The organism is Pseudomonas triticicola (assembly GCF_019145375.1).
GTDB classification, from domain to species: domain Bacteria; phylum Pseudomonadota; class Gammaproteobacteria; order Pseudomonadales; family Pseudomonadaceae; genus Aquipseudomonas; species Aquipseudomonas triticicola.
In genome coordinates, this window is the sequence record NZ_JAHSTX010000001.1 from 652,672 (window position 1) to 708,853 (window position 56,182).

The 56,182-nt window shown below is 57.6% G+C and carries 56 protein-coding genes and 2 pseudogenes (2 of these 58 running past the window's edge); 33 read left to right on the plus strand and 25 right to left on the minus strand.

All coding sequences use genetic code 11. The features are described 5' to 3' along the window. Window positions 1-490, minus strand: the 5' portion of a protein-coding gene (locus KVG85_RS02940) for a heavy metal response regulator transcription factor (RefSeq protein WP_071173049.1). 191 nt of this gene lie to the left of the window's left edge; the window shows 490 of its 681 coding nt (coding positions 1-490); its start codon is at window positions 488-490; its stop codon lies off the left edge, out of view. A gap of 166 nt (window positions 491-656) precedes the next feature. Here KVG85_RS02940 and copI point away from each other — a divergent pair, with 166 nt between their 5' ends. After that, window positions 657-1,190, plus strand: coding sequence for a copper-resistant cuproprotein CopI (gene copI / locus KVG85_RS02945; protein WP_217862933.1), 534 nt, complete (start codon window positions 657-659; stop codon window positions 1,188-1,190). Window positions 1,191-1,251: 61 nt separating this feature from the next. Next, the gene (gene queF / locus KVG85_RS02950) at window positions 1,252-2,082 is read left to right on the plus strand and encodes an NADPH-dependent 7-cyano-7-deazaguanine reductase QueF (RefSeq protein ID WP_217862934.1); all 831 of its coding nucleotides are present in this window, start codon (window positions 1,252-1,254) and stop codon (window positions 2,080-2,082) included. 187 nt (window positions 2,083-2,269) lie between these two features. On the opposite strand, the gene KVG85_RS02955 is transcribed toward queF, so the two are convergent. Both KVG85_RS02955 and pcrP read right to left on the minus strand, forming a co-directional pair. Next, a complete protein-coding gene (locus tag KVG85_RS02955) occupies window positions 2,270-2,533 on the minus strand; it encodes a DUF4404 family protein (protein ID WP_016775472.1) in 264 nt (87 codons plus the stop codon). Window positions 2,534-2,641: 108 nt separating this feature from the next. Beyond that, on the minus strand, window positions 2,642-3,262 hold the full coding sequence (pcrP, locus tag KVG85_RS02960) for an HAD superfamily inactivated hydrolase PcrP (RefSeq protein ID WP_217862935.1): 621 nt from the start codon (window positions 3,260-3,262) through the stop codon (window positions 2,642-2,644). A 199-nt stretch (window positions 3,263-3,461) separates the two neighbouring features. Here pcrP and KVG85_RS02965 point away from each other — a divergent pair, with 199 nt between their 5' ends. The 3 genes from KVG85_RS02965 to rssC all read left to right on the plus strand — a co-directional run bounded on the left by KVG85_RS02965 (window position 3,462) and on the right by rssC (window position 6,158). Next, window positions 3,462-4,151, plus strand: a complete 690-nt coding sequence (locus tag KVG85_RS02965) for an MlaA family lipoprotein (protein ID WP_016775470.1) — start codon at window positions 3,462-3,464, stop codon at window positions 4,149-4,151. A gap of 343 nt (window positions 4,152-4,494) precedes the next feature. After that, window positions 4,495-5,676 (plus strand): two-component system response regulator RssB, encoded by a 1,182-nt coding sequence (rssB, locus tag KVG85_RS02970; RefSeq protein ID WP_217862936.1) that lies wholly within the window; start codon window positions 4,495-4,497, stop codon window positions 5,674-5,676. After that, window positions 5,676-6,158 (plus strand): anti-sigma factor antagonist RssC, encoded by a 483-nt coding sequence (rssC, locus tag KVG85_RS02975; protein WP_003226553.1) that lies wholly within the window; start codon window positions 5,676-5,678, stop codon window positions 6,156-6,158. The genes rssB and rssC overlap by 1 nt, the downstream gene beginning before the upstream one ends. 197 nt (window positions 6,159-6,355) lie before the next feature. Here the strand turns inward: rssC and tal are convergent, their stop codons facing one another. Together tal and KVG85_RS02985 are read right to left on the minus strand one after the other, a co-directional pair. Next, complete coding sequence (tal, locus tag KVG85_RS02980; protein WP_217862937.1) at window positions 6,356-7,282, minus strand: transaldolase; 927 nt, start codon at window positions 7,280-7,282, stop codon at window positions 6,356-6,358. Between the two features lie 202 nt (window positions 7,283-7,484). After that, entirely contained in the window at window positions 7,485-8,441 is a 957-nt protein-coding gene (locus tag KVG85_RS02985) for a cellulase family glycosylhydrolase (RefSeq protein ID WP_217862938.1), read from the minus strand. A 289-nt stretch (window positions 8,442-8,730) separates the two neighbouring features. On the opposite strand from KVG85_RS02985, the gene KVG85_RS02990 reads away from it, so the two are divergent. From KVG85_RS02990 to KVG85_RS03025, 8 genes are all read left to right on the plus strand, one after another. Next, window positions 8,731-9,171, plus strand: coding sequence for a low molecular weight protein-tyrosine-phosphatase (locus tag KVG85_RS02990; RefSeq protein ID WP_016775466.1), 441 nt, complete (start codon window positions 8,731-8,733; stop codon window positions 9,169-9,171). Window positions 9,172-9,210: 39 nt separating this feature from the next. After that, complete coding sequence (locus tag KVG85_RS02995) at window positions 9,211-11,433, plus strand: polysaccharide biosynthesis tyrosine autokinase (protein WP_217862939.1); 2,223 nt, start codon at window positions 9,211-9,213, stop codon at window positions 11,431-11,433. A gap of 40 nt (window positions 11,434-11,473) precedes the next feature. Next, window positions 11,474-12,556 carry a glycosyltransferase gene (locus KVG85_RS03000; protein ID WP_217862940.1) on the plus strand — a complete coding sequence of 361 codons (1,083 nt, stop codon included), beginning with the start codon at window positions 11,474-11,476 and terminating at the stop codon, window positions 12,554-12,556. Window positions 12,557-12,571: 15 nt separating this feature from the next. Continuing rightward, window positions 12,572-13,684, plus strand: coding sequence for a polysaccharide pyruvyl transferase family protein (locus KVG85_RS03005; protein WP_186566124.1), 1,113 nt, complete (start codon window positions 12,572-12,574; stop codon window positions 13,682-13,684). Next, window positions 13,681-14,913, plus strand: coding sequence for an oligosaccharide flippase family protein (locus KVG85_RS03010; protein WP_217862941.1), 1,233 nt, complete (start codon window positions 13,681-13,683; stop codon window positions 14,911-14,913). Before KVG85_RS03005 ends, KVG85_RS03010 begins: the two co-directional genes overlap by 4 nt. After that, entirely contained in the window at window positions 14,904-16,007 is a 1,104-nt protein-coding gene (locus KVG85_RS03015) for a hypothetical protein (RefSeq protein WP_016775461.1), read from the plus strand. The genes KVG85_RS03010 and KVG85_RS03015 overlap by 10 nt, the downstream gene beginning before the upstream one ends. A 12-nt stretch (window positions 16,008-16,019) precedes the next feature. Further along, the gene (locus tag KVG85_RS03020; RefSeq protein WP_217862942.1) at window positions 16,020-17,066 is read left to right on the plus strand and encodes an acyltransferase family protein; all 1,047 of its coding nucleotides are present in this window, start codon (window positions 16,020-16,022) and stop codon (window positions 17,064-17,066) included. 110 nt (window positions 17,067-17,176) lie between these two features. Then, window positions 17,177-18,307 (plus strand): SGNH/GDSL hydrolase family protein, encoded by a 1,131-nt coding sequence (locus KVG85_RS03025; protein WP_217862943.1) that lies wholly within the window; start codon window positions 17,177-17,179, stop codon window positions 18,305-18,307. Window positions 18,308-18,485: 178 nt separating this feature from the next. Here KVG85_RS03025 and KVG85_RS03030 read toward each other — a convergent pair whose 3' ends face one another. Next, the gene (locus tag KVG85_RS03030; RefSeq protein WP_217862944.1) at window positions 18,486-18,899 is read right to left on the minus strand and encodes a mannose-1-phosphate guanylyltransferase; all 414 of its coding nucleotides are present in this window, start codon (window positions 18,897-18,899) and stop codon (window positions 18,486-18,488) included. Window positions 18,900-18,930: 31 nt separating this feature from the next. Next, window positions 18,931-19,764, minus strand: coding sequence for a UTP--glucose-1-phosphate uridylyltransferase GalU (gene galU / locus KVG85_RS03035; RefSeq protein ID WP_056791458.1), 834 nt, complete (start codon window positions 19,762-19,764; stop codon window positions 18,931-18,933). Between the two features lie 387 nt (window positions 19,765-20,151). On the opposite strand from galU, the gene galE reads away from it, so the two are divergent. The 6 genes from galE to KVG85_RS03065 all read left to right on the plus strand — a co-directional run bounded on the left by galE (window position 20,152) and on the right by KVG85_RS03065 (window position 26,354). Next, complete coding sequence (gene galE / locus KVG85_RS03040) at window positions 20,152-21,168, plus strand: UDP-glucose 4-epimerase GalE (protein WP_016775458.1); 1,017 nt, start codon at window positions 20,152-20,154, stop codon at window positions 21,166-21,168. 231 nt (window positions 21,169-21,399) lie between these two features. Beyond that, complete coding sequence (locus KVG85_RS03045) at window positions 21,400-21,636, plus strand: hypothetical protein (protein ID WP_016775457.1); 237 nt, start codon at window positions 21,400-21,402, stop codon at window positions 21,634-21,636. Between the two features lie 91 nt (window positions 21,637-21,727). Further along, complete coding sequence (locus KVG85_RS03050) at window positions 21,728-22,843, plus strand: polysaccharide biosynthesis/export family protein (RefSeq protein WP_172667912.1); 1,116 nt, start codon at window positions 21,728-21,730, stop codon at window positions 22,841-22,843. 12 nt (window positions 22,844-22,855) lie between these two features. After that, window positions 22,856-23,521 carry a YjbF family lipoprotein gene (locus tag KVG85_RS03055; protein ID WP_217862945.1) on the plus strand — a complete coding sequence of 222 codons (666 nt, stop codon included), beginning with the start codon at window positions 22,856-22,858 and terminating at the stop codon, window positions 23,519-23,521. Continuing rightward, window positions 23,518-24,279 (plus strand): capsule biosynthesis GfcC family protein, encoded by a 762-nt coding sequence (locus KVG85_RS03060; RefSeq protein ID WP_125927268.1) that lies wholly within the window; start codon window positions 23,518-23,520, stop codon window positions 24,277-24,279. The genes KVG85_RS03055 and KVG85_RS03060 overlap by 4 nt, the downstream gene beginning before the upstream one ends. Further along, a complete protein-coding gene (locus KVG85_RS03065; RefSeq protein ID WP_217862946.1) occupies window positions 24,276-26,354 on the plus strand; it encodes a YjbH domain-containing protein in 2,079 nt (692 codons plus the stop codon). Before KVG85_RS03060 ends, KVG85_RS03065 begins: the two co-directional genes overlap by 4 nt. A 591-nt stretch (window positions 26,355-26,945) precedes the next feature. Here the strand turns inward: KVG85_RS03065 and KVG85_RS03070 are convergent. The 3 genes from KVG85_RS03070 to KVG85_RS03080 all read right to left on the minus strand — a co-directional run bounded on the left by KVG85_RS03070 (window position 26,946) and on the right by KVG85_RS03080 (window position 30,409). Continuing rightward, complete coding sequence (locus KVG85_RS03070; RefSeq protein ID WP_122612703.1) at window positions 26,946-28,340, minus strand: undecaprenyl-phosphate glucose phosphotransferase; 1,395 nt, start codon at window positions 28,338-28,340, stop codon at window positions 26,946-26,948. Between the two features lie 391 nt (window positions 28,341-28,731). Continuing rightward, entirely contained in the window at window positions 28,732-29,391 is a 660-nt protein-coding gene (locus KVG85_RS03075; protein ID WP_122508334.1) for a winged helix-turn-helix domain-containing protein, read from the minus strand. A gap of 277 nt (window positions 29,392-29,668) precedes the next feature. Then, window positions 29,669-30,409 carry a winged helix-turn-helix domain-containing protein gene (locus KVG85_RS03080; RefSeq protein ID WP_122508335.1) on the minus strand — a complete coding sequence of 247 codons (741 nt, stop codon included), beginning with the start codon at window positions 30,407-30,409 and terminating at the stop codon, window positions 29,669-29,671. Between the two features lie 490 nt (window positions 30,410-30,899). Between KVG85_RS03080 and KVG85_RS03085 the strand changes: the two genes are divergently transcribed. After that, window positions 30,900-31,733, plus strand: coding sequence for an undecaprenyl-diphosphate phosphatase (locus KVG85_RS03085; RefSeq protein WP_016775449.1), 834 nt, complete (start codon window positions 30,900-30,902; stop codon window positions 31,731-31,733). Here the strand turns inward: KVG85_RS03085 and KVG85_RS03090 are convergent, their stop codons facing one another. Next, window positions 31,734-32,153, minus strand: coding sequence for a DUF2388 domain-containing protein (locus KVG85_RS03090; RefSeq protein WP_225926624.1), 420 nt, complete (start codon window positions 32,151-32,153; stop codon window positions 31,734-31,736). 27 nt (window positions 32,154-32,180) lie between these two features. After that, the gene (gene dusA / locus KVG85_RS03095) at window positions 32,181-33,167 is read right to left on the minus strand and encodes a tRNA dihydrouridine(20/20a) synthase DusA (protein WP_217862947.1); all 987 of its coding nucleotides are present in this window, start codon (window positions 33,165-33,167) and stop codon (window positions 32,181-32,183) included. Window positions 33,168-33,514: 347 nt separating this feature from the next. On the opposite strand from dusA, the gene KVG85_RS03100 reads away from it, so the two are divergent. Beyond that, window positions 33,515-34,684, plus strand: coding sequence for a hypothetical protein (locus tag KVG85_RS03100; RefSeq protein WP_217862948.1), 1,170 nt, complete (start codon window positions 33,515-33,517; stop codon window positions 34,682-34,684). Between the two features lie 120 nt (window positions 34,685-34,804). Here the strand turns inward: KVG85_RS03100 and KVG85_RS03105 are convergent, their stop codons facing one another. Genes KVG85_RS03105 through KVG85_RS03120 form a run of 4 tightly spaced genes read right to left on the minus strand, consistent with a single transcriptional unit; the run spans window position 34,805 to window position 37,964 of the window. Then, window positions 34,805-36,736: an AAA family ATPase gene (locus KVG85_RS03105; protein WP_217862949.1), complete on the minus strand. Its 1,932-nt coding sequence runs from the start codon at window positions 36,734-36,736 to the stop codon at window positions 34,805-34,807. After that, entirely contained in the window at window positions 36,723-37,223 is a 501-nt protein-coding gene (locus tag KVG85_RS03110) for an ABC-three component system middle component 5 (RefSeq protein ID WP_217862950.1), read from the minus strand. Before KVG85_RS03110 ends, KVG85_RS03105 begins: the two co-directional genes overlap by 14 nt. Next, window positions 37,198-37,779, minus strand: a complete 582-nt coding sequence (locus KVG85_RS03115) for an ABC-three component system protein (RefSeq protein ID WP_367615306.1) — start codon at window positions 37,777-37,779, stop codon at window positions 37,198-37,200. The genes KVG85_RS03110 and KVG85_RS03115 overlap by 26 nt, the downstream gene beginning before the upstream one ends. A 5-nt stretch (window positions 37,780-37,784) precedes the next feature. Further along, window positions 37,785-37,964 (minus strand): hypothetical protein, encoded by a 180-nt coding sequence (locus tag KVG85_RS03120; protein WP_130929008.1) that lies wholly within the window; start codon window positions 37,962-37,964, stop codon window positions 37,785-37,787. Between the two features lie 542 nt (window positions 37,965-38,506). Between KVG85_RS03120 and KVG85_RS03125 the strand changes: the two genes are divergently transcribed. The 4 genes and pseudogenes from KVG85_RS03125 (at window position 38,507) to rimA (ending at window position 42,207) form a co-directional block, all read left to right on the plus strand. Continuing rightward, on the plus strand, window positions 38,507-38,869 hold the full coding sequence (locus KVG85_RS03125; RefSeq protein ID WP_217862951.1) for a DUF6124 family protein: 363 nt from the start codon (window positions 38,507-38,509) through the stop codon (window positions 38,867-38,869). Window positions 38,870-39,320: 451 nt separating this feature from the next. After that, a pseudogene (locus KVG85_RS26230) lies at window positions 39,321-40,349 on the plus strand (methyl-accepting chemotaxis protein); the annotation flags it as partial. Window positions 40,350-40,550: 201 nt separating this feature from the next. Further along, a complete protein-coding gene (locus KVG85_RS26235; protein ID WP_437182192.1) occupies window positions 40,551-41,255 on the plus strand; it encodes a methyl-accepting chemotaxis protein in 705 nt (234 codons plus the stop codon). 142 nt (window positions 41,256-41,397) lie between these two features. Further along, the gene (gene rimA, locus KVG85_RS03135; protein ID WP_217862953.1) at window positions 41,398-42,207 is read left to right on the plus strand and encodes a S6 modification regulatory phosphodiesterase RimA; all 810 of its coding nucleotides are present in this window, start codon (window positions 41,398-41,400) and stop codon (window positions 42,205-42,207) included. A 58-nt stretch (window positions 42,208-42,265) separates the two neighbouring features. Here the strand turns inward: rimA and KVG85_RS03140 are convergent. The 7 genes and pseudogenes from KVG85_RS03140 to KVG85_RS03170 form a co-directional block, all read right to left on the minus strand. Further along, window positions 42,266-42,424: pseudogene (locus tag KVG85_RS03140) on the minus strand (DUF6691 family protein); the annotation flags it as partial. A gap of 99 nt (window positions 42,425-42,523) precedes the next feature. Then, entirely contained in the window at window positions 42,524-43,309 is a 786-nt protein-coding gene (locus KVG85_RS03145) for a transporter substrate-binding domain-containing protein (protein WP_024013599.1), read from the minus strand. A 58-nt stretch (window positions 43,310-43,367) separates the two neighbouring features. Next, window positions 43,368-44,237: a copper homeostasis membrane protein CopD gene (copD, locus tag KVG85_RS03150; protein ID WP_016775437.1), complete on the minus strand. Its 870-nt coding sequence runs from the start codon at window positions 44,235-44,237 to the stop codon at window positions 43,368-43,370. Window positions 44,238-44,240: 3 nt separating this feature from the next. Further along, a complete protein-coding gene (gene copC / locus KVG85_RS03155) occupies window positions 44,241-44,615 on the minus strand; it encodes a copper homeostasis periplasmic binding protein CopC (RefSeq protein ID WP_016775436.1) in 375 nt (124 codons plus the stop codon). Window positions 44,616-44,647: 32 nt separating this feature from the next. After that, entirely contained in the window at window positions 44,648-45,517 is an 870-nt protein-coding gene (locus tag KVG85_RS03160; RefSeq protein ID WP_016775435.1) for a copper resistance protein B, read from the minus strand. Window positions 45,518-45,528: 11 nt separating this feature from the next. Then, the gene (locus KVG85_RS03165; protein ID WP_217862954.1) at window positions 45,529-47,226 is read right to left on the minus strand and encodes a copper resistance system multicopper oxidase; all 1,698 of its coding nucleotides are present in this window, start codon (window positions 47,224-47,226) and stop codon (window positions 45,529-45,531) included. Window positions 47,227-47,328: 102 nt separating this feature from the next. After that, on the minus strand, window positions 47,329-47,799 hold the full coding sequence (locus tag KVG85_RS03170; RefSeq protein ID WP_041477268.1) for a hypothetical protein: 471 nt from the start codon (window positions 47,797-47,799) through the stop codon (window positions 47,329-47,331). A gap of 164 nt (window positions 47,800-47,963) precedes the next feature. Here KVG85_RS03170 and KVG85_RS03175 point away from each other — a divergent pair, with 164 nt between their 5' ends. Next, complete coding sequence (locus KVG85_RS03175; RefSeq protein ID WP_122508339.1) at window positions 47,964-48,632, plus strand: ribonuclease T2 family protein; 669 nt, start codon at window positions 47,964-47,966, stop codon at window positions 48,630-48,632. 177 nt (window positions 48,633-48,809) lie between these two features. On the opposite strand, the gene KVG85_RS03180 is transcribed toward KVG85_RS03175, so the two are convergent. Further along, a complete protein-coding gene (locus tag KVG85_RS03180) occupies window positions 48,810-49,667 on the minus strand; it encodes a LysR substrate-binding domain-containing protein (protein ID WP_217862955.1) in 858 nt (285 codons plus the stop codon). A gap of 109 nt (window positions 49,668-49,776) precedes the next feature. Here KVG85_RS03180 and KVG85_RS03185 point away from each other — a divergent pair, with 109 nt between their 5' ends. From KVG85_RS03185 to KVG85_RS03195, 3 genes are all read left to right on the plus strand, one after another. Then, window positions 49,777-50,484: a haloacid dehalogenase type II gene (locus KVG85_RS03185; protein WP_122508341.1), complete on the plus strand. Its 708-nt coding sequence runs from the start codon at window positions 49,777-49,779 to the stop codon at window positions 50,482-50,484. 11 nt (window positions 50,485-50,495) lie between these two features. Beyond that, window positions 50,496-51,269 (plus strand): aldolase, encoded by a 774-nt coding sequence (locus tag KVG85_RS03190; protein WP_217862956.1) that lies wholly within the window; start codon window positions 50,496-50,498, stop codon window positions 51,267-51,269. Between the two features lie 174 nt (window positions 51,270-51,443). Then, on the plus strand, window positions 51,444-53,012 hold the full coding sequence (locus tag KVG85_RS03195; RefSeq protein WP_130900561.1) for a sensor domain-containing diguanylate cyclase: 1,569 nt from the start codon (window positions 51,444-51,446) through the stop codon (window positions 53,010-53,012). 159 nt (window positions 53,013-53,171) lie between these two features. Here the strand turns inward: KVG85_RS03195 and KVG85_RS03200 are convergent, their stop codons facing one another. After that, window positions 53,172-53,543, minus strand: coding sequence for a hypothetical protein (locus tag KVG85_RS03200; RefSeq protein ID WP_217864927.1), 372 nt, complete (start codon window positions 53,541-53,543; stop codon window positions 53,172-53,174). 189 nt (window positions 53,544-53,732) lie between these two features. Between KVG85_RS03200 and KVG85_RS03205 the strand changes: the two genes are divergently transcribed. The 4 genes from KVG85_RS03205 to KVG85_RS03220 all read left to right on the plus strand — a co-directional run. After that, window positions 53,733-54,173, plus strand: coding sequence for a carboxymuconolactone decarboxylase family protein (locus tag KVG85_RS03205; protein ID WP_024013585.1), 441 nt, complete (start codon window positions 53,733-53,735; stop codon window positions 54,171-54,173). A gap of 250 nt (window positions 54,174-54,423) precedes the next feature. After that, window positions 54,424-54,915, plus strand: coding sequence for a sigma-70 family RNA polymerase sigma factor (locus tag KVG85_RS03210; protein WP_024013584.1), 492 nt, complete (start codon window positions 54,424-54,426; stop codon window positions 54,913-54,915). A gap of 40 nt (window positions 54,916-54,955) precedes the next feature. Next, a complete protein-coding gene (locus KVG85_RS03215; RefSeq protein ID WP_217862957.1) occupies window positions 54,956-55,933 on the plus strand; it encodes a FecR family protein in 978 nt (325 codons plus the stop codon). Window positions 55,934-56,031: 98 nt separating this feature from the next. Continuing rightward, a protein-coding gene (locus tag KVG85_RS03220; RefSeq protein WP_122508344.1) for a TonB-dependent siderophore receptor crosses the window boundary here: on the plus strand, window positions 56,032-56,182 show its 5' portion. The gene runs 2,276 nt beyond the window's last position; the window shows 151 of its 2,427 coding nt (coding positions 1-151); the start codon lies at window positions 56,032-56,034; the stop codon falls past the right edge of the window.

The following is a 56,182-nucleotide window of genomic DNA, read 5'->3' on the forward strand; positions in this document are numbered from 1 at the left end:
GCAGGAGCATTTCCAGCAGGGCGAATTCCTTGGCGGTCAGGTCGATGCGCTGGCCGCTGCGTTCGACCCGGCGGCGGATCAGATCCAGGCGCAGATCGGCCAGTTGCAGACTGGTTTCCTGGGCGATTGCGCTGCCGCGCCGCAACAGGCTGCGCACCCTGGCGAGCAGCTCGGAGAAGGCGAATGGCTTGACCAGATAATCGTCGGCGCCCAGTTCGAGGCCGTGAACCCTGTCCTCCACGGCGTCTTTGGCGGTGAGAAAAAGTACCGGCGTGTCGAGGCCGGCGCTGCGCACCGCTTGCAGAATCTGCCAGCCACTGCGCCCGGGCAGCATTACATCGAGGATCAACAGCGCGTAGTCGCCGCTCAAGGCCAATTGCTGGCCGCTGATTCCGTCGGCCACCAGCTCGGTATTGAATCCGGCCTCGGTCAGGCCCTGACGCAGGTACTGGCCGGTTTTCGCTTGGTCTTCGACGATCAACAGTTTCATGGGCGACTCGGGCTGGTTCGGGATGAAAAAGGGCGAAGGCGTTATACCGTGAGATCCGGCGATTAGCGCCAAGCTGACAAAGTTGTAATCTGCCCGTCAGGTCGATGCCAGCCCTGGGTGGTTAGAGTTTCCCACAGGCTGAACCTTCTCTTGTTGGAGTACGACCATGTTTTTGCGCACCTCGCTGAAAATAGCCGCCTGTCTGCTGGGATTGAGTACGCCAGCCTGGGCGACACCGGTGCACACCTTCGCCTTCGGCCAGCCGGCAGCGGCGAGCCAGGCCACGCGGACTATCGAAATCGTCATGGGCGACATGAACTTCGACCCGAAAGCCATACAGGTCAAGGCCGGTGAGACGGTTCGCTTTGTACTGGTGAATAAAGGCCAGTTACTGCACGAATTCAATCTCGGTGATACGGCGATGCATGCCAGTCACCAGCAGGAAATGTTGCAGATGCAGCAAAGCGGCATGCTCACGCCTACCGGCATGAAAGAAATGTCCCACGACATGGCAGGCATGGATCACGCGGCGATGGGCCATGGCATGCAGCATGACGACCCCAACAGCGTACTGGTCGAGCCCGGTAAAACTGCTGAGTTGACCTGGACCTTCAGCAAGGCAACGGCGCTCGAGTTTGCCTGCAATATCCCCGGGCATTATCAGGCCGGCATGGTCGGCAAACTGACAGTCAGTCAGTAAGCACTCAAAGGCGCGGGCAAAGGCTGGTAGAATCCGCTGATTCTTCAGTCAGGTTTCCGCCATGCATCCCGCAGCCGAACATTCGCCGCTGGGCAAATCCAGCGAATACATCGCCACTTACACGCCGTCCCTGCTGTTCCCGATTCCGCGCACCGCGAAATGGGCCGAGCTGGGCCTGACCGCCGAAACCCTGCCGTATAAAGGCGTGGATTTCTGGAACTGCTTCGAGCTGTCGTGGCTGCTGCCCTCGGGCAAACCGGTGGTGGCGATCGCTGAATTCAGCATCCCGGCGGATTCGCCGAACATCATCGAATCGAAGTCGTTCAAGCTCTACCTCAACTCGCTGAACCAGACGCCGTTCGCCGACGTCGCCACGCTGGAAGCGACGCTGGTCAAGGATCTCTCCGCCGCTGCCGGCAAACCGGTGGGCGTGCGGGTGCGCAGTCTGAAAGACGTGGAAGCTGAAGGCGTGGTGGCGTTGCCGGGCGTGTGCATCGACGATCTCGATATCAGCGTGAGCAATTATGAACACCCGCGTCCGGAGCTGCTGCGTTGCGATGATTCGCGGATCGTTGAAGAGAGCGTGCACAGCCATCTGCTCAAATCCAACTGCCCGGTGACCAGCCAGCCGGACTGGGGCAGCGTGGTGGTGGAATATCGCGGCGCGGCACTGGATCACGCCAGCCTGCTGGAATACATCGTCAGCTTCCGCCAGCATTCGGATTTCCATGAGCAATGCGTTGAGCGGATTTTTCTTGATCTGCAGCGGTTGTTGAAGCCGCAGAAACTCACGGTGTTTGCACGCTATGTGCGCCGGGGTGGGCTGGATATCAACCCGTATCGCAGCACTGAAGAGGTGCAGCTGCCGAATCACCGGCTCGTACGTCAATAAAGAACCGGAATGTGCGATATCCCTTGTGGGAGCGAGCCTGCTCGCGAATGCGGTGTGTCATTCAACGATGATGTCGACTAACACGACGCCTTCGCGAGCAGGCTCGCTCCCACAAGCGCTTGCATGCACATTTTGCAAATGAAAAAGCCCTGCCATCGCTGGCAGGGCTTTTTTGTGCGGCGGGGCGTCAGATGCCCATGCTGCCCAGGGTATTCATGATATTGCGCAGGGTGCCGGCGATCGCCGGGTGTTCGACTTCGAAGCGCTCGACCGCCAGATTCACGCCGTCGGCGATGCTCGCGTCCTGGGTGGCAGTTTCCAGCTGGATTTCCGATTCGATCTGCGCCATCAGCGCATGCAGATCTTCACGCTCGGCTTCCGACAGCGGTGGATTGTGTTCCAGCTGCTCGCGCAGAGTATCGAGCTGTTTTTGCAGTTCTTGGGCGGGCATGGTGGTTTCCTTTTATCAATAGGCACTGGCATTGACCGCAGCCGCGCGCCAAAGGTCTATGGCTGACCTTTAGATTAATCCACTCTTGGTAAACCTGCATGACGCCGATCAGGGCTTTTCGCCTTTGGCGCGGCGCAAGCTGATGTCGGCAAGGCAGGCGTCCAGTTCGCCGAGATGATCGATCACCGAATGCACACCCAGGCCGAATAACTGCACGGTTGCCTTGCCGCGCAACTTTTCGCGTTCCTTTTGTGACAAAGCCTGCCACTCGCTCGGGCTCAGGCCGCATAGCGAGCCACAGGACGCCAGGCCAATCGTCCATAACCCGGCATTCAGACCGGCTTGTAACAGGCGCGGCTCACCGCTGACCAGCACGCAACCGTCGAGGCGGTCGATGTTCAAACTCATCAACGCTTGCCAGCAGGCGTTGGGGGCGGGCCACGGATTCATTGTTGCTGAATGTTGCGTCGGTTTGATCCAGTCTGGCAGCGAGGCGGCCAGTGGCTGAGCGAGGGCAGGGGGCAATTCGTCGAGCCACCCGCAGGGAATTCCCTGGCGCTGCAAACTTTTCAGGCTATCGAGTGCGCCGGGTGTAGTTTTGGCATGTTCCGGCTGGGCGTTGAGCTCTTGGGCGGCGCGGGCTCCGAAATCCACCAGGCAACCGCTCAGGCCGAACAGCACGGCAGTCAGGCCGGGCGCGGCGACGGGCAAGGTTTCGGCGTGAGTCATGGCAACGTCCCTGAAATAACGCTCAAGACTAGGGCGCGCGGGTGACAGTTGCATGACAGGCGGGTGAAAGCCTGCGTAGGAAACTTCCTGCATATCCTTGCAGCGGCGCACTGCCCAAATCGCCGTTTATGCTTATACTAGCGGCCTTAATGCTTGGGCCGAGAGGTCCGCGCCAGTATCAAATCCAAGGAGTTTTTCTATGCGCTGGAGCCCTTCGCTCACTCAGCTAAGTGTATGTGCCAGCCTGTTGCTGGCGCCGTTCGCCACCCAGGCGGCCACCGAAGAAGACCCTTGGGAAAGCGTCAACCGGCCGATTTTCCAGTTCAACGACTTCGTTGACACCTACGCGCTTAAGCCATTGGCGCAGGGTTATGAGTTCATCACCCCGCAGTTCGTTGAAGACGGCATTCACAATATGTTCCGCAACGTCGGTGACGTGACCAACCTGGCGAACAACATCCTCCAGGCCAAGCCGGCTGCAGCGGGCGTTGATACCGCCCGACTGATTTTCAACACCACTTTCGGTCTGCTCGGCTTCTTCGACGTCGGCACCAAGATGGGCTTGAACCGCAGCGACGAAGACTTCGGTCAGACCCTCGGTTACTGGGGCGTGGGCAGCGGCCCGTACGTGATGCTGCCGCTGATGGGCCCGAGCACCCTGCGTGACGCACCGTCGAAATACGTCGACAGCTTCACCGGCGCGTACCGCTACATCGACCACGTGCCGACGCGTAACTCGATCTTCGGCCTGAACATCGTCGACACCCGCGCCAGCCTGCTGTCGAGCGAGAAGCTGATCAGCGGCGACAAATACACCTTCATCCGCAACGCTTACCTGCAGAACCGCGAGTTCAAGGTGAAGGACGGTCAGGTCGAAGACGATTTCTGATTTCGACCGGCGACAGAAAGGCGACCCTCGGGTCGCCTTTTTTGTCCGCGCCAGAGCGTCACCGGCGACTGCCGCTACCTTCCATCGGGTTACCGTTGGAGCGGTTCTTATAACTCCCGGTGATTTGACAAACAAAGTCGTCAAGCGACAATCGGCGCATGCTTGAAACGCTCTGCGGATGGGAGTACCGTCTGCGCCTTAGAAGGGCACCTCTGTTTAAACCGCGCGCCAGGCGAATGCTTGAAAGCGCTGCAACAGAGAGGCTAGAAAGCGAATCCAGTAGTCTGCGCAGGGCCGTTGCCCCGCTCACTACGCCAACCTAATTCTGGCGCCGTTTGCCCACATGCCAAAAACCAGTGCCACGCTGCTGATAATCGATGATGACGAGGTAGTGCGCGCGAGCCTCGCGGCCTATCTGGAAGACAGTGGTTTCAGCGTCCTGCAGGCCGGCAACGGTCAACAGGGTCTTCAGGTATTCGAGCAAGACGAGCCCGATCTGGTCATCTGCGATCTGCGCATGCCGCAGATGGGCGGTCTCGAACTGATCCGTCAGGTCACCGAGCGCTCACCGGAGACGCCGGTGATCGTGGTTTCGGGTGCCGGGGTGATGAACGACGCGGTCGAGGCCCTGCGCCTGGGCGCGGCGGATTACCTGATCAAGCCTCTCGAAGATCTGGCTGTTCTCGAGCACTCCGTGCGCCGGGCCCTGGATCGTGCGCGACTGCTGGTGGAAAACCAGCGCTACAGCGAGAAGCTGGAAAAGGCCAACCGCGAGCTCGAAGCCAGCCTGAACCTGCTCCAGGAGGACCAGAACGCCGGTCGCCAGGTGCAGATGAACATGCTGCCGGAAAGCCCGTGGAGCATTGACGAATTCAACTTTGCCCACCAGATCATCCCGTCGTTGTACCTGTCGGGTGATTTTGTCGACTATTTCCGTGTCGACGAGCGCCGGGTCGCGTTTTATCTGGCGGATGTTTCCGGGCATGGTGCTTCATCGGCCTTCGTCACGGTGCTGTTGAAGTTCATGACCACGCGTTTGCTGTTCGAATCGAAACGCAGCGGTACCTTGCCGGAGTTCAAGCCTTCGGAAGTGCTCGGTCATATCAACCGGGGACTGATCAGTTGTAAGCTGGGTAAACACGTCACAATGGTCGGTGGAGTCATCGACGAGGAGACCGGTTTGTTGACCTATAGCATTGGCGGCCATCTGCCTTTGCCTGTGTTGTACACGCCTGACAGTGTTCGTTATCTCGAAGGCCGTGGTCTGCCGGTGGGGCTTTTCAACGAAGCCACTTACGAAGATCACGTGCTTGAGCTGCCGCCGACGTTCAGCCTGACGCTGATGTCTGATGGCATTCTGGACCTTTTGCCGGAAGCAACGCTCAAAGAAAAAGAGGCTGCCTTGCCCGAACGGGTGAAGTCAGCGGGCGGCAGCCTGGATGGTCTGCGGCAAGTGTTTGGTTTGGCCACGCTAGGGGAGATGCCGGATGATATCGCCCTGTTGGTGTTGAGCAGGAATCTTTAATGAGTACCGGTAGAATCCAGTTCGCCGAGCAGGACGGCACCTTCGTCCTGAAGTTCGTCGGTGAAGTTCGCCTGACCCTGTGTTCGGCGTTGGATGCGACTATTGAGAAAATCTTCACCGCGCTGAATTTCAACGCGATCGTGATCGATTTGACCGAAACCCGCAGCATCGACAGCACCACCTTGGGCCTGCTGGCCAAACTGTCGATCCTGTCGCGGCAGAAGGTCGGCCTGTTGCCGACGGTTGTCACCACCCACGAAGACATCACTCGGCTTTTGCAGTCGATGGGCTTCGAGCAGGTGTTCAACATCGTCAACCACCCGGTGCCGTGCCCGGAGTGCCTGGACGACCTGCCGGATCAGGACCAATCCGAAGAAGTGGTGCGAATCAAGGTGCTGGAAGCGCACAAGATTCTCATGGGCCTGAACGATTCCAATCGTGAAGCGTTTCATGATCTGGTCAATGCCCTGGAAAGACACTGATCTCATGAATTGATGGTGTCTGGGCCGACCTCTTCGCGAGCAAGCTCGCTCCCACACTGGATCAGTTCGATCACAAATCCCCTTGTGGGAGCGAGCTTGCTCGCGAAGGTTTCAGTTCGGTCAACGCGCCTCTTAATGCAGAATGAAAAAGGGCGAACCTGTGAAGGTTCGCCCTTTTTGCATTCTACAAACTCAGATCACAGCTTGGCCCGCAGCAACGCTTCCAGCTTCTCTTGGTCGCGGGCGAACTGACGGATGCCTTCAGCCAGTTTCTCGGTGGCCATTGCGTCTTCGTTGGACAACCAGCGGAATTGCGCTTCGTTGAGGCTCAGACGCGCTTCACCGGCATTGCCCGGCGCCAGTTTGCGTTCCAGCTTGCCGGTGTCGGCGGCGAGCTTCTCCAGCAGTTCCGGGCTGATGGTCAGGCGATCGCAGCCGGCCAGTTGCTCGATCTGGTTGATGTTACGGAAGCTGGCGCCCATGACCACGGTCTTGTAGTCGTTGGCCTTGTAGTAGTTGTAGATGCGCGTCACCGACTGCACGCCCGGATCATCAGCGCCGGCGTAGTCGTTGCCGTTGGCTTTCTTGTACCAGTCGTAGATACGGCCCACGAACGGCGAAATCAGGAACACGCCGGCATCGGCGCAGGCGGCTGCCTGGGCGAAGGAGAACAGCAGGGTCAGGTTGGTCTGGATGCCTTCCTTTTCGAGGATCTCGGCGGCGCGGATGCCTTCCCAGGTCGAGGCGATCTTGATCAGCACGCGGTCGCGGCCGACGCCGGCCTTGTCGTACAGCTCGATCAGACGATGCGCACGCTTGAGGATCGCATCCTGGTCGAAGGACAGGCGCGCATCCACTTCGGTGGAGATGCGGCCCGGTACCACGTTGAGAATTTCCTTGCCCACTGCGACGCCGAAACGGTCGCTGGCCAGGCCGACATCGCCCTTGCAGTCGCGAACGCAATCGTTCAGCAGTTCGGCGTAACCGTGAATGGCCGAAGCCTTGAGCAGCAGGGAAGGGTTGGTGGTGGCATCGGTCGGTTTGACTCGGGCGATCGCTTCGAAGTCGCCGGTGTCGGCAACCACGGTGGTGAACTGTTTGAGTTGTTCCAGCTTGGAAGTCATGGGCGTGCTCTATCCTATGGGTCTGAAGACATTACCCGAGCGCTGACGGGCACTCAAGGGTGCATTCGTGGATCGATGGCCCCTGCGGCAACAACCTGAAAACGATTGTTTGAAAGGTGGGGCGCGGTGTCGCTGAATACGATGCCAAAACAGCCCACAGGTTCAAAGCAACCGACCTGTGAACAGACCGGTTGCCCAAGGCTTACTCAGCGTTCAACAGACCTTCTACCGACAAGCGTGCCGGTTTTGGCTGGCCGTCAGAGGTGAGAAAGCCGAAGTTCTTCTCGCGATCGTTGCTGCCCGAATCACTGTTCCGCCATTCATAAATAGAGGTCAGGGGAATGTTCAGGCGTTTGACGTCGGTAACAAACGCGTTGATCTTGGTCGCTTGCCCCTCAGGACCACCGTTGGAGGCGAGGGCCGAAACCCCCCATTCACTGATGACCCCCGGCAGATTGAAGTTCTGCTGGATGAATGTCTGCGCGTTGCCGATCTGCGTGGCGGTCATGCCGTAAGGGTGATAGGACACTGCGTTGAGGCATTTGGGGTACTCGCTGACGATGCTTTTCAGCGCCACCGTCGAAGCCGAGCCTGCGCTTGGCGGCCGGGCGAAGCCGAAACCGACCCGTGGTGTCGTCTGCGGCTGACCTTCGAAGGCCTTGCACATGCCGGCCATGAACGGCACGAAGGTGGTATCGAAATTGCGCGTCGGCCAATAGGTTTCCAGGTCCGGCTCGTTCCAGATTTCGATCGCCACCAATTGCGAGCTCCAGGTTTTTTCCAGCCCGGTCACGGTGTTGGCGAACTTAGCGCCGGCGGCGTTCAGCTCCTCCGGCGACGTGGCCGGCAGTGCCTTGATCGCGCGCACCGTCAGCAGCACCGGCAGGCCGGCGGAAGCGGCTGCGGCGAAGGCGTCGCTGACCTGTTTCTGATAAGTCTTGGCGGTGAGGCTGTCGCTCCACACACCGAAGCGCACAAAGCTGAAGCCTGCCGCTTTGATCTGCGCGGCATCGGCGGCGGTGAAGCTCTGGATTTTCACCTGCACGCCAATGGTTTTCGCTGGAAGGTTGGGGAACAGCTCACTGGCGTGACCCTGGCTGGTGGCACCGAGCGCCATCAGGGCGAGGGCGGCGAGTTTATTGCGCTGTGCTGTTTTCATGTCTGCTCTCCTGAAGAGAATGACAACTACGAATATTTATCCCGTTACTCAATTTCCGATAACGGTGATGGCACTAAGTGCGCGAATGTTATTTTTTGTCAGGAAAACAGCAACTGAAAATCACAGTTATTTTTAGTCCGCTAATTGTGGTTGGGGCGGCTTAAAACGCTGTGGTACTTAATGTTCCTGTACTAACAGGGCGAAGCTATTTCTGAGTGCAGGAAAGTCGTGAGGGTTCATTAACTTTCACGGCATGTTGGCTGTTTGATATTACACAGGAAAGCAAGACTTGTTCAAAAAGATCCTCGTTGTCTGCGTGGGCAATATATGCCGAAGTCCGACGGCTGAACTGCTGCTGCGCAACGCGCTGGGCCCGTCCGCCATCACCGTGTCCTCTGCCGGCCTGTCCGCCCGCGTGGGCGAGGGCGTGGAAGCCTCGGCGCGGCAGGTTCTCGAAGAGCACGGGCATTGCGCCGAGGCCTTCAAGGCGCGGCAACTGACTTCGGACATCGTCAATGACTCGGACCTGATCCTGGTCATGGAAAAGGCCCACGTCAATCAAGTGCTGAAGATTGCCTCGCACGCCAGAGGCAAAGTGTTTCTGCTCGGCAAGTGGCAGAGCGAGCGCGAAATACATGATCCGTATCGTCAAGGCAAAGCCGCGTTTATTCATGCCCACGCATTGATTGAAGATGCTGTTAGTTCATGGGCAAAGCGTCTCGGGCATTGATGAATCTTCTTCAGAACAGTAAATGGTAAGAACAGACTTATGCAGTTACCGTCCGTAATCGGCACCCGCGACAATGATCAAGACAGTATTGATCTGCTCGGCATCTTCGGCAGCCTGATCGACCAGAAGTGGCTGATCGGCGCGCTGACCGGTGCCTTCATGGTCACCGGCGTCGCTTATGCGGTTCTGGCAACGCCGGTGTACCTGGCGAACGCGCTGGTGCAGGTCGAACCGAAAAAGAACGACATGCTCGGATTCTCCGACCTCAACAGCATGCTCGGTGGGCAATCGCCGTCGGTGACCGAAATCGGCATCATCAAATCCCGCGCAGTGATCGGCAAAACCGTTGACGACCTGCGCCTGGATATCGACGTCACCCCCAACACTTTTCCAATGATCGGTGGCTTCCTTTCGCGGCGTTATCGCGGAGACAGCGAGACCAGCGTCGCGCCGCCGCGTTTCGGTTTGAACAGTTATGCCTGGGGTGGCGAGCGCCTGGAATTCACTCGGCTGCAATTGCCGAAAGACCTGCTCGGCAAGAAACTCACCCTGATCGCCGGCGAGCAGCAGCGTTTTCAACTGTTCGATGAAAACGACAATCTGCTCGCCGAAGGCGTGGCCGGCGAAGCGTTTGCCAACGACGGCGTAGAAGGGCAGATCGCGCACTTGTCGGCCAACCCCGGCACGCGCTTTCAGGTGGTGCGCAATCCACGCATCGTGACCATTCAGGGCTATCAGGACGCGCTGGATATCTCCGAACAGGGCAAAGAGTCGGGGATCATTCGTCTGGCGCTGGCCAGCTCCGACGCGGCCGAGGCGGTGAAGATCCTCAACAAGATCGCCTCGCTCTACGTCGAGCAAAACGTACGGCGCACTTCGGCGGAAGCCGCGCAGAGCCTCGCGTTTCTGCAAAGCCAGTTGCCCCAGGTCAAGCGTGATCTGGCCAAGGCCAGCGACGCCTTGAATGCCTACCAGACCCACGGCAAGACCGTGAACATCTCGCTGGAAACCCAGTCGGTGCTGGGCCAGTCGGTGGCGCTGGAAACGCGCATCTCCGAGCTGAAAATGCAGCAGGCCGAACTCGATCGTAAGTTCACCAAACAGCACCCGGCCTATCGCGCCTTGATGACGCAGATCGGCGAATTGACCCAGCAGCAGAAATCCCTCGAAGGCAAAGTTCAGGACTTGCCGGCCACCCAGCAGGAATTGCTCAACCTGACCCGCGACGTCGAGGTGGCTTCGCAGATCTACACGCAGTTGCTGAACAAATCGCAAGAACTCGACATCGTCCGCGCCGGGGCCGTCGGTAACGTGCGCCTGATCGACACTGCCGATGTCGACCTGACCAATCCGATCAAACCCAAAAAACCACTGATCGTGCTGATCGCGACATTGCTCGGCGCGTTTGTCGGCGTGGCGCTGGTGCTGCTGCGCAAATCCCTCAGCCGAGGCCTTGAAGGCCCGGAGGGCATCGAGCAGTTGGGCCTGCCGGTTTATGCGTCGATTCCCTACAGCGCCTTGCAGGAAGAAGAGGACAACAAAAAGGGCCGCGCCCGCGACGGCGTCGACAAACCTGCGTACCTGCTGGCGCTGCGCAACCCGACCGATCTGTCGATCGAATCGATCCGCAGCCTGCGCACCTGCCTGCACTTTGCCGGGCTCGATTCGACCAACAACCGCATCATGATTTCCGGGCCGAGCCCGCAGGTCGGCAAGACCTTTGTTTCGTCCAACCTTGCGGCGGTCATGGCCCTCAGCGGCCAGCGCGTGGTGCTGATCGATGCCGACATGCGCAAAGGGCACCTGCACAAAACCCTCAATACGCCGATCAGCAACGGTCTGTCCGACCTGCTGGTCAAGCGCTGCACCCTTGAGCAGGCGATCAACAAAGTCGAAGTCGACAACCTGCACTTCATCAGCCGGGGACAGGTGCCGCCCAATCCTTCCGAGCTGCTGATGCACGCCAACTTCCGCGAACTGCTGGCAGAACTCAGCGAGCGCTACGACCTGGTGATCATCGACACGCCGCCACTGCTGGCAGTGACCGATGCCGCCATCGTCGGTCGCGAGGCCGGCATCAGCCTGATCGTCACCCGCTTCGGCGTGAACCCGGCCAAAGAGATCGAACTGACCATTCGCCGCTTCGCCCAGAACGGCATCGAGTTGAAAGGCGCGGTGTTCAACGGCGTCGAGAAGCGTGCGGCCAGCTATTACGGCGGCACCGGCTATTACAACTACGAATACGCGTCCGACAAATCCTGATGGTTGCCGATTGTTCTTTCCTGTTTGAAGTGGGTGAGTTGTGAAAAAAATACTGCACGTGGCAGAGACGATCAAAGGTGGCGTGGCGACGGTGATCCGCACGATCTCGGCATCGCCTGAAGGCGACGCGGCGAATTATCAACTGGTCTATCTGGTGCCCGAGGATCAGGCCAAGGAGCTGCACGGCATCGCCCCGCAGCAGGTGCGCACCTTTCCACGCAGCGGTCGCAACGTGCCATCGCTGCTGCGTTTCGCCTGGCGCCTGAGCCAGGTGCTGCTCAAGGAAAAGCCCGACGTCGTGCATTTGCACAGCACCTTTTCCGGAGTGATCGGCCGTGTTGTGTGCGTGCTGTTGCGATCATGGCGCAAGCCGAAAATCGTCTACTGCCCGCACGCGTTTTCGTTCCTGATGGAAAGCTCGCCGACCAAGCAGAAGGTCTATGCGTGGATCGAGCGCGTGCTGCAAAAAGTCACTGACGTGATCATCTGCGTCAGCCAGTACGAGCTGGATAAAGCCGCGCGTTTCGGCATCGAGCGCAAGCGCATGAAGCTGATCTACAACGGCATTCATCACAAGGATGACGCGCCGAAAAGCGCTGGCGCCGAGCCGATTCATCTGCTGTTCGTCGGGCGCCTGGATTACCAGAAAGGCTTCGACGTGCTGCTCAAGGCCTACGCCAAGGTCAATCGCAACGACCTCAAACTGACGGTGGTTGGCAGTGCGGTCAACGAAGACTCTGTCGAGTGCCCGCCGATGGATTCGGTCGAGTACCTGCCGTGGGTGACCCCGAGTGAAGTGCAGGCGCTGTATCAGAAAGCCGATGCGCTGATCGTGCCGAGTCGCTGGGAAGGCTTTGCCATGGTGCCGCTGGAAGGCATGGCCATGGGGCTGCCGGTGATTGCCAGCAACTGCACTTCACTGCCGGAACTGGTCACCAACGAAGTCTCCGGCTACGTGTTTCCGTCCGGCGATCACCAGGCGCTGGCCGATGTTTTGACGATCATCCAGAAGCCGCGCCTGCTCGACCTCGGCAACGAAGGCCGGAGCATTGTCCGCGAACGCTTCAGCGCCGCGTTGATGATCCGCCAGACCTACGACCTGTATCACGCTCCCACTTATTAAGTAGAACTCAAGCTTATGAACGTAACGATTTTGCATGGCTACAGTGCGTCCAACTCCGGTGACGGTCTGCTCGTCGATCTGGCCATTGCTCTGGTGCAGCGTAACTTCGGTGACGACACCGCGATCAGTGTCGTGGCGTCCGACCCTGAGTCGTTCAACTATCTGCCGCACCCGCGTTTCGATGCGCCGGTGATGGCGGCCAAAGGTCTGGGCCGGGTCAAGCAAGCGGTGTTTCTCAATCAGTCCTACGCCGGGCTCGCCGATCTGCTGAAGAAGACCGATCTGATCGTCGGTGTCGGCGGCGGTTACATGCGTTCGAAAAGCGCCTTCGAGCACATCAAGCTGAAGCTCGGCCACGCCAAGCAATTGGAAACCGCGATCCTCAGCAAGGTGCCTTCGGTGTACCTGCCGCAGAGCATCGGCCCGTTCCACGGCGAGAGCAGCAAGATTGTCGAGCACTACGCCAGCGCCGATGCGGTGTTCGTGCGCGACAACCGTTCCTCGGCCATCTTCGATGCTTGCGAAAACGTCTACCGCGCGCCGGATCTGGCCGTGCAGTCGCTGGCGAGCAAGATTCTTCAGCAACCGAAATTCACCCGCTGCGCCGCTTCGCCGGCGACGGTGTGCGTGGTGCTGCGCAAGCCGCCGGAGTGGAGCAAAGAGAAGAAGGTCGCTTACGTGGCCAATCTGAAACTGCTGCTGCAGCGTCTGAAGAACAAAAGCAAAGTGGTCTGTGCCGTGCAAAGCGCGGTGCGGGGCAACGATGACGGCGCGTTCTACCGCGAGCTGGGCATCAACGAAGATCTGCTGTCGCTGAAGGCAACCATTGCCAAGTACCAACCGGACCTGGTGATCTCGGTGCGTCTGCACGGCGCCATCGAATCGCTGCTCTCCGGCGTGCCGGCGTATCACATCAGCTACGAGCGCAAAGGCTTTGGCGCCTATCAGGACATGGGCGTCGACGACTGGGTGATCAACGGCGGCGACATCGACGTCGACACCATCATCAACACCGTCTACGCGCCCAATGCCTTGGCGGATTTCGGCAAGCGCCTGACCGACACTTGCCGCGAAATCGAGGCGAAAACCGTGGCCATGGACGAAATCATCAAGGGTGTCGTTCGATGATATTTCGGCTGTTGCTTCGCGGCGGAGCCTTGGGCGCGAAGTTCTTGCTGGTGTTGGCCATCACCCATTACCTCGGTTACGAGGCGCTGGGCTTTTATGGTGTGGTGGTCGCGGCGTCGTTGATCGCGTCGAAGTTCTACAGCGTCGGCTTCAGTTCCGAAATCAACCGGCTGATCAGCGTCGGCGGCAGTTCGCGGCGGGTGGTCGACAAGGTTCTGCTGCTGTATCTGGCGGTGGGGCTGTTGTTGTCGATACTGACCGTGCTGATCTATTCGCTGTTCCAGTCGGTGGAAGCAACCGCCACGTTGATCCTGTGCGTGACGCTGGTGCTGCTCACCGAGCACCTGTCGTTCGAAATCAATTCCTTCGTGTTTTCTGCGCAGAAAGCCACCGCCGGTGCTCTGCTGTTCTTCATCAAGACCGGCCTGTGGGCGGTGTTGGCGGTGGGCGGCATGGTGCTCGGCTGGGTCGCGGGCATCGCCAGTGTGTTGTGGCTGTGGGTCGCCGCCAACGTGATGGTAATCATCGCCGGTTATTTGATCGTGGTGAACGTGCACAAGGGCCGCGAAGCCGCGCCGCTGGACACCGCCACGGTGTGGAAGGCCGGGTTGCCGTTCTATCTCGGCACCGGTCTGATCGCGCTGAGTCAGTACGCCGAGCGCTTTCTGATCATCGACCTGGAGCCCTACGCCAGCCTCGGTAAATATGTGTACGCGTGGTCGGCGGCGAACACTTTGCAGGCATTGTCCTATGCGGTGGTGGCGGTGGTCGGCATTCCGGTGTTGGCCAAACGGTTTCAGGCCGATCAGCAGGCGTTCACGGTCAGGCAACTGTTCGTCAACAAATGGGTGATGCGCTCGCTGGTGGTCTCTGCGGTTGTGGCCGTGGCGATCTATGTGTTTTTCAATGTGCTGCTCGATTACGTCGCCGCCAGCGTGCCGCGTCCCGATAACGCGCTACTCGCGGTGCTGATTTTTTCCTTCGCCTTGCGGGCGATTGGCGACATTGTCTGGGGCGGTTTGATTGCCTCGAAAAACAGCCGGGTGTCGCTGGCCAGCGCGGCGCTCTGCCTGCTGATTTCAGTGCCGGTCAGCTATGTGCTGATCAAGCATTACTCGATCTATGGCGCGGCGTGGGGCAATGTTTTCGCCATCGTCGTGCAGCTCAGTGTGATTGCAGTGTTGACCCGTGTCACCGGCGCAAAAAAGGCTGCGCTGTCATGGGCCTGAAATTGCCGCGCATCGAGTTTCGTGGGCGCAAATTCGATTCATCGATTTCCTTTCTGATCCTGTTCACCGGGCTGTTTCTGTCAGTGGCGATGCCGTTGCTGGTGCCGCGTGATCCGGGGCCGGATGCGATGACCTTGTGGTCGTCGTATGCGCGCGCCGACAACTGCAATTTCTGGAATCCGTTCTCACCGGATCGCTCGTCCTACGAGTGTTCGGCGTTCCTGCTGCGGCCCACCGGGATCAATCTGACCAATGCCTGGGCCTACGGCATGTTCTGCAATTTCTTCCTCACCGCAATTCCGGTAGTGGTGTTCCGGCGCATGCCGTTGACCATTTTTGGCACCCTGTGCCTGTGGGGCATCGTGCGCTCGTTTTTCCTTGAGAACCTGACCAAGGAAATCATCGTGTCGGTGGCGGTGTTGAGCATTCTGCTCAGCGCATTGACGCGCAAATATCGCGGCGGTTTTTTCCTCTCGGCGGTGATTTACGGTGTGCTGATCCGGCCGTACTGGATCCTGTTTTCGCTGTCGTGGGTCGGCGTCTGCGTGATGAAAAAGTACGTCTCGCGCTTCACCTTCTTTCTGATGCTGTTCCTGTTTTATCTGGCGGTGGCCATGGCGATTCAGCTGGCGCTGGGCTTTCCGGTGTCGTCGATCCGGGCGAGCAACAACGAGCTGCGCACGGCGGGCGAGGAAGGCTCGAAGTCGCTCATCGTCTCGTGGCTCAGCGGCAGTGACTTCGTCTCCCAGGCACTGGATTCGATGATCATTTTCTTCCGCCTGTCGTTCCCGGTTGAGCTGATTCTGCTGTCCGGGCCGGGGCAGGTGATCTTCGTTGCGCTGATGATCATGACCGCGCTGCTGCTGTTCAAGGTCATCACTTCGACCGACTACAAGGGCGCGCCGATCCAGACCAAACCCAAGGAACTGATCGCGATTCCGCTGGCGTTTCTGTTGGTGCAAGGCTTGTTCGAGCCGGACTTCGGCTCCTTTGCCCGCCACTTCTCGATGGTGGTGCCGGTGTTGTTCGTCGGCCTGGGCTTGATGCTGCGCGCGAACAAACCGGTGCAGGTCGAATCAAGAATTCTCACTTAAGGCAGGTGCTCTATGTCGAGCAACAAAAAATCCCTGGAGATCGAAACCCTGCGCGGCCTGGCGTGCCTGCTGCTGGTGCTCTATCACGTCATCGGCCCGCTGGGCGGCGGTTTGAAGATCGACATCGGCTCGCCGTTCCGGGTCATCGCCGATTCGATGGTGTACGTGCGCATGCCGCTGTTCACGTTCATCTCCGGCTACATCTATTCGATCTACAAGATTCGCGGCAATGACTTTTCCGCCTTCTTCGTCGGCAAGGTGCGGCGGCTGATCGTGCCGCTGTTCTGCGTCGGCGTACCGTTTTCGGTGTTGCAAGCGGTGGGGCCGGGAGTGAACAAGGACGTCGGCGTGATCGACGCGTTGTTGTCGTTCTGGGTGCCGATCAATCACTTCTGGTTTTTGCAGGCGGTGTTCAGCATTTTCATCTTCGTCGGCCTGCTGGAATGGCGCGGCCTGCTGCGTTCGGCGACGCGGTTGTATGGTTTGTTTGCGTTTGCGGCGGTGTTGTTCCTGCTACCGCCCTTGCCGCTGGATGCGTTCGGTATCAACGGTGCGATTTACCTGCTGCCGTTTTTTGTTGCAGGGATGATCGGTCAGGAAAATGTCGATGTTTTGAAGCAGCGTTTCAAAGTGATCGGGCCGCTGTTGTTTGTGCTGATCTCGCTGACGCTGTTTTATGTCGCGGCGATTGATCGTGAGCTGATTGTCGATCGCCGCAGCCTGATTGGTTTGGCGGTGGGGTGCGTGTCTTGCATCGCGTTGCTGTCGAGTGACATGCGCTCGAAAGCGCTGACCTGGCTCGGTGGATATTCCTATGCGATTTTCCTGTTTCATGTTTTGTTCGCGGCGACCTCGCGCTTTGTCCTCGGGCGCCTCGGCGTGAAGGATGAGAGCTTGCTGGTGCTTGGTGGTCTGAGTTGCGGATTGCTCGGGCCGGTGCTGTTGGCGATGGTGTTCAGCCGGTTCAATTTCACCTCGGTGTTGTTCCTTGGAGAGCGGGCGGCGAAGAAAAAAACACCGGTGATTGTCGCTCCGGTGGTGCAGACGCAGAACAGCTGAAAGCTTCGCGAGCAGGCTCGCTCCCACAGAGGTTGTGTGAATTGCACAAGGTCTTTTGTGGGAGCGAGCCTGCTCGCGAAGGGGCCATCCCGGACAAAGGAAAATATTCAATGATGCCAGTAGACGCCCCTCAACCCGTCGCCACCACGGCCATCACGGTAGACGATGCCCGCCAGCGCTTTGCGCAGTGGCGCGAGGGCAAGGCCGGCAAGGTGCTGGCGGTTTCGGTGATCGGCGACAGCTACACCGCCGGGCAGGATTTCTACCTGAACAAGCTGGTGCAGCGAGTGGCCGCCGAGGTGGGTTTTGCCGGCCCCGGTTACGTCGGTTTCAACCACGGCGCGGCGCTGGGCGGCACGCATTTCAAATACACCCGCAGCAGCGACAAATACTTCGGCGGCGGCTGGAAGGTTTCCGAGCTGGGCCAGGCCAGTCCGGACAGTCGCACGATCAGCGGCAAGCCGGGCGCCTGGTTGCAAGTCGATGCCAGCCCTTCGCCGCGCATCGATACCACGGTCACTCAGGCGAAACTGGTGTATCTGGGCAACGGCGAATCCGATGAGTTGCGCTATCGCTGGTCGCCCGCCCAAGACTGGCAACCGTTGAAACTCGCAGGCTCAGGTGTTCAGGAAGTCGCGCTAGCGGGCGCTCCATCAGCCGCAGACTGGTCATTCAGACTGGAAGTGGTGAAGGGCGCGCCCACGTTGTTCGGCCTTTGGATGACGAATGATGAGAAGGGCATTCGGGTGTCGAAATTGGCGGCCTCCGGCGCGGCATCGGCGGATTTCTATCACGCCGATCGACAGTGGCAGGCGCAGTGGAAAGCGGTGGTGTCGAAGATCCCGGCCGACGTTTACCTGATCATGCTCGGCGGCAACGATCAGGGCTTCGGCGTTAAACCTGCGCAGTATCTGCAAAACGTCCAGGGCCTGGTGAGCATGCTGCGCGAGATTCAGCCGGCGGCGAGCATCAACCTGATCATGCGTCAGGACACCACGCGCTCCAGCGCTTATCCGATGTCGGCCTACGCGCAGGTGCTCGAACCGTGGGCGCGTGAGCAGCAGCTCGGTTTTGCCAACCTGCAATGCGCGTTCGGCCCCGACGTCAAACGCTACGCCAGCGCGATGATCGGCCCGGACAAGATTCATCCGTTGCCGGCCACGGGCGGGAAGGTGATTGCCGATTATTTTTATCGCTGGATAACGGGTACGAGTACCGGTTGCGACGACTCGCCACCATGATCGTTCCCACGCGCAGCAAAGGAATGCCGCCCGGGACGCTCCGCGTCCCTCCGCAGCGTGACGCAGAGCGTCACTGGATGCATTCCCACGCGGAGCGTGGGAACGATCAATGCTGACTGTGCCGCCGCTTTCGCGAGCAGGCTCGCTCCCACAATGGATTGGCGTGACGCCAGGGTGATCAGGCGTCGCGCTTGAAGGCGTCGATGAGCCCCAACAGTTCGTCAAGCTTGCGCGGCATCAACCGCGCATCACAACGGGTTTCCACGTTTATGATGATCGCCGGATCATTGCAGCAGATGCGCACTCGAAAGCGCCAGTCGCTGAAGATCACCTTCAGGCCATCGCGGTCATCCATTTCCAGCGCCTGTTCGCCATACAACGCTTTCAGGTGCGCGAGCAGCGGATAGGGATCGCGCATCGGCCGGCGAATATCGCCGGACGCAGGAAACACGCCGATCCTCTCCACCAGCAGAATCGTGCCCAGCCAGGTTTCGTTGGCGCTGGGCAGCGGTTGATGGCGCGACAACCAGCTCATCACCCCGAGGTTGCCCACCTCACGTTCAATCTCTGTCGAATGTTGTGCAATGTTCATGGTTGCCTGCCTCTGGTGATGGGGGGCCGTCTCAGCGGCCCTTGAGGTACACGTTGTCGTAGCAGAAGTTGGTCGCCTGCAAGTAGCCCTCGGCATCGCCGCAATCAAAGCGCAGGCCTTTGAATTTGTAGGCCAGCACGCAGCCGTTCTGCGCCTGTTTCATCAGTGCGTCGGTGATCTGGATTTCGCCGCCCTTGCCCGGTTGGGTGTCGGCGATCAGGTCGAAGATGTCCGGGGTGAGGATGTAGCGCCCGATGATCGCCAGGTTCGACGGCGCGTCCTGCGGCGCCGGTTTTTCCACCATGTTGTTGACCCGGTAGATGCCCTCGGAAATCAGCTCACCGGCAATCACCCCGTACTTGTGAGTCTGGTCGGCGGGGACTTCCTGAATGGCGACGATCGAGCAGCGAAATTTCCTGTACAGCTGAATCATCTGCGACAGCACACCGTCGCCTTCGAGGTTCAGGCACAGGTCGTCGGCCAGCACCACGGCAAACGGTTCGTCGCCGATCAATGGGCGACCGCTGAGAATGGCGTGGCCCAGGCCTTTCATTTCCACCTGACGGGTGTAGGAGAAGGTGCAGGTGTCGATCAGCTCGCGGGTGCCGGCGAGGAATTTCTCTTTCTCGGTGCCACGGATCTGGTGCTCGAGTTCGTAGCTGATGTCGAAGTGGTCTTCCAGCGCGCGCTTGCCCCGGCCGGTGACGATGGCCATGTGTTGCAGGCCGGCGTCCCGTGCTTCTTCAACGGCGTATTCGATCAACGGCTTGTTGACGATCGGCAGCATCTCTTTCGGCATGGCTTTGGTCGCCGGCAAGAAACGCGTGCCGTAACCGGCAGCGGGGAACAAACATTTACGAATCATAAAAGTATCCTGGACAGTCATGGAACACAGGCGACGGTTGCGCACCACAAAGTGGCGGCAAGTTTCAATGATTATTGAAGGCTTACTTTAATACCTGAGTCAGGTTGTTGCTGGCAATTAGTTGCGCTGTTAAAAAGCGCTAATGTTATGAGATGTCGACTACTTGGTTATTAGTTATTTTTAGTCGGTATCTGTCGATAGTGATAAGTGTCCAGGGAGTGCTAATAAGTACCCGTCAAACAGTTTGACCGGCAAAAATAATTATTGCCAGTGGTTGAACTAAATTTGTTTGAGGTTGTTGTCGCCCTGTTTGTGTGAATTGCTCCGCATATCCACCAGGCATGGCTTGACACGCTACCGGGTATTTATTCAATGACGGACCGCGCTATGAAGATTCTGGTAACGGGTGGTGCCGGCTATATCGGCTCACATACCACACTTGCATTGCTTGAAGCAGGTTATGAAGTTGTCGTTCTGGATAATCTTTGTAACAGCAGCGACGCAGCACTTCACGCCGTTGAAGCCATTTGCGGCAAAAGTGCATGGATGATTCGCGGCGATGTCTGCGATCGGCCGCTGCTCGACCGGATTTTCCGCGAGCATCAGATCGACGCCGTGCTGCATTTCGCCGGGCTCAAAGCCGTGGGCGAGAGTGTGCGCAAGCCGCTCGAATACTACGAAACCAACGTCGGCGGCAGCATCACCCTGTGTCAGGCGATGGCAGCGGCGGGGGTGTTCCGGCTGGTGTTCAGTTCCTCGGCGACGGTGTACGGCGAGCCTGAAGAGATGCCGATTCGCGAGGATTTTCCTACGGGCAATCCGACCAATCCCTACGGTCAGTCCAAGCTGATCGTCGAGAACGTGCTGCGCGACCTGAGCCTCGCCGAGCCGCGCTGGAGCATTGCGCTGCTGCGCTATTTCAACCCGATCGGCGCCCACGCCAGCGGGCACATGGGCGAAGACCCCAACGGCATTCCGAACAATCTGGTGCCGTATATCAGCCAGGTTGCGGTCGGCAGCCTGCGTGAGCTGTCGATTTTCGGTAACGATTACCCGACCGCCGATGGCACCGGCGTGCGCGATTACATTCATGTCGTCGATTTGGCGGATGGGCATTTGAAAGCGTTGCAGTCGATCAGCGAGCGCACCGGCATCCACACCTGGAACCTCGGCACCGGCGATGGCTACAGCGTGCTGCAAGTGCTGCATGCCTTCGAACAGGCCTGCGGGCGGCCGGTGCCGTACCGGATGATGCCGCGCCGCGCCGGTGATATCGCCGAGAGCTTTGCCGATGCTTCGAAAGCGGCGAAAGAACTCGGCTGGAAAGCCACGCGCAACTTGCAGGACATGGTTGCCGACACTTGGCGCTGGCAATCGAATCATCCCAATGGTTATTCGCGATGATGGCCATTTAATCCGATGTTAGTTTCAGTCAGGTTGTTAGATAACGTCGGGAAAATACACTGGCAATGCCTTTTGCAAGTCCGTAGATATAAACCTGCCGTTCGACTTTTTGCAGTTGCGTATGGCTGTGAAAGAACAACGGATCTTGTTCGCGCTCTTTGCGGACTTGAAAGCTACCAGCTCTGACACAGATCTGTTTTTTAACAGTTCGAATGTTAGAAAGGAGTTGTTATGAAAAAAGTGATGGCAGTTGCCCTGTTGACGATGTTGAGCAACTGGGCTGCCGCCGCTGAAGCGCCGTTGACAGCGGTAACCAATGTAGGTGGCAGTGTGGCGGCTTCGCAAGCGCCCGCGGCCAGTACTGCAATGGTTGCCAGTGCTGTAGCGGCGTCCAACAGCGGTGGCAGTGCCAACGGCGGTACCACCGGTACGACGGGTACCACCGGTACAACCGGCACGCATAACTAACAGGAACATTTGTTAGTGCAGTACAGAGTCGCCCGACGCAAGTCGGGTGACTTTGTTTTTTGGATTCGCCCTTGAATAGCGTAGTGCCATTATGACTCGTAGTGTTTATCTTTTAATGTTGGCAAGTCTCGCTTTGCAAGGTTGCATGTTTTCCCCCGGCCAGTACCTGAGCACCAGCGATATCACCCGCCAGGGTGCCAGCGAAAGCAGTCGGGTCGAGCTGATTCCGATCACCCCGAAGCTGATCGCCATGAACCGCGCCACCCAGAAGCGTGAGTCGCTGCCGGCGGAGCTGCTGGTAACGCCGGCGGAATATCGCATCGGCAACAATGACGTGCTGTACATCACCGTCTGGGATCACCCGGAGCTGACCGCCCCCTCCGGCGCGCAACAACAGATCGATGCCAACGGCCGTCTGGTGCGCTCCGATGGCACGCTGTATTACCCGTTCATCAAGGAAGTCCAGGCCGCCGGCCGGACTATTCAGCAACTGCGCGCGGACATCGAACAGCGCTTGTCGGCATTCATCGCCGAGCCGCAGGTCGACGTCGCGGTGCTGCGCTTCGCCAGCCAGAAAGTCGTGGTCACCGGCGCCGTCACGAAGGCCGGCCCGCAAGCGATTTCGACCAATCCGCTGAGCGTGGTCGAGGCCCTCGGTTCCGCCGGCATCGACACCAACAATGCTGACTTGTCCGGGCTGTTGCTGACGCGCAACGGGCGGGTTTATCCGCTCAATCTCGACTCGCTCAATCAGCAGGATTCCGAACTGCAGAACGTCTACCTCAAGGGCGGCGATCAGCTGTATCTGCCGTACAACGACAACAAGCGCATCTACGTCATGGGCGAGGTCAACCAGCCACGCGCGCTGAGCTTCAAGACCGCAACCATGAACCTGTCCGACGTGCTCGGTTCGGTCGGTGGCCTGAGTCAGACCAGTTCCAACGGTAACGCGGTGTACGTGATTCGCGGCGTGGAAAATCTCGACGTCGAGCCGGCGAAGATCTATCAGCTCGAAGCCGAATCGCCGACCGCCATGGCGCTGGCCTCGCACTTTCAGGTGCGGCCGCAGGATGTCGTCTACGTCGGCCCGGCCAACGTTACGCGCTGGAACCGTTTCATCAGCCAGTTGGTGCCGTCGGCGTCGATTGTCGGCACCGGGGCTTCGGCAGCGAAGAACTGGAGCGAATACAGCAACAACAGCAAATAAGGCCGCCCGACTGTGAACCTATTGAAAGTGGGCGTCTGCCTGATGGCGGCCTCGTTGCTGTGCGGCTGTAACCCGCTGATGAGCGCATCGCTGAACAACCTCAAAGCCGCCGTCGTCGGCCCCGATGAGGTTGATGTAACAGCGGCTGAGGTCGCCGGGGTCAACTACCCGCAACTGAAACTGACCACGCCATCCGGCTCAGGCGTGCTGGCGCTGGTGCGCGAGCGTGAAGACCTGCAATTCTGGGTCGCCTCCGGCAAGCAGGTTTTGCTGCTGCGCGATGGCCTCGCCGTGCGCAGTATCGGCCTCGGCCTGCAAGGTGATCTGGATGGCACGCGGCTGGCCGATGACTCGCCGTTCAAGCAAGGCCTGCATCACGTCGCCGACGGTTTCACCACACGGCGCTGGATCGATCTGCACAAGGGCCAGGAAGTCGGCGTGATCGTCAACAGCCGCTTCTCCCGCCGCGCCACCGAAACCCTGGAAATTCTCGACAAGCCTTACTCGGTGCTGCGCATCGATGAACAGATCGACGCCCCAGCCATCGGCCTCAGCGCAACCAACCGTTACTGGGTCGACCCGCGGGACGGTTTCATTCTGCAAAGCGAGCAACAACTGACCTCGCAACTGCGCGTCAAGCTGGTGCAACTGACCCCCGATCGCAGGCATCTGCCGTGAAGCGCTTAAGCCTAATCGCGGCGGGTCTTTTGCTGATTGCTGGGGCGAGTCAGGCCGCCGTCACTGTGTCCGGCGACGTCGCCAATCCCGGTCCGATCGCATTGCCGCCGGGTGGACGCCTGTTCGATGTGATCAGCGAAGCCGTGCCCAATGCCGAAGGCTATTGGCTGGCGGGCGGCTTGTTGCGCCAGTCGCTGGTCGAGGAACAGACGCGGCTCAAGGTTGGTGTGCTGTTCGATCTCGAGGTGCTGCAACGCATGGCGACGCTGTTCGATCGGCCAAGCCGCGCGGCACTGGCGCAGCGCATTGCCGAAGAGGTTCGACAAATGCCAGTGACCGGACGGCAGATCGCTGACCTCGATCCGGTGGCGGTGGAAGTCGGCTTCGCGCGCAACATTCGTCTGGATGACGGCGATCGGCTGATCTACCCGAAACGGGTTGATGAAGTGCAGGTGTTGGGCGCGGTCACCGAGCCGTGCCACCTGCCGTACCAGCCATTGCAGGAGGCCCGCGAATATCTTGAAGGCTGCTCGATTCTCGACGATGCCGAGGCCGATTACCTGTGGCTGATCCAGCCCAACGGCGTGTCGCGCCGCGTCGGCATTGCCCACTGGAATCGCGAGTCCGGGCAGTTTCCGGTGGCCGGCAGCAGGATTCTGGTACCGATAAAAAATGATGATCTTGATCCGCCTCTTCCTGAATTGAATCAGCAGTTGGCCGAATTCATTGCCACGCAGCTGGCCGAGGTGGTTCGTTGAAGTTACGTTTTGCAGCTGTGTTGTTATTGCCCTGCGGTCTGGCTCACGCCGAGCCGCGCATTACCCAGAATGACTTCGGTGGCGCCGGTCTGTTGCAGACGCCGACGGCGCGCATGGCCCCGGCCGGCGAGCTGAGCGTCAACGCCAACCGCACCGATCCCTACAGCCGCTACAGCGTGTCGTTGCAACCGCTGGACTGGCTCGAAGGTTCGTTCCGCTACACCGCGATCACCAACCGGCCGTACGGCTCGGAGGCCCTCAGCGGCAGTCAAAGCTACAAGGACAAGGCGGTCGACGCCAAAGTACGCCTGTGGCAGGAAAGCCACTGGGCGCCGGAAGTGGCGCTGGGCTTTCGAGATATCGGTGGTACCGGTTTGTTCTCCAGCGAATTCTTCGTCGCCAACAAGCGCTTCGACAATTTCGACTTCAGCGCCGGCATTGCCTGGGGCTACATCGGTAATCGCGGCGACTTCGACAACCCGCTGGGCTACGTCAGCAATCGCTTCGATACGCGCCCGGCGCTGGAAGGCACCGGTGACGTCAACTCCGGCTCGTACTTTCGCGGCAAGCCTTCACTGTTCGGTGGCGTGAGCTACCAGACGCCGTGGGATCGGCTGAGCCTGAAGCTGGAATTCGAAGGCAACGACTACAAGAACGAGCCGAAGGACAACGAGATCAAACAGGACTCGCCGATCAACCTTGGCGCGGTGTTCAAGGTGACCGATTCGATCGACCTGAGCGCTGCCTGGGAACGGGGCAACACGGCGATGTTCGGCGTGACCTTTCACACCAATTTCGTCAGCCGCAAGGCGCCGGCCAAGACCTACGATCCGATCCCCGAACCGCTGCCGGCGAAGGCGCCGACGACCTCAATGGAACAGGTCAACTGGGCCGATGTGTCGCGGCGTTTGCAGCAGAATGCCGGGTACAAGGTCGAGCGCATCAGCCAGCGCGATTCCGAACTGATCGTCTATGGCGAGCAGCAGCGTTATTTCCATTCGTCCAAAGCCGTTGGCCGCGCGAGCCGGATTCTCGACAACAGCGTCAACGACGACATCGACTGGTTCACCGTGGTCAACAAGCGCTACGACTTGCCGCTGGAAGAAACCAGCCTGCCGCGCCAGACCTTTCGCGAAGTGATCAACAACGAAGAACCGTTGGAGGCGCTGCACCGCACCACCGAAATCAACCCGGCGATGCCGCACAACGAGAAAACCCTCTACACCGAAGCGCCGCAGCATTTCAGCTATGGCGTGGGTCTGGGCTTCAAGCAGAACGTCGGCGGCCCGGATGGTTTGCTCTATCAATTCAGTGCCGATGCGGACGCGGAATATCGCTTCAACCGCAACACCTGGTGGAGCGGATTGCTCAGCGCCAACCTGGTCAACAACTTCGACAAATTCGTCTACGACGCACCGAGCGGTTTGCCCCGCGTGCGCACGGATTTGCGCCAGTACCTGACCACCTCAAACACGACCATGCCGTTGTTCCAGCTCAGCCATGCCGAGCAGTTGGATAAAGACCTGTACGGCATGGTTTACGGCGGCTATCTGGAGTCGATGTTTGCCGGCGTCGGCGCGGAAGTGTTATTCCGCCCGACCGGCGAACGCTGGTCGCTGGGCGCGGACCTGAACTGGGTGCGCCAGCGTGATTTCGATCAGGGCTTTGCCTTGCGCGATTACTCGGTCGTGACCGGGCATATCACCGGCTATACCGACCTGCCGTTCGACACGCTGGCGGCGGTCAGTGTCGGTCGTTATCTGGCCGGGGATTGGGGCACCACCGTGGACATCTCGCGTGAGTTCTTCAATGGTGTGCGGGTCGGTGCCTGGGCGACCATCACCACGGCCAGCAGCGCCGAATATGGTGAAGGTAGTTTCGACAAGGGCCTGTACCTGTCGATCCCGTTCGACGAAATGATGAGCATGTCGACCATGCGCCGCGCCAACCTGGTCTGGGCGCCACTGACCCGAGATGGCGGCGCCAGACTGAGCCGCAGCTATCAACTGCACTCGATGACGGATAGCCGGGAAGGGGACATGTTCTATCGCAACTTCGAGAAGATTACCGAGTAAGCGCTGGTCTGTGAGAGCGAGCCTGCTCGCGAATGGCCCGGCACATCCAACATCTCCAGTGCCTGACACACCGCTTTCGCGAGCAGGCTCGCTCCCACAACTGATTGGCGTCACGCCACACATCCTGGTCATCACCCGAATCCCTGTGGGAGCGAGCCTGCTCGCGAAGGCGCCGGCGCATCCAACATCTTCATTGCCTGACACAACGCTTTCGCGAGCAGGCTCACTCCTACACTTGATCGGCGTCACGCCACACATCCTGGTCATCACCCGAATCCCTGTGGGAGCGAGCCTGCTCGCGAATGGTCCGGCACATCCAACATCTCCATCGCCTGACACACCGCTTTCGCGAGCAGGCTCACTCCCACAGGGGGTTGTGTTACAGCACAATTTTCGACCCGAACCCTGATCCCTGTGGGAGCGAGCCTGCTCGCGAATTGTCCGGCACATCCAACATCGCCATCGCCTGACACACCGCTTTCGCGAGCAGGCTCGCTCCCACGGGGGCGCACCTGTTGTCGACACGGATTACCCAAATCCCGCGCACAAAAAAGGGGACTTTCGTCCCCTTGTGATCTGCAGCGCTGAGCCTCAGTAAATATCCTTCGACAACAACGTAAACGGCGTTTTCACCAGGATCTTCAGATCCAGCCACAACGACCAGCTGTTGATGTACTGCAGATCGATCTCGACACGCTTCTGCATCTTGTCGATGGTGTCGGTCTCACCGCGGCAGCCGCTGATCTGTGCCAGGCCAGTGATGCCCGGTTTGATTCGGTGACGCGCCATGTAAGCGAGGATCTTGCCCGAGTAGTAATTGTTGTGCGCCACCGCATGCGGCCGTGGACCTACCAGCGCCATATGCCCCTGCAACACGTTGAACAGTTGCGGCAACTCGTCCAGCGAAGTGCGGCGGATAAACCGTCCTACTGCGGTGATGCGCGAGTCATTGCGGCTGGCCTGTTTCACTTCGCGGTCATCGTGGACACGCATCGAGCGGAATTTCCAGACCTTGATCACCTTGCCGTTCCAGCCATGGCGGTCCTGCTTGAAAAATACCGGGCCGGGCGAGTTGAGTTTCACTGCCAGAGCGATGATCAGCAGCAGCGGACTGAGCGCAATGATCGCCAGAAATGCCACGGTCTTCTCAACCAGACTTTTGCTCAGCGCAGCGGTCGGACGGCTGGTCAGCGGGCTTTCGTTCAAGTAGATCGCCGGCAGGCCGTCCACGACTTTCACCGAGTGGTTAAGCAGGGTCAGGCTGTTCAAGTCCGGCACCCACACCACATCGACGTTGGCCCCGAGCAAGTCGACATACATCGCTTCGATTTTCGCGGCTTCGCACAGCGGCAGTGTGATGTACAAACGACGGATGTCGTGAGCTTCGATCAACTCCAGCAACTCGTCCTGAGCGCCAACGACACGCGGTGCATCCGAGGCGAGAACAGGTTTGTCACCGTTGCTGACCAGACCGATCAGCGGCAGGTTTTCCAGTTGGCTGAGCTTTTTCGCCAGGCCCAACGCCAATTCGCCAGTACCGACAATCAGCGTGCGGTGTTCGCTTTTACGCGAACGCTGGTAGTACTTGGAAAATGCATGCAGCGGCGCGTAGAGGAACGCCTGACCGAGGAAGCCGTATACCGCCCAGCTGAGAATCACCTGACGGGAAAACAGCTCATCGGCCTGGCAGACAAACGCGATGCACGCCAGCGCGGCCATGGTCATCGACCAGCCCATGAACAAGCGGCCGAGGCCGGTCAGGTAGTTGTCGCGTTTGCGATAAACGCCGCTGAATGTGTAAGCCGGCACTGAAGCCAGGACGGCGAGGGTGGCGCACATTCGGTAGTAGAACGCGACGGTGCCGGTGTGCTGTTCAGCGAGAATGAACAGCAGCGTCACAACGAAAGCCTGTGCCAGCGCCCATTGGCCCCAAAAGGTCAGTCCCTTGAGGCCCGTGCTTCGATTAATACTGAGAGAAAGATCCATACGATATCCCCAAAAGACGTCCATTCAGGTTTCAACAGTTGAAAGCCGAGTTGTTATGCAGACTTATTGTTTTTGTTTTAGCGAGTGTCTTGAGGTAACAACATCGAGAGCCGAACTGTCGTCAGCCAATAGACTAAGTTATTGCCGGGAATGGTGTCTGACGAGTTCTAACAAGATGGCACAGTGCCAACTTTTTAATAATTCAATAGATGGCTGTTAGAAAAGGTCGTAGAGAGGGGGATGAAAAAGCGGGGACGTATTTGTTACTGTTGAAGGGTGGAGGCAGGGAAGCTTTTATCGAATCAGGGAGGGTGAACCCAAACAGAGTGCTCTTCTTGTTGTTGTAGTCGCACTTTATATCTGTTTGTCTTGGTTTGTGTGTCGCTTGTGATTAAGCGACGACTTCCTGGATCAGGCAATATCCGCGATTTCTTACGGCTCGGAACAATCGCTCGCCATTACTCGCACTCTTGAACTTGTCCTGCAAACGGCTCAGGCACATTTCCAGGCCACGGTATTGCTCGGGCTCCCGACCAATGCTGATGATCAAGTCATCACGACTGACCACGCGCTCTTCATGGCTCAGCATTTTCCTCACCAGCGCGGTTTCCAGGCCAGTGAGGCTGATCGCAACATTGTCCTTGAGCAACACGCCTTGTTCATCGTCAAGATGCCAGGTGTCGCTGCAAGGCTCAGTGCTCTCGCTGATATTGGAGATATGAGCGCGTTCTGCACTGCGGGTCGGGAAGCTTTGAAACGGATTGTCTGTCTGCGCGGCTCGCCATTCATTTTCAAGAGTGGCCAGTATGCGTTGAGTATCATGTTCGATACTGCGCGCAACATTCTTTCGGCTGAGGCTTGGGTAACTGAACTCCATGACCATCGGGGCGGAAGAGGGCGAAGCAACACCTTCAACAAACATTTGTGCCTGCGACGTGCCAAACGAATTGAAACGCTCACTGGACAAGATGCTTTCCAGTTCACGTTGCGACGTTGTGCTGTGCGTCACAACAACAAAATATTTTCTGGGGAGGGTTGTACTCGTTTCCATGTCTCTCTCCTAAATACACACCAAAATTGGCTAAAAGATAAATCGGCAGGCGAGCAATGACTTCCTCGGAAGTAATCGTAGGCAGGGTTCTGGCCGAAAATGGCCATCGATAAATTCCACTCGATCTGCTGCTATGTTATGGAGTTTTATTGTTATGTGGCGTGATGCCGTGCTCATTCAAGTGCTTGAGTTTTAATAAGTATGAAGCGCAATTGAGACGATATGGCTGCATCAGACGATCCTTCGTTCGTATGCAAAAGGGAAGACTGCCCGAGACTCAGGCAGTCGATATCAGGCCCCGCATCAGGCGATAGCCGTAGCCGCGGATGCTCTGAATCGCGTTTGTACCATACATGTCCTTGATTTTTCCACGCAAGCGACTGATTGATTTTTCCAGTGCCCGAGGGTCGTAGAAATTGGCGTTGAGGCCCATGATGCTGGCGATTTCATCATGACTCAGAATGTGATTGCCGGTGTGCGCAAAGGCCTCGAGGATCTTCATTTCGGCGAAAGAGATATCCAGTTTGCGCCGACTGTCCATCAGGCAGATCCGCGTCGGATCAAGCGTGAGATTGATATCTCGTTGCCAGTCTTCGCTGTTGAAGAACTCCGCGAGCAAGTCTTCGCTGTCATCGCTCAATGTGTTGAGCTTGATACAGGCATCCGCTCCGGCGAGAAAATACTTGATCTTGTTGACGGCACCGCGGCCGGTGACAATTGCGCAAATAAGCGGCTTCAAGTTGTCATCGCGCAGGTTTTGCACCAGGGCCAGATTTTCTTCGATGGCTTGTGGACTATCGATGATGACGAAAATGGCGCGGTAGGAACCGATGTAACCGTGCTGCTTATATGAACTAGTGAAAGCACCTGTTTCCAGAGTCATATCGGGCTGCACGTGCTTTGCGATCAGCGATCTCAAATGATCAGCCACACCCAGTGTACGACCCAGCGCAAGAACACCGGATTCATCATTTGTCGGGCGCGGACTTCTCGTCGCCAAGTTCCCTGAGAGCATCATGCGTTGACTCGAATTAGGTGCTGACATCGGGATGTTAAAGCACCGGTTCTTATCTGTGACTGACAATTGGTAACATTTGCGCGGATTTTAGACGTGTCTCCCGAGATTTCTAACAATAACTAAGTTTTTCAAGCTTTTAGTTGATTTTCTCGGGGTTGTGAACTAGCGCGTAGATGATGGCTATATGCAATGGTGCCACTATTTTGAGCTTGTGGCGATGGCTTTGTCTATGTCCTTTTGCCACTGATTGGCCATGTCAACAATGTGTGAGGTTGATCACACTTCATATCTGAACTGAAATATTTGTTGTAATAGATGTAAATTTTTTCCGTTTAGTTCGTCGGCCGACGATTACTAACAGCTCTTGAGTCTAACTCTGCATAAACCCTATTCTTCCGGATCGGCGAATCGCTGTATGCATTATTTCAGATACTCAACCCCTGAGTGTTATTGACTGGTCGCTCACCCTGAGTGCTCTGACGGAGGATTAATGGATTTCTGGACCCTTTTCCAGGTGTTGATATTAGGCGCGGTTGAAGGCTTGACCGAGTTCTTGCCCATCTCGAGTACCGGTCACCAGATTATTGTCGCCGACCTGCTCGAGTTTGGCGGCGAACGCGCCATGGCGTTCAACATCATTATTCAACTGGGGGCCATTCTTGCTGTGGTCTGGGAATTTCGTCCGAAGATCTTCGAAATCGTCAAAGGCCTGCCCACCGAGCGCAACGCGCAACGTTTCACCCTTAATCTGCTGATCGCGTTTTTCCCGGCCGTTATCCTCGGCGTGTTATTCGCCGACGCGATTCATGAATACCTGTTCAACCCGATCACCGTTGCGGTGGCCCTGGTTGTTGGCGGCATCGTCATGTTGTGGGCCGAACAGCGCAGCCATGTAGTCAGCGTCGAACATGTCGACGACATGCGCTGGTCCCACGCGTTGAAGGTCGGTTTCGTACAATGCCTGGCGATGATTCCCGGCACCTCGCGCTCCGGCTCGACCATCATCGGCGGGCTGCTCTTTGGCCTTTCGCGCAAAGCCGCCACCGAGTTCTCGTTCTTCCTCGCCATGCCGACCATGGTTGGTGCTGCCGTTTATTCCGGCTACAAATACCGCGACCTGTTCCAGCCCAACGATCTGCCAGTCTTCGCCCTCGGCTTCGTCACCGCGTTCATCTTCGCCATGATCGCCGTACGTGGCCTGCTGAAATTTATCGCCAACCACAGCTATGCCGCGTTCGCGTGGTACCGGATCGGTTTTGGTTTGCTGATTCTGGCGACGTGGCTGTTTGGCTGGGTCAACTGGACCGCCGCAGCGGCTGCCTGATCACTGCGCGCTGATCAACGCGGCCACGGCGAGATCGTTTAACGTCGAATCCGACGACTCCTGACGAAAGCGCTGCAAGGCCGAGGTGAAATACGCGGCTTGCAGCATGCCGTCGCTGGCCAGATAGAGTCGCGCGTCTTCTTGCTCCTCGGCAGAGTAAACACGCTTGTGACTGTCGGTCGTTTCCTGGCTAGACGAAATAGGTGCGAGGATTAAAGACACCAAAGTGAAGCCGGAAAGCTGCGTCACCTCCCACGGCGTATCGGTACGGCCCATGCAAAAGCCATCGCAGTGCGCATAAACGTCGGAAGTGAAGCTGAACAAAGCGAGGAGGGTGAAACGCTTGAGACCTGAAAAAGTAAACGCGGGCATAAACAAAAGACATCCTGTCAGTACATCAAAATACCGGGCAACGCTCATGCGCCGCCCGCATACGCAAACCATCAATCAACGACCTTCAAGCAACTCAGCCGCCTGATCCAGCAACGCCAGCGGATCCTTGGCCTTGTGAATATCCACCGACAACAACTGACGAAACTTGCGCGCCCCGGGGAAACCGGTGCCCAGGCCCAGAACATGCCGAGTGATGTGATGCATCGCGCCACCGGCCAGCAGATGTTCGGCGATATACGGCCGCAACTGCGCCAACGCCTCAGCCCGACTGATCACCGGAGCGGTACTGCCGAACAGTTGCTGATCGACCTCCGCTAGCAGATAAGGATTGTGATAAGCCTCACGCCCCAACATCACGCCATCGAACGTCTGCAGATGCTCATGGCAGGCCTCCATGGTCTTGATCCCGCCGTTCAGCACAATCTCCAGCTCCGGAAAATCCGCCTTCAGCTGCGCCGCGACGTCATAGCGCAACGGCGGAATGTCGCGATTCTCCTTCGGCGACAACCCCTCCAGAATCGCAATCCGCGCATGCACGGTAAAACTCGTGCATCCGGCATCCCGCACAGTCCCGACGAAATCGCACAACTCGGCATAACTGTCGCGCCCGTTGATGCCGATCCGGTGCTTCACCGTCACCGGAATCGACACCGCATCACGCATCGCCTTCACACAATCGGCCACCAACTGCGGATGCCCCATCAGGCACGCGCCGATCATGTTGTTTTGCACACGATCACTCGGGCAGCCGACGTTCAGGTTCACCTCGTCGTAGCCATGTTCCTCGGCCATGCGCGCGCAGGCGGCGAGATCGAGCGGAACACTACCACCGAGCTGCAACGCCAGCGGGTGCTCGGCTTCGTTGTGACGCAGGAAACGTTCGTGATCACCGTTGAGCAACGCGCCAGTGGTGACCATTTCGGTGTAGAGCAGGGCGTTCTTGGACAGGACGCGTAGGAAGAAACGGCAATGGCGGTCCGTCCAATCCATCATCGGGGCGACGGAGAAGCGGCGGGAGAGTGTGACGGGTTGTAGGGACATTGGGGGAATCTGGATCAGAAAGGCGAAGGTGGGGGGAGTTTATCAGGATTGGGATAGGACGGAGGCTTACGCGTCGTTACTACGTGCTCTAGCTCACTGATGAGACATATTGTGGTCTGCCCCCTATTTGCCCTCCTGATTCCCAGGAGGTCTCAGTACGAGGGATTCCCCGGTTCATTCCATCGCTACGCTCGTTGGCTTCCATTAGGACTCTACCGTGGTGGGATTCACGCTCGCGTACGGTAACGGTCATAACCCGCGCAGTTGAACAATTGTCTCCGAATTCAGTCGTTGCAATTGCACCATGCCTTGAGGTCTATTCAAACGACCAAGCAATGGAGCGCACCATGGAAAATTTTTTTGTTGAGCTGGAAGCACCGCACCCTCACTGCGTGAAAAATATTGTGTTCGGAGGGAAATTGCCGAAGCGGGGGCTCAGGTGGGAATTTGTAAACGAGTTAAAACCCATTGATCTTTACTGTTATCTGTATGCCAAATATGGAGAGCCAAACGGTATTCAGAACTTTTTGAGAAAAGATGATTCGGATAACTTAATTCATTGGGAGTGGACACTTGCTAGTGAGCGGGGTGTCGTTTCTATTTTGGGGATGAACTTTCGGACTGAGGTTCACTTGATAGGAGATTTTGTTGATTCCGGTCTAACTCTTGAGATGTTTATAAGTCAAATTAAGTCTGATTTTAAAAGCTATGGCAAGAAAATATCTGCTTTTCGGCTAGAACTTGAAAAGTGGACCAGATTTTTTAATCCCTATAGTAGGATAAAAAGTTCGGTTGAGCAGAATTTTAAGCAACTCGATATGCTAGATATTGATCCTCGTAGGGACCGACTGCCTCATCCTGGCGAAGGAACTGACTTTGACGAGTTTAAATATCGCTGGCAGGCTCTAAACGAAAGATACAGCTCCGCCGTTGGTCTTGTATTTGGTCTCCGTGCCATGCTACCCGTGCTGGCCGAATCATTTGTGAATCTTCTCATATTCGTACTTGCTCGTCCCGAGATTAAGGCTAACGATCGCCTTTTTCAAAACGTCGTCCGTCAGCCAATTGATGTTAGGGTACAAATGTTGTCCGTGCACTGCATAGGCTTTTCGAATGTAGTGGATTATGCCTCAGAGGAGTGTAAGGCATTTCACACTCTAATGAATGATCGGAATGACCTTTTACATGGGAATATAGAGATGCCGAAGCTCGCAATGGGAGATGTTTATTTCCGAGGAAAGATTCCTTTGTTTCTCCAATATGAGGATATGTGGAGCGAGTCCATTGGCGCCTCTTTGCGATCAATTAAGTTTGATACGATTCGACAAGACCGAAAGGTAGTCGAGGACTTCATTAATTATCTTGTAGGTAGACTCGCCCCACAATATGCAGAAACCATCGAACACATTGCCAGTCAGCGGGACCTCGGTATGAATATCAAGACGGGGAGGCTCGGGGTTTTGTTCTCAGACCAGATATCCGATTTCCGCGCCGTGTTCAAAGCTGGGGAGCCTTGATTCGGTAGCACTCGTCGGCCCAGGTCGGTGCCAAAGTTTTGGGTGGGAAAAGGGGACGTAACTATTTGCGCTGTATTTATTCTGTGTTTCTGGGTGGCAAATAAATTAGTCCCCATGTTGCTAAGCGCTAAATAATTGAGTTGATACGTTAAGCGACCGAGATTCCGGGTTGAAGTAGCGTCCAACAACCAGCTCTCCATTTTGGAGATCCGGATTTATCTCTGACGTAGCATAGATAACCTGAAATGGAACGCTGATCTTCTCGCACTCGGAAACAATTAATGCCTGAAGATTATGACTGCGCTCTTTTTCCATACCCCCATCATCGATGCCGTCAAGCATCATGAAACGAGGAACTCGCATGTACGACAGTTCTGCACTGGTTTTAAGTAGCGCAAGATGGAATACATGACGAAGGACGACTGCAGAGCTTTCCGAAAAATTTCGAGAGCCGTTAACGAGAACCGTGTTATCGATAAAGCTAAATTCAACAGTATTTGCATCTATAAATTCAGGTTGTAATTGTAAGTCTTTTTTTAGTAACTCTATCATGTTGCTAGAAAGCTTTGATGAGACTTCTCGTTTTCTGGCTTCTTGCTTTCTTTCCAGGTTGTTAATGAGGTCGTTTAGTTTTTCGACCTTAAAAGTTAATTCGTTTCTGTTTTTTTGCAATTCAGAAATTACAGTGAAAAGTTTTTGGTTCTCATAAGCCTGTTTTATCTCTTCATCTAAAGAGCCTAGGCGTCTTGCTGAGTCTTCAAGAAGAGTTTCAATATTACTCGACCAGTGAGATGATATAGAGCTATATTCGGCTTCAAGTCGCTTGGCAGCTTCTGTAGCAAGAGGAATGTCACGGGAAAGTTTCGTAGCCTCTTCTTCTTTTGCTTTAAGTAGGAGCGAGGATTCTTTGATTTGGATAGAAAACTCGTTTCTCATTCGCAATATATTTGAACTGCTCGCTCCCTCAGTCAACTCATGCTTGCACAGGTGGCAATCGTGTCCCTCGGAAGCCTGGGGTGTGAGTTCTGTCAAGCAACTAGGGCAAAATAAAAATGATAGTGCTCCGAAGTAATTTCGTGTTTCCTTTGAATCATCCAACCCAGAAAGCCGCTCTTCTAGCTCTTTCAAGAAAAGTTTAGAATCTGCTATTTCTAAGTTTAATTTTAATAATCCGTCTTTAAGGATGGCTTCATATTGCTTTGCGGAGTTTAGCTTGGAGCGGATTCCATCAACTTTGGCAGAGGCCGTGTTGGCTTCTTTTTTTGATAGAGATCGTTCTGCTTTTAAGCCGACAATGTATTCAGTCAATCTTCCTCGCTCAGCTTCAAGCGCTGGGATTACGCTCCTGGAGGCTTCAATGTCCAGAGTTTGTCCAGATCGACCTAAGACATTAAATATACCTCGTAGCTCACCAATAATTTTATCAAGTGATTTTCCAACCTCTCTCACCTCTAATTGGGCAGAGTAAAGATCGTCATCAGAAACACCGCAGAGATAGCCGCCGACCATATCTCTCGTCAAAGCGCTATCGAAATTATCAGTTCTGAATATTGGGCTATGTACTGAAGGTTGATCTGCATACAATACGCGTAGCAATTGGTGCATTGTTAAATTTGAGGCGGCTGCTCCTTGGGCTTGTGGGATTTCCAAAGCGGAGAAGAGGGCTTGAGAGAAACTTATTTTCTGCTCAGAACGCCGAAATGGATAACGCTCCCAGTGATTTACTCCAGCGACAAGAGCGGCCTCAATACTTCCCCAGAAAATATTCAGCGGTCTCTGACTTTCTGGTTCGATATCTCGCAGAAGAGTAGCGGCTACTCCATTTAAGTGGACTTCAACCATAGTTGCGGAGCACATCAGAGCTTCCGGCTTCCATCTTATGTTTTCGGCCCCCAACGAATAGGCTAAAAGATCCATAATTGTGGTTTTTCCGGAGCTATTGCGACCTCTGATAATGTTTACACCATCGTGAAAAGTACAGTCGAAAGCGCGATGTCCCCCTTGCAGTACTATAAGTCTACGTACGCTGAGTGTAGGCTTAAGATATGTCATACTTATACTCCAATAAGCCCGTTCTGTGCTTTAAGCCATTGATGCCTCTCAAGGGAAGTATCGCCAAATCTTGTAAAATAAAATCTCCAATCTCCGGGCGGCTTTCTAAAAAAACCGAGATTCTTGTTTCTAGGGACTTTGGTAGTTTTACATTTGTTCGCGATATTATGCCTTCTGCATAACTAGAGCGATCGACTATTCCTGAAGCTACTAAGCATCCAATGGCTGATATTTGAATGGCGCGCATATCTTTAAAGATGAGGAAGGGGTCAAAAGGATCGTGATAAATATTTTCGAATTTCTTCGCAGTACGCTTGCCATGAGATAAAGTTTTTGGGAGAGTGATCGTTTGTACCGCTGAGGGAAAGGTCAGATAAAAGTCTAGGAGCCTAGCTTTGTCGTATTCAAGGCTTGGTATTACGGATAAAATTGAAAGCATTCGAAATACGCAATGGTATGCATCATAGGCTGGATGATAAATCAGCATATTTGTCCCACCTTATGTGACAGTTACCTCCAAGAAAATAAAGCAACCCCAGTAGGTCCTTGACAGAAATCTCCAAAAAATTCTCGCCGAGCATGGAACATATGTTGTGAAGGATACTGTTTATTGCTGCGTCAACTACAACTCGATCGCCACCTGATTCGATCACTGGCGTGACTGCGAGCATATAGTTTGTGTGAAGCTCATCTAATAAGATGGTATAGATTCTCTGCGCAACTCTTGAGGATTGCTGCCTCATTACCATTTTGGCAGCTTGCTCTTTTTGACTCATCGCAAAATAAAGCTGATCAGTTCTCCCGCTCTCCCGAAGCTTTGCTTCAAGTCCACGGACGTCGCCTTCCGTTGGTGCTGCTAGGTAATGATTAAGTTTTTCGCAGAAGCCAGAGCCATCTTTTTCGTCAACTTCTGCGGCTCGAAGGCGAGCATAAAGCAGGGTCAACTCGTTGAGAGTTGTACCTTGGCGCATATCAATATTAAGTTTATTAATATTTCCAGCAGCCATGTCGCCATGTACGATGTTGTTAGACTGATCAGACACGTCGTTTACTGCCGATTATTTTTGTTCATGTCACCACCGGCCATATCGCCATGAACGGTGTTGTTGTTCTGCGCGGTTTTTCGTTTTTGAGAGTTATTAGTTTGGATCTTGCTAACTACGATTTTCGCAGTCCATCCAGCGCCTAGCCCAACTAAAAAAGTAAATATATGCGTGAGATATTCCATTATCGATCCTAGAAATTCGCTGAGGTAACCATCCTGAGACTAGCGGAGTGCCACCATGCCGTCCAGCATTGTCTAGTCAAACGCTTTTCAAACACGCCATGTCGCTTCAACAAGGCAGGTTATGCGCGGCCGGATGATCGCTGGGACGGGAATAGGAACGTATCTATTTATTGTGAGTTTAAACAGCGAAAACCACTCTTGTTTAGGTTGGTCGAGAAGGTGCAGTCTAAGGCCTACACCACCTTGCGCCTCCCCCTACACCTAAGACAGAATCCGCCGGCTTGTGCGTCTAGCCTGCGGGTTTTATCGTCTCCGGGTCACTGAAAACAGTGATCGGGTTTGGTAGCCCGTTCCGTCAGAAGCACAAGACTACTGTCTTGCGACGACGTTTCTCGTCTTCGTTTTATGGTGGTCATGCGCGGGGCGTCTTCGGATGCGCCGGGGTTCCTGACGACCGGTCTACCAACCTGCGTATGGCCTCCACCCTTCGTTTGGTAGCGAGAGTGATGGCTCCTTTTCGTTTATCCGTCAGGAGTTACACCATGTTCAAACCAACACCCAACCCGCCAGAAACCGACCCCGCATCCCCCTACGAATCCGCCAATTCCAAAAAACTCCACGAAGCCGCCGAGCGCGCGCTCGATCACTATCTCCTTCCCGCCAGCCTAATCATGGCCAGCACCGATGAGCCCGAACGCATGTACCTTGCCAATCCGAAGTACGACATGGAATCCCTGTTGGCCAATGCCTGCGAAACCCTGGGTTCTGCCTCCGAAATGCTCAACAACTTTGCCGCGACGCTGGATAACTCGCGCCGCAAATCTGCGCTAGGCATTGCGCAGGTGGTGATGTTGGCGGAGTTGGCGGTGAATCAGGCGTTGGATAAGGTCGAAATCAAGCCGTAAACCCGTGTCCCTCTGTGGCATGCGGCACGCCGTTGCTGCAGAGGGGCGGGTTCTGAATTGACATTTTCATCGGATTTTCACGCCAGTAGCGATGTGCCACAAATCATGATGGCAATGCGTCATCATGCCACTCAAAAAGTTCAACGTTTATACAAAAATATAAAGTTGTACAAGTTTTCCCAAAATTAATAGCATCCCTCCAGACACCTTTGCTGAAACGATAAATCCAGCGTGCAAATGCTCTGTTTGCGACGTGAAGGGTTTGTCTACCGGTGCTCGCGTCGCGGATTTATCGACGCGTCCACAGCATTGGCATTTGCATTTCCGGGACAGCTGGAGCGTCCCGTATTACGCCCTGGATGACGACCCCTGAATGTCTGGACGGTAACTGTGGTTACCGGAGATCAATTTTTGTGCCTGGCGTTTCGCGTCAGGACGTTTGAGGCTGAATATGGCAGTAGCATCGAATTTCCTCGGTGACATCAAAGTTTCCCGCAAGCTGGGAACCGGCTTCGGCATTCTTCTGCTGGCCGTTTTGGCGGTTGCCTTCATTGGCTATAACAGCAACAGCGTGCTGGTTGATCGCTTGAGTACGACGCGTCTGATCGGCACGTTGAATGACGCTACGCAAAATATGCGTCTGTCCGAGAAACAGTACGAAGCCGCCGCTGACGCAGCGTTCGCCGAGTCCTATAACGCGCAGTTGAATGTCTTGCAGGGCCTTGTGGGCAAGGCACTGGATACCTTGACCCGCGCTGAAAACCAGCAAGCCTTGAAGGCTTTGCAAACCACGATTGTTGCCTACGACCAGAAGGTCAAACGGCTGATCGCTGCCGATCAGTCGACCACCGATGCGCTGAAACCGCTGACGGCGCTGTCGGACAAGTACGCGCAAACTTTTGCCAGCATGCTTGAAGGCACCACGACCAGTGCACTGGCGTCTGCCGATGGCGAACGCGTTCGGGAGCTGCGCACGGTGGCCGATTTGCGCAATGGCATGACCACGTTTCGCCTGATGTTGCGTCGTTACATCGCGGTGCCCAACGACGTGAACAAAAAACTGCTGATGGAAACCATCGATACCTTCTTGAGTGATATCAGCAAGGCGCGCACCAGCCTGCCGACGGCGCTGTCGAGCCAACTGGAAGAAGCCCACGCCGGCATGCGCCGTTATCGCGAAGTACTGGTGGAAGTGGCCGGACTGTTTGAGCAGAAGCAGAACATGCGCGAGCAGGTCGACCAGGAAAGCAAGGCGATGGACAAGATCATGAGTGGCCTGATGGACACCCAGCAGCGCCTTGCGCATGAGGATCAGCATTCGGCTTTTATTCAGATGGCGGTATTGACTGCGTTGGCGCTGGTGATCGGGCTGTTGGCTTCGGTGGTCATCTCGCGCCAGATCACTGCGCCGCTAGCGCTGACGGTTGATCTGGCACGACGGATTGCCAAAGGCGACCTGACGGTCCAGGCCAGGTCTGCGCGCAAAGATGAGTTGGGCGATCTGCAAAATGCGATGCAGGAGATGGCGCAGAACCTGAACACGCTGGTGCAAGGTATCGGCAATGGCGTCACGCAGATTTCCACCTCTGCGGAAAAGCTCTCGGCCATGAGCGAGCAGACCAGCGCAGGTGTACGTCAGCAAAAAAGTGAAGTGGATCAAGTTGCCACGGCGATGCACGAAATGGCTTCGACGGTGCAGGAAGTTGCGCGTAACACCACCGATGCCTCCGCTGCCGCGACCCTCGCCGATCAGCAGGCGCGCCACGGCAGCACGGTGGTCAAGCAGGCGACGGTGCAGATCAGCGAACTTGCCATAGCCATTGAAGAGTTGGGCGGTGCGATGAATGTGCTGACTCAGGACAGCGAGCAGATCGGCAAAGTCATCGATGTGATCAAAGCCGTCGCCGAGCAGACCAATCTGCTCGCGTTGAACGCCGCTATTGAAGCCGCGCGGGCGGGTGAGCAGGGTCGTGGTTTTGCTGTGGTGGCAGACGAAGTGCGCTCGCTCGCACAGCGCACGCAGGACTCGACCAAGGAAATCGAAGCGCTGATCGTCACCCTGCAACAAGGCACGCAAGCGGCCGCGACGCTGATGACCTCAAGCCGCGAACGCACCCTCGATACGGTGGTACTGGCGCAGAAAGCCGAATTGGCGATTACCGAGATCAATCAGTCCATCGGTACGATCCAGGAGATGAGTCTGCAGATATCGGCCGCCGCCGAGCAGCAAAGTGCCGTGGCCGACGAAATCAACCGCAGCATTGTCAGTGTGCGTGATGTGGCTGACCAGTCGGCTGTCGCCAGCGAAGAAAGTGCGGCGGCGACGATCGAGTTGGCGTCACTTGGGCAGGACCTGCAGCGAATGACCGCGCATTTCCGCACCTGATCTTTTCAACTTGGCGCACGCGGTGCCTTCAACTATTCAGGCGCCGCGGAGGCTGAAGTTATTGCGTTGTTTGCAGATAACTAAGGCCAGCAGCTGTTTTATTTATCGCCATGGAAGGTTGCACCCCGTCATCAGGTGGTTCATGACCGACTTTCCAAAATCATTCGCGTCTCCCGGAGGCTGCCAGGGCTGTAGGAACAAAGGCGTGCCGGAGATGGATTTCGCCTTCGCTTTCCAGCCCATTGTGGACCTGCGCGATCAAACGACGTTTGCCCATGAAGCGTTGGTTCGCGGCGTGAACGGCGAAGGCGCCTTGTCTGTCCTGGAAAAGGTGGACGATCAGAACCGTTATCGATTCGATCAACTGTGTCGAGTGCGGGCGATTTCCACGGCGGCTGACTTGGGCATGACGCAGTACCTGTCGATCAACTTTCTGCCGAATGCCGTTTACCGGCCGGAGATGTGTATTCGCAGCACGCTGGAAGCGGCGCGCACGTACGGCTTTCCGCTGGAGCGGCTGATCTTCGAGGCTGTGGAAGGCGAGCACGTCGAAAGCAACAAACACTTGATGAATATCTTGCGTGAGTATCGTGAGTTTGGTTTCAAGACGGCCATCGACGACTTTGGCGCAGGCTATTCCGGCCTTAACTTGTTGGCGGATTTTCAACCGGACCTGATCAAGCTGGATATGGCGCTGATCCGCAATATTCACCGTGACCGCGTACGCCAGACGATCGTGCGCAACGTGGTGAACATGTGCAGAGAGTTGGGCGTGGAAGTGATCGCCGAGGGCATAGAAAATGCCGAGGAAAGAGACTTTCTCGCCGATTGCGGCATTTATCTGATGCAGGGCTACTGGTTCGCCAGGCCCTCGTTCAGATCGTTGGCGCAGATCTCGACGAGTGCGTGGCTGGGGAGATCATCCAATCCGCGCTCTTATGCAAAACATTGACAGCCACCAACACTGGCTGCCGTGAGTGCCATGCGCCTGAATGCCGGTTGTTCTGCGGTCACGGGGTGCGTCGGGTTTCCAGCAACGTAAATAGGCCCATGCCTGCGAGCATCGCCAATACGAAAACGATTGCCTGCCAGTGGCCCGTCAACAGGATGGTCACCGCCGGGCCGGGGCAGATGCCGGCTATCCCCAAACCGACGCCGAACAGCAGGCCGGCCAGGAATGCATTCAGTTTGAGCACGTTCAGATTCCCGACACCGCGTGCATTGAGCGAACCGTTCCCTCAACGCGCGCGGTGGCCGGGTTCAGTGGCTTATTGCGGCACCGCTATCCACTCACTCAACGTCTGCTGATACTTGCCAGTGACCTTGCTCAAATGCAGCCACTGATCGACATACACTTTCCAACTCATGTCATCACGCGGCAGCAAGTAAGCCTTCTCCCCGTACTGCATGTACTTATGCGGATTCACTGCGCACAACCCCGGTTTGAGTTTCTGCTGATACAGCGCTTCCGAGGCGTCGGTGATCATCACGTCGGCTTTGTTGTCGAGCAGTTGCTGGAAGATCGTCACGTTGTCGTGCAGGGCCAGCTGTGCCTTGGGCAGGAAGGCGTGGACGAAGGCTTCGTTGGTGCCGCCGGCAGGTTCCACCAGGCGCACGTTGGGCTGGTTGATCTGGTCGATGGTCTGGTATTTGGACTGGTCGGCGCAGCGCACCAGCGGGATTTTGCCGTCAGTGTCGAGGGTGTTGCTGAAGTAGGCTTTTTTCTGCCGTTCCAGTGTGACCGAGATGCCGCCCATGCCGATGTCGCATTTGCCGGCCTGCATGTCGGGCATCAGGGTTTTCCAGGTGGTCTGCACCCATTGCACCTTGACGCCGAGGCTGTCGGCCAGGGAGCGGGCCATGCTGATGTCGATGCCTTCGAAGTCGCCATCGTTGCGCTTGAAGGTATAGGGCTTGTAGTCGCCGGTGGTGCAGACGCGCAACTGGCCTTGTTGCTGAATGCTGTCGAGGTGGGACGTGGCGGGATCGGCGTGAGCGCCAGTCGCCAGGGTCAGCAGGCCGCCGAGGATCATCGTGCTTTTTAGTGTTGTCATTGAGATCGGGCTTCTGAAAGGGAAGGTGGCCCAGTGTAGTGAAAGCCTTCCACGGGTGTCATCCCGGGTCCGGACTCAATGTGCCCAGCCACGCCACCAGCGCCACGATCAACAGGGCAAGGGCCAGCTCCATCACCACACTGCGCCGCAGCGCGTTCGCGGCGATGAGGTGCTGGCCGTCGCGCAGCGATTGTTGCAGTGACGGTCCAAGATGAAAGCGGTTCAACGCAGCCAGCACCAGCATCACGGCAAACGCCAGCACCTTGATCGTAAGCAACTGCCCGTAGGTCCCGAACAGCACTCCGTCGAGCCTTGGGCCGACGATGAAGAGATAATTCATCACGCCGGTGACCGACACCGTCAGCACGATCAATGCGCCCACCCATTCGAAGCGTTTCACTGCATCGGCGAGCAGGCGAAAGCGTGTGTCACCGATCCGCCCGCTCGCCATCAACACCAGCGCCAGCAAGGCACCCAACCACGCTCCCGCCGCAAGCAAGTGCAAGATGTCGCTGAGAAAGTGCCAGAACCGCAGCCATCCTTCGTCCATCGCTCCGTGCCCGCTCCATGCCAGCGAAGCGAGGGCAATGGCGCCTGCCAACGACGCTGGCCACAGACTCGGCCGGATCACTACGATGGCCAGCGCTGTCATCCGCAGCGCCCACGCCAGGCCAACGTCCGTTTCCAGCAGCATCATCTGCAGGTGCGGCCACAACGCCGCGAGCTGGGTTTCGCCACTCATGGCGCGGGTCATCAGCACCAGCCCGGCCACTGACAGCAATGCCCCTGTCACCGCCATGCCCCGCAACAACGGACGGAACCGCAGCAGCGCGTTGAAGCTGTACAAGCCAAACAACGCCAGGCCGAACAACAGCAGCAAATCCACGTACAAGGCGAACCGCAGGATGATATTGAGCAGGTCCGCCATTGTTCACTTCACTTTGAACGTGACGTTACCGGTGATCGGGTGCGTGTCGGCGGACACCGCGCGCCACTGCACCTGATAGGTGCCGGCAGGCAGCGGGGCGAGCGGGGTGATCAGCATGGTTTTCGGATCGCTGCTGGCGCTGACCTTGGCTTTCATCGGCATCGGCGAGTGAGCCATGCCACCCATTTCGGTCATTACCAGTTTGGCCCCGGAGAACTGCGTGACCAGGCTCTCGGAAAAGTGCAGCTCGATCCTGCCCGGCGCGGCGCCTTCCGCGCCTTCGGCTGGCGTCGACGAGAGCAGTTTCGGATGGGCCTGGGCGAGGGTGCTCAGGAGCAATCCGCTGGCGAATATCAGGGGCAGGGTCAATGTGCGCATGCAAGGTCTCCGGTTTGTTTTTGTAGAAGAATTCAGAACCACAGCCTGACGCCGAGGACGAGGCGTGCCTCACTGCGGTCCTCGTCTTCTTCGCGGGCATAGTCGGCGGTGTTGCCGTAAGTGCGATTCCACGTCACGCCGATATAAGGCGCGAATTCGCGGCGGATTTCATAGCGCAACCGCAGGCCCGCCTCGGTATTGGACAACCCTGAGCCGATGCCCCGCTGCGGATCGTTTTTGCCATAGATATTCAGTTCTGCGGTCGGCTGCAGGATCAGTCGATTGGTCAGCAGGATGTCGTAGTCGCCCTCCAGCCGTACCGCACTCTGGCCGCCCTCGCCAAGGAAAGCCGTGGCTTCGGCCTCGAAGTTGTACAGCGCCATGCCCTGCACGCCGAACGCGGCCCAGGTTTGCGGTGCGCCGGGTTTGAAGTCCTGACGCACGCCGCTGACCACGTCCCACCACGGTGAAATGGCGTGGCCCCACAGCGCTTGAATTTCCGCGTCTTCAGTCTTGCCGTTGTTGCGCTCGCCTTCAGAGCGCAGCCACAGCCGATCGGTATCCCCACCGATCCAGCCGGACAGGTCCCAGGCCAAAGCGCTGCCGTCATCGGCGTTCTGCCATTCGAGTTTGTCGGCAAGAAAGTAACTGTTGACGACGCTGTCATGCACCTGATGACCGCCGGGGCTGATAAACACCGCAGCGCGGTCGGCGTCGGTCACGGGCGCAATCGGCGTGCGGCTTTCGCTGGGCGCGGCGGGCTGCATCATGCCGTCGTCCATGCTTTGCATTGCCGAATGATCCATCTCGGGCATCTGGCTGTGGTCCATGCCGTGCATGGCGTCGGCGGCCATGGCGGAGGTGCCGGCTAGCAGCAGCGGAAACACGCTGAGTCGAGTCATGATGGACCTCTTCATTCTTCCACCCGCACTTCGCGGAACATGCCCGTTTCCATGTGATAAAGCAGATGACAGTGATAGGCCCAGCGGCCGAGGGCGTCGGCGGTGACGCGATAGCTGCGGCGGCTGCCGGGCGGCATGTCGATGGTGTGTTTGCGCACCTGAAAGTTGCCGTTTTCGTCTTCCAGATCGCTCCACATCCCGTGCAGGTGGATCGGGTGGGTCATCATGGTGTCGTTTACCAGCACCAGGCGGATGCGCTCGCCGTATTTCAGACGTAGAGGCTCGGCATCGGAGAACTTGATGCCGTTGAACGACCAGGCGAATTTCTCCATGTGGCCGGTCAGGTGCAGTTCTATCGTGCGGCCCGGATCGCGGCCGTCCGGGTCCTCGAAGGTGCTGCGCAGGTCGGCGTAGGTCAGCACTCGGCGGCCGTTGTTGCGCAGGCCGAGGCCTGGGTCGTCGAGCTTTGGCGCGGTGATCATGGCCTGCATGTCCACCAGCGGATTGTTGTTTTCACTGTCGGGATGGGCTTGCATCGGGCCCATGCTGGAGTGATCCATGGCGCTCATGTCCATGCTGCCGTGATCCATGCCGCCCATGCCCATGTCGTCCATGCTCACCAACGGACGCGGATCCAGCGCCGGCACTGCTGCCGACATGCCGGCGCGTGTGGCGAGAGTGCCACGGGCGTAGCCGGTGCGATCCATTGCCTGGGCGAAAAGGGTATAGGCCTCGGTTTCAGGTTCAACGATCACGTCATAGGTCTCGGCCACGGCAATGCGCAGTTCATCGACGCTGACCGGTTTGACGTGCAGGCCATCGGCAGCCACCACCGTCATCTTCAGTCCCGGAATGCGCACATCGAAATAGGTCATGGCCGAGCCGTTGATCAGGCGCAGGCGCAGTTTTTCGCCGGGACGGAACAGCCAGGTGAAGTTGTCATCGGGGGCCTGGCCGTTGATCAAAAAGGTATACGTGGCGCCACTGACGTCGGCGATGTCGGTAGGGTTCATGTTCATTTGCGCCCACATCGTGCGATCGGCAACCGTGGCGCCCCAGCCTTTCTCACCGACATCGTTGATAAAGTCGCCGACGGTGCGTTTGTGGAAGTTGTAGTAGTCGGACTGCTTTTTCAGCGTCTTCATCAGGCTGGCCGGGTCTTCGTCGGTCCAGTCGCTGAGCATCACCACGTAGTCGCGATCGTACTGGAACGGCTCCGGCTCTTTGGCCTCAATGACCAGCGGCCCATAGACGCCGGCCTGCTCCTGTAAGCCGGAATGGCTGTGATACCAGTAGGTGCCGTGTTGCCGAACCTTGAACTGGTAAACGTACACGCCCCCCGGTTCGATGCCATGGAAACTCAGACCCGGTACGCCGTCCATGTTCGCCGGCAGCAGAATGCCGTGCCAGTGAATCGAGGTGTCGGCGGTGAGCCGGTTACGCACCCGCAGCGTCACGGTATCGCCTTCGCGCCAGCGCAACAGCGGGCCGGGCAGGCTGCCATTGATGGTCATCGCTGTGCGTGCCGAACCCGTGAAATTGACCGGAGTTTCGCCGATGAACAACTCGAATTCGTTACCGCTCAGTTCGTTGACGGGCGCGGCGCCGTTCAGCGCCCAGACCGGTGTCCGCCAGAGCCCGAGGCCACCGAGCAAGCTACCGGCGGCCAGGCCTTTGACAAAAGTGCGTCTTGTGAGAATGGAAGGCATGCGCTGGAAATCCCCGTCTGGCTCATGACAGAGAGACTAGCCAGCCCCGGCTTTCAGTTGGCTGAGGCAAACATTACAGTTTTGTCAGTTAACCCGGGCGGCTTAAAGCCCCAGCCCTTGCTGCACCACTTGCAGCAGATTGTTTTCCGTCAGCGCGATCGCATCCAGCTCCTGGCCGGTCTCGATAGTCTGCAACCACCAGTGACTCTCGCCATGCTCGTCAACCGTGCGCAGCAACGACTGATCGCGCCCCGGCACCTTGATCTCGACACGTCCGCAACCGTCCTCGGTAAACCGCGCAATCGGATCGAACATCAAACTGTGATGGTTGGCTTCGATCACCAACTGGTCGATGGCGTAGTCGTGGCTTTCGCCGTCCGGCGAACTTTCGCAAACGTGCGTAGGATTTCGCCGAATCTTCAGTCCTACTTCGGTGACTGGCTGCAGCCAGCCCTCGATGCGGTGGTACAAGTCGTACACCTGAGCAGGCCAGCAATCGATTTCCAGCGCCGCATCAGCCTGGGTATGCCGTGTCTGCTTGAGTCTGGCGGCGAGTTCGTCTGCTTTACTCATGTCGGTTCCCTTGTTGGATGTCTGCCTGTTCAGCGTAGACCTTCGCACGGCGCAGGGCCTTGCCTTGCGTCATGCGCTTGCAATACAAGCGTGTCGAAATCAGCACTGGCCAGGTCTGGCCAACAACGAAAACCACGGACGCAGGCGTCCCAAGGAACGGGTTAATGAAAAAGCTGTTTACAATTCTGGCGCTGATCGCGCTGACGGCCGGTAGCATCGGCATGAGTTCGGCGCGTCAGCCGGCGTCGAACAAAGCGCAGGCGGAATCGGTGGCGGGGGTGTTCGACTACTACCTGCTGGCGCTGTCCTGGTCGCCGACTTTTTGTCTGACGCACAAGGACGACGCGCAGTGCACCGGCAACGGTTACGGTTTTGTCCTGCACGGTTTGTGGCCGCAATACGCCAAGGGCGGCTGGCCAGAATCCTGCCCGCCGCTGACCAGGCTATCGGCGGCAGAAACCAGCAAGGGCCTGACGATGTACCCGACGAAAAAACTTCTTGATCACGAATGGTCCAAGCACGGTACCTGCAGCGGTCTTGGCGCGGAGGGCTATCTGGACAAGTCCGATCAGGCCCTCGGCGCGGTGAAGATTCCGCAGGCGTTACAGCCGTTCGGCTCGACGTCGTACTACTTCGAAGCGCAGGAGATTGTCGATCTGTTTCGCAAGGCCAATCCGGGGATTCCCGAAGACGGAATTGCGGTGGTTTGCAGCGGCCCGCAGCTGTCGGAAGTGCGGGTGTGCATGGACAAGGATTTGCAGTTCGGCGCGTGTGGCAAAGGGGTGAAGACGCAGTGCCGGGCGGGGGATATTCGGGTGCCGCCGGTACGGTGAACCATCCGTAATGAGCCAGGGAAAACAGGCGCTCCCGTGAGCGCCTGTTTTTTTGGCCTGAGGATTTGCAAATGTGAATATGAATACGAACCACGCTACTACTCAAACACCATGAACATTCCCACCGCCGACCTGCTCCGCGAAACCAACAAACCCGAATAAAGATCCTCGGGGGACTCACGCAAATCCCCCCGCATCCACCTCCAATTCCCCACGCAAAAACTCCACCAACCCCCGCTGCATCCCACTCAACACTCCCTCGCGGCTGACCAGCGCCAGTTCCGTCGGCGCCAACTCAGGCAGATCCCTACACACCTCATGCTCTGGCAATAGCGCCGAAACCGGCAAAACCGAAATCCCTAACCCAGACGCTACCGCCGCTTGAATCCCGGTCAGGCTATGGCTGCCGAACGCCACTCGCCATGGTCGCTGCGCCACATCGAGCAAGCGAATCGCCCGTTGTCGGTACAGGCAGCCCTGCGGAAACAGCGCCAGCGGCAGCACACCGCTGGAGGTGTCGAATTCGGTGCCTTTGACCCAGACCAGTCGCTCCGGCCAGGTGGCCCATGCCGGGCCGCTGTCGGGTTCGCGTTTGATCAGGGCAATGTCGATGTCGCCGGCGTCGAGGCGTTGGCGCAGGTCGAGGCTCATGCCACTGATGGTTTCCAGGCGCGCTTGCGGATGGTTGCGGGTAAAACCGGCGAGGATCAGTGCCATGCGCCGGGCGTCGAAGTCTTCCGGCATGCCGATGCGCAGCACTTCCAGGTCGACGTCACTGGCCAGCGCTTGCGTGGCTTCGGCGGACAGCGCCAGTAACCGGCGCGCATAGTGGATCAGCAGTTCGCCGTGTTCGGTGACCGCGACGTTCACTCCGGTGCGGTCGCGCAGGAGTAGCGGGTGGCCGACCAGATCTTCGAGCTTGCGCACCTGCTGGCTGACCGTCGATTGCGTGCGGTGCACACGTTCGGCTGCGCGGGTGAAGCTGCCTTCGTCGACCACGCAGACAAAGGTTTTCAGCAATTCCAGATCCAGCATGGCGGCGTTCCTGATAGTTGATTTGCGAATGACAATCGGGTGTTTATTTAATTTCACACTATCACCGCACGCTCATAAGCTGAAGTCCTCACTCTGGAGGAATCGACCGATGACCTTGAACAACACGCCACGCCCGCAATGGCTGACCTTCGATTGCTACGGCACGCTGATTCAGTGGGATGAAGGGCTGAAAGCCGTGGTCGAGAAAATGCTCAGCGACAAGGGCGAGCACGCAGTCGACGCCACTAAGTTGATCGAAGTCTACGACCGTCACGAGCACCGTCTCGAACAAACGCCGCCGCACCGTTCCTTTCGCGAACTGAGCACCCTCGGCCTGCAACTGGCGCTGGCAGAATTGGGCTTGCCGAGCCAGCCCGAGGACAGTCAACGCCTGGCGGCGGCCATCCCGAACATGCCGCCATTTGTCGAAGTGATCGACACCCTCGCGCAGCTCAAAGCCATGGGCTTCAAGCTGTGCATCGTCTCCAACACCGACGACGACATCATTGCCGGCAACGTTGCGCAGCTCGGCGGCCATATCGACCGGGTGATCACCGCGCAACAGGCCGGTGCCTACAAGCCGGCGCCGCGCCTGTTCGACTACGCTCATGAGCAATTGGGCGTGACCCGGGATGAAGTGGTGCACATCTGCGCCAGCCCGACGCTCGATCACACGGCGGCGCGGGACATGGGTTTTCGTTGCGTGTGGATCGATCGCGGCACGGGTCGTCAGTTGTTGCCGGACTATCGCCCCGACGCGATCCTGTCCAGCCTCGATCAAGTGCTGCCGCTGTTCAAATCCCTCGGCTGGACCTAAGGAGAATTGCCATGGCTCATATCTTGAGCGGCACTGGCAAAGCCAGACCCAGCGCAACGCTGCACCTGGACACCGAGGCGATCATCACCGCCCGCAACGAACTTGCTGCGTGCTTTCAACTGGCCGCATTGCATGGTCTGGAGGAGGGCATCTGCAATCACTTTTCGGCGATGCTGCCGGGGCATGATGATCTGTTTCTGGTCAATCCATACGGCTACGCTTTTTCGGAAGTGACCGCGCAAAATCTGCTGGTCTGTGACTTCGCCGGCAATGTGGTCGCTGGCGAAGGCGAGCCCGAAGCGACCGCGTTCTACATCCACGCGCGCCTGCACAAACAACTGCCACGGGTAAAAGTCGCCTTCCATACGCACATGCCGCACGCCACCGCGTTGTGCCTGTTGCAAGGCCCGCCGCTGCTGTGGCTGGGGCAGACCGCGCTGAAGTTCTACGGACGGACGGCAGTGGACGAGGATTACAACGGCCTCGCACTGGACGCATCCGAAGGCGACCGCATCGCCAGCGTCATGGGCCATGCCGACATTCTCTTTCTGAAAAACCACGGTGTGATTGTCGCTGCGCCGACCATCGCCGAAGCCTGGGACGATCTGTATTACCTGGAACGCGCCGCGCAGGTGCAACTGCTGGCGATGGCCACTCAGCGCGAATTGAAACCGGTGCCTCATGCGATTGCGCAGCGCGCCTATGAACAGATGCGTGAAGGCGATGCGCAAAGTGCCCGCGAGCACCTGACCAGCGCGATGCGGCGGCTGGCCCTGCACAACTGATTAACCGTAAAGAAGCAATCGTAAATAAATCGACGAAAAGCGATCATCCAAACTCGCGACGCGCCGATAACTGGGCGGGAGGCGGGCGTTTGCCCGGTACATCCCGGTGGGCTACGCTCACACATACAAGGGTTTCGGGCTCGCGCCCCTGTCGTACCTGCCCAGGACATGCTTTTGCCAATCCCCATTCACGATCCGCATCAGGCCCCCGGCACGCTCAAACGGTTGCCGCTTCGCAAAGCGGCGGTGCTGTTTATTGTTGCGGTGAGCCTGTGCCTGTGCGGTCTGCTGTACCTGCAACTGGAGCAGTCGCGGCGTCAGGATCTGGCGGTGGCGAAAATGGCCTCGGGCAACCTGACCCGGGCCATGGCGCAGCAGGCCGAAGACACTGTGCGTGCAGCGGATCTGGTGATGACCAGCCTGGTCGACTGGATTCAGGACGATGGTTACGGGGCGGCGCAGCGCCCTCGGTTGCAGCGGATCTTTGCCCGCCGCGCGCAGCAACTGGATCAGCTGCATGGCATCTTTCTCTTCGATCGCGAAGGGCAGTGGATCATCACCTCGTTCGCTGATCTGCCTCGTGGCAACGGCGTGGCTGATCGCGAGTATTTCAAGTTCCATCAGCAGAATGCGTCGACCGTTGCGCACATCGGCCCGGCGATTCGCAGCCGCGAAAACGGCGAATGGATCATTCCGATTTCCAGACGCGTCAACGACCAGCTCGGCAACTTTCAGGGCGTACTGATGGCCGGCATCCGCATGTCCTACTTCGATCAGTTCTTCAAAAGCTTCAGCCTCGATGACAGCGGCATCATGTTTCTGGCGCTGACCGACGGCACCTTGCTGGCGCGACGGCCCTTCGATGAATCACTGATCAACACCTCGGTGGCCCACGGCGAGATCTATCAAACCCTGCTGCCGAACGCTAACGCTGGCACCGCGATGCTCAATTCAGTGGTCGACGGCGTGACCCGCTTGTATGGCTATCGCCAGCTCGCCTCGTATCCGCTGGTGGTCTCTGCGGCGACGTCGCAAGACACGATTCTGCAGGGCTGGTATGACCGCGCCTTTCAGTCCAGCGTGATTGTCGCGCTGGTGATTCTCGGGGTTGGCCTGTTCGGCTGGGTATTCATTCATCAGGTGCGCGACGGCGAGCGTATCGAGAAAAACCTGCGCAAGGCGCAACTGGCGCTGGAGCAGATCGCCACCCACGACAGCCTCACGGGACTTGCCAATCGGCGCTTGTTCGAGCGCTCGCTGGACATCGAGTTTGCTCGTGGCGCGCGCCAGGTCAGCCCGGTCAGCCTGATCATGCTCGATATCGATTTCTTCAAGCGCTACAACGACGCTTATGGTCATGTCGCCGGCGATCAATGCCTGGCGCAGGTGGCGCAAGTGGTGAAGGCCTGCTGCCAGCGCAAGTCGGATCTGGCGGTGCGTTACGGCGGCGAAGAATTTGCCGTGCTGCTGCCGGACACCGACATCAACGGCGCGCTGGCGATAGCCGGGCAGATTCGCCGCAGCGTGATCGACAAGCACATCATCCACAGCGGCTCGCCGACCGGTTATCTCACCGTGAGCCTGGGCTGTTATGCGTTTATTCCGCATGGCAACGACAGCCCGCAAGTGTTTATCCAGCGCGCGGACGCGGCGTTGTATCAGGCGAAAAATGCCGGACGCAATCGCGCGGCGGTGTATGCGCCGGAAGAAGGTTTTGCCGAACTGATGCGGTCGGATCGCTGATTCTTTCAATCAACAGAAATCAGAAGTGGGAGCGAGCCTGCTCGCGAATCGGTGTGTCAGCTTGCATCAAGGTTGGCTGACAGACCGCTTTAGCGAGCAGGCTCGCTCCCACATTGGGTCCTGATGTAAGCAGGACTATCTGGGATGGCTCTTGTTCGTTCAGCCGCCCGTGCCACCGCCCGCGCCACCCGTGCCGCCGCCGCCCGTGCCACCGCCCGCGCCACCCGTGCCGCCGCCGGCCGAACCGGTGCCACCGCCCGCGCCGGAACCCGAGCCACTGGCGCCGCCATTGGTACCCGTGCCGGTGCCCATGCCCGAGCCAGTACCCGTGCCGGTGCCGTTATTGGTTCCGCCAGAACCGCTGCCACCCGATGGCGAGCCCGGTGTGTTGTCTGGCGGCATGGTCGAGCTGCTGGCGCCGCCGGACTTGGTGCCCGTCGCATCGGTGCTGTCATTGGCAGCGAAGCTGGCGGCGGACGCCGTGGCGAGCAGGCCGGCCAACAATAACGAAGTGAATTTGCGCGTCATCATGGTACGTCTCCTGATAAAGGGGATTACCTGATATTGGTCTTGCGCACTGAAACCTTGGTGCCCGTCGAGTGACGAGCGGTCAGTCGCCGCGCCAAGTGGCCTACCGTTCTTCTGCAATATTGGCTATTTGCCGAACCACCCCCGGGGACTAACGTAGCCACACATTCAATCGCTACCCCGGAGCCCACCATGCAATCTCGTGCCGATTTCTACACCGCTTCCCCCGATGCCATGAAAGCGATGATGGCGCTGGAAAATGCCGTCTCGAAACTGTCGCTGGAAAAGAGCCTGCTCGAACTGGTCAAGCTGCGCTCTTCACAGATCAACGGCTGCGCATTCTGCATCGACATGCACACCGCCGACGCGATCAAGGACGGCGAAACCCCACGCCGCCTGTTCGCCGTGACGGCATGGCGGGAAGCGCCATTCTTCAGCGAGCGTGAGCGTGCCGCGCTGCTGTGGACCGAGTCGCTGACACAATTGAGCCTGACCCACGCGCCGGACGAAGACTATGAAGTCGTCGCTGCGCAGTTTTCGCCGAAGGAACTGGTTGACCTGACGGTGGCGATCAACACCATCAACGGCTGGAATCGCCTGGCGGTGGGCTTCCGCAAGCTGCCGCAGGCCTGAGGCATTCACGCTTTTCCCTTGTGGGAGCGAGCCTGTTCGCGAAGGCGACGTGTCAGTCACCATGATCGTTGCTGACATACCGCATTCGCGAGCAGGCTCGCTCCCACAGGGAGATCTTCAGTGTCCATCTGAACTCGGCCTCGTGTGAGTGCACCTTGCGCATCAAGAACACCAACACAGCGTGCATTGCTTTGTATTAATACGAAGCATTACTATTCACGCCCCTTTCTCACCACGCCGCCCATCCCCCATGCGCTCCCGCAGATCCGGCTTTTTCGAGCATTACGAAGAGTTGATCGGCACCTGGACTCGTCGCCTGCGCAATCGCGCGCAGGCCGAGGATCTGGCGCACGACACCTTTGTGCGGGTGCTCGAGGCAGATTCGGCGGCGGTGCAGCAGCCTCGCGCGTATCTGCATCAGACCGCACGCAATATCGCCGTTGACGGTTATCGGCGGGAGGACCGCCGGGGCGTCATGGAGTCGGAGGCGGTCGAGGACACTGCGTCGTCGGCGGGCGATCCGGAGCATTACATGCACGCGATCCAGTTGGCCGATTCCATCGAACGCGCGCTCACCGAGCTGCCGCTCAACTGCCGCAAGATCTTTGTCTGGCAGAAGATCGAAGGCCTGACGCAGGCAGAAATCGCCGAACGCCTGGGGCTGTCCAAGAACATGGTCGAAAAGTATATGATCCGCACCCTGCGGCATCTGCGTGAGCGGCTGGATGGCTTGCAATCATGAGCGCTTGGATCTTTTCATTTACAGCCGGACAGGACATTCCATGATGGAGACGAGAGATTGCGCCTGTGGGCAAACGGCGGTGCGTGACGAAGCGGCGGCCTGGTTCGTGCGATTGCAGGAGCCGAATGTCAGCATCGAGCAACGGCAGCGCTTCGAGGCCTGGCTGAACGAGCATCCGCAGCACCGTGAAGAATTCCAGTTGCTGCAAGGCTTGTGGACGGCGGCTGATCTGCTGCCGACGTCGCGTCTTCAGGCGCTTGCGCAAACTCCCCGCCGCGAACGCCGGCCGATGCTGCGTTATGCCGTCGCCGCGAGTGTCCTCGCCGTGGCGCTGGGGCTTGGCCTGTTCAGTGGTTTGAATCATCCGGGCGCTTACCGCGCTGAATTCGCCACGGCGCCGGGCGAGCGCAAGCATGTGGCGTTGCCGGACGGTTCGCTGATCGATCTGAACAGTCGCAGCCGCTTGCAGGTGCGTTATGAGAAGGATCGACGGGTGATCGAATTGAGCGCGGGCGAGGCGATGTTCAGTGTTGAACACGACGCCTCGCGTCCGTTTATTGTCGAGGCCGGCAGCGGCAAGGTCACAGTCACCGGTACACGTTTCGATGTGCGCCGCGATGCCACGCAGACCCGCGTGGCGGTGGAGCAGGGCACGGTAAAGGTGCAGGGAAGTGCTGCCCCGGACAACCAATTCATCAACCTCACCGCAGGCCTCGGCACGGCGGTCGATGCCCAGGGCAAGGTCCTGCCGGCCTACGCGGTCAACCCGGCGGAACTGACCGCATGGCGCAACGGCAAACTGGTGTTCAACAACGCCAGCCTCGGCGAAGTAGCGGCGGAAGTATCGCGCTATCGCGACAAACCGCTGACCGTATCCCAGCCGAACGTGGCCAGCCTGCGCCTGACCAGCGTGTTCAAATCCGACGACACCGACGCCTTGCTCAAAGCCTTGCCGAGCATCCTGCCGGTGACGGTGCGCACCCTCGCCGATGGCAGTCAGGAAATAATTTCCAGATAGCATTCAGGTTTTTTCTCAGTTCATCGTCTTCCTGTTCAACTGCAACTGGTTTGCATTAACAGCCGCACACTCTTGCGATCCACAGGACTGCGTACGACGTGAACATCACCACAACCCACAATAAAAAATCCCCTTGGTTGCCACTGGCCTTGGCGCTGGCGGTCAGTGCCGCGATGCCATTGGCGTTTGCCGCTGAAGCCATTCATATTCGCGCGCAACCGCTGGGCCAGGCCTTGAGCGAGCTGGGCC

Excerpts from the sequence above, each read along its gene's own strand:
- copI (WP_217862933.1), top strand. The coding sequence starts at position 657 with ATGTTTTTGCGCACCTCGCTGAAAATAGCCGCCTGTCTGCTGGGATTG.
- KVG85_RS03085 (WP_016775449.1), top strand. The coding sequence starts at position 30,900 with ATGGATTTCTGGACCCTTTTCCAGGTGTTGATATTAGGCGCGGTTGAA.
- KVG85_RS02955 (WP_016775472.1), bottom strand. The coding sequence starts at position 2,533 with ATGCCCGCCCAAGAACTGCAAAAACAGCTCGATACTCTGCGCGAGCAG.
- KVG85_RS26235 (WP_437182192.1), top strand. The coding sequence starts at position 40,551 with ATGGCTTCGACGGTGCAGGAAGTTGCGCGTAACACCACCGATGCCTCC.
- KVG85_RS02985 (WP_217862938.1), bottom strand. The coding sequence starts at position 8,441 with ATGAAAACAGCACAGCGCAATAAACTCGCCGCCCTCGCCCTGATGGCG.
- galE (WP_016775458.1), top strand. The coding sequence starts at position 20,152 with ATGAAGATTCTGGTAACGGGTGGTGCCGGCTATATCGGCTCACATACC.
- KVG85_RS02995 (WP_217862939.1), top strand. The coding sequence starts at position 9,211 with ATGCAGTTACCGTCCGTAATCGGCACCCGCGACAATGATCAAGACAGT.
- KVG85_RS03020 (WP_217862942.1), top strand. The coding sequence starts at position 16,020 with ATGTCGAGCAACAAAAAATCCCTGGAGATCGAAACCCTGCGCGGCCTG.
- rimA (WP_217862953.1), top strand. The coding sequence starts at position 41,398 with ATGACCGACTTTCCAAAATCATTCGCGTCTCCCGGAGGCTGCCAGGGC.
- KVG85_RS03180 (WP_217862955.1), bottom strand. The coding sequence starts at position 49,667 with ATGCTGGATCTGGAATTGCTGAAAACCTTTGTCTGCGTGGTCGACGAA.
- tal (WP_217862937.1), bottom strand. The coding sequence starts at position 7,282 with ATGACTTCCAAGCTGGAACAACTCAAACAGTTCACCACCGTGGTTGCC.
- KVG85_RS03100 (WP_217862948.1), top strand. The coding sequence starts at position 33,515 with ATGGAAAATTTTTTTGTTGAGCTGGAAGCACCGCACCCTCACTGCGTG.
- KVG85_RS03190 (WP_217862956.1), top strand. The coding sequence starts at position 50,496 with ATGGCTCATATCTTGAGCGGCACTGGCAAAGCCAGACCCAGCGCAACG.
- KVG85_RS03125 (WP_217862951.1), top strand. The coding sequence starts at position 38,507 with ATGTTCAAACCAACACCCAACCCGCCAGAAACCGACCCCGCATCCCCC.
- copD (WP_016775437.1), bottom strand. The coding sequence starts at position 44,237 with ATGGCGGACCTGCTCAATATCATCCTGCGGTTCGCCTTGTACGTGGAT.
- KVG85_RS03160 (WP_016775435.1), bottom strand. The coding sequence starts at position 45,517 with ATGACTCGACTCAGCGTGTTTCCGCTGCTGCTAGCCGGCACCTCCGCC.
- KVG85_RS03205 (WP_024013585.1), top strand. The coding sequence starts at position 53,733 with ATGCAATCTCGTGCCGATTTCTACACCGCTTCCCCCGATGCCATGAAA.
- KVG85_RS03070 (WP_122612703.1), bottom strand. The coding sequence starts at position 28,340 with ATGGATCTTTCTCTCAGTATTAATCGAAGCACGGGCCTCAAGGGACTG.
- KVG85_RS03165 (WP_217862954.1), bottom strand. The coding sequence starts at position 47,226 with ATGCCTTCCATTCTCACAAGACGCACTTTTGTCAAAGGCCTGGCCGCC.
- queF (WP_217862934.1), top strand. The coding sequence starts at position 1,252 with ATGCATCCCGCAGCCGAACATTCGCCGCTGGGCAAATCCAGCGAATAC.
- KVG85_RS03175 (WP_122508339.1), top strand. The coding sequence starts at position 47,964 with ATGAAAAAGCTGTTTACAATTCTGGCGCTGATCGCGCTGACGGCCGGT.
- KVG85_RS03010 (WP_217862941.1), top strand. The coding sequence starts at position 13,681 with ATGATATTTCGGCTGTTGCTTCGCGGCGGAGCCTTGGGCGCGAAGTTC.
- KVG85_RS03005 (WP_186566124.1), top strand. The coding sequence starts at position 12,572 with ATGAACGTAACGATTTTGCATGGCTACAGTGCGTCCAACTCCGGTGAC.
- KVG85_RS03030 (WP_217862944.1), bottom strand. The coding sequence starts at position 18,899 with ATGAACATTGCACAACATTCGACAGAGATTGAACGTGAGGTGGGCAAC.
- KVG85_RS03075 (WP_122508334.1), bottom strand. The coding sequence starts at position 29,391 with ATGGAAACGAGTACAACCCTCCCCAGAAAATATTTTGTTGTTGTGACG.
- KVG85_RS03105 (WP_217862949.1), bottom strand. The coding sequence starts at position 36,736 with ATGACATATCTTAAGCCTACACTCAGCGTACGTAGACTTATAGTACTG.
- KVG85_RS03025 (WP_217862943.1), top strand. The coding sequence starts at position 17,177 with ATGATGCCAGTAGACGCCCCTCAACCCGTCGCCACCACGGCCATCACG.
- KVG85_RS03050 (WP_172667912.1), top strand. The coding sequence starts at position 21,728 with ATGACTCGTAGTGTTTATCTTTTAATGTTGGCAAGTCTCGCTTTGCAA.
- dusA (WP_217862947.1), bottom strand. The coding sequence starts at position 33,167 with ATGTCCCTACAACCCGTCACACTCTCCCGCCGCTTCTCCGTCGCCCCG.
- KVG85_RS03045 (WP_016775457.1), top strand. The coding sequence starts at position 21,400 with ATGAAAAAAGTGATGGCAGTTGCCCTGTTGACGATGTTGAGCAACTGG.
- KVG85_RS03145 (WP_024013599.1), bottom strand. The coding sequence starts at position 43,309 with ATGACAACACTAAAAAGCACGATGATCCTCGGCGGCCTGCTGACCCTG.
- KVG85_RS03090 (WP_225926624.1), bottom strand. The coding sequence starts at position 32,153 with ATGAGCGTTGCCCGGTATTTTGATGTACTGACAGGATGTCTTTTGTTT.
- KVG85_RS03185 (WP_122508341.1), top strand. The coding sequence starts at position 49,777 with ATGACCTTGAACAACACGCCACGCCCGCAATGGCTGACCTTCGATTGC.
- KVG85_RS03170 (WP_041477268.1), bottom strand. The coding sequence starts at position 47,799 with ATGAGTAAAGCAGACGAACTCGCCGCCAGACTCAAGCAGACACGGCAT.
- KVG85_RS03080 (WP_122508335.1), bottom strand. The coding sequence starts at position 30,409 with ATGATGCTCTCAGGGAACTTGGCGACGAGAAGTCCGCGCCCGACAAAT.
- copC (WP_016775436.1), bottom strand. The coding sequence starts at position 44,615 with ATGCGCACATTGACCCTGCCCCTGATATTCGCCAGCGGATTGCTCCTG.
- pcrP (WP_217862935.1), bottom strand. The coding sequence starts at position 3,262 with ATGACTCACGCCGAAACCTTGCCCGTCGCCGCGCCCGGCCTGACTGCC.
- rssC (WP_003226553.1), top strand. The coding sequence starts at position 5,676 with ATGAGTACCGGTAGAATCCAGTTCGCCGAGCAGGACGGCACCTTCGTC.
- KVG85_RS03215 (WP_217862957.1), top strand. The coding sequence starts at position 54,956 with ATGATGGAGACGAGAGATTGCGCCTGTGGGCAAACGGCGGTGCGTGAC.
- KVG85_RS03015 (WP_016775461.1), top strand. The coding sequence starts at position 14,904 with ATGGGCCTGAAATTGCCGCGCATCGAGTTTCGTGGGCGCAAATTCGAT.
- KVG85_RS02965 (WP_016775470.1), top strand. The coding sequence starts at position 3,462 with ATGCGCTGGAGCCCTTCGCTCACTCAGCTAAGTGTATGTGCCAGCCTG.
- KVG85_RS03120 (WP_130929008.1), bottom strand. The coding sequence starts at position 37,964 with ATGGAATATCTCACGCATATATTTACTTTTTTAGTTGGGCTAGGCGCT.
- KVG85_RS03200 (WP_217864927.1), bottom strand. The coding sequence starts at position 53,543 with ATGATGACGCGCAAATTCACTTCGTTATTGTTGGCCGGCCTGCTCGCC.
- KVG85_RS03110 (WP_217862950.1), bottom strand. The coding sequence starts at position 37,223 with ATGCTGATTTATCATCCAGCCTATGATGCATACCATTGCGTATTTCGA.
- KVG85_RS03210 (WP_024013584.1), top strand. The coding sequence starts at position 54,424 with ATGCGCTCCCGCAGATCCGGCTTTTTCGAGCATTACGAAGAGTTGATC.
- rssB (WP_217862936.1), top strand. The coding sequence starts at position 4,495 with ATGCCAAAAACCAGTGCCACGCTGCTGATAATCGATGATGACGAGGTA.
- galU (WP_056791458.1), bottom strand. The coding sequence starts at position 19,764 with ATGATTCGTAAATGTTTGTTCCCCGCTGCCGGTTACGGCACGCGTTTC.